The 57,125-nt window shown below is 66.9% G+C and carries 46 protein-coding genes and 2 tRNA genes (2 of these 48 only partly in view); 24 read left to right on the top strand and 24 right to left on the bottom strand.

Going from position 1 to position 57,125, the window contains the following annotated elements; genetic code table 11:
• On the top strand, positions 1 to 50 hold the 3' end of the coding sequence (locus tag BMY29_RS15730; protein ID WP_049991205.1) for a helix-turn-helix domain-containing protein. The gene continues 613 nt to the left of window position 1, outside the view; only the last 50 of its 663 coding nucleotides appear in the window; its start codon lies beyond the left edge, outside the window; the stop codon is at positions 48 to 50.
• Between the two features lie 429 nt (positions 51 to 479).
• Here BMY29_RS15730 and BMY29_RS15720 read toward each other — a convergent pair.
• The 5 genes from BMY29_RS15720 to BMY29_RS15700 form a co-directional block, all read right to left on the bottom strand.
• Positions 480 to 563 (bottom strand) — tRNA-Leu (locus tag BMY29_RS15720).
• 86 nt (positions 564 to 649) lie between these two features.
• The gene (locus tag BMY29_RS15715) at positions 650 to 988 is read right to left on the bottom strand and encodes a ferredoxin (RefSeq protein WP_049991204.1); all 339 of its coding nucleotides are present in this window, start codon (positions 986 to 988) and stop codon (positions 650 to 652) included.
• Positions 989 to 1,051: 63 nt separating this feature from the next.
• The gene (locus tag BMY29_RS15710) at positions 1,052 to 2,002 is read right to left on the bottom strand and encodes an oxidoreductase (RefSeq protein WP_049991203.1); all 951 of its coding nucleotides are present in this window, start codon (positions 2,000 to 2,002) and stop codon (positions 1,052 to 1,054) included.
• Positions 2,003 to 2,114: 112 nt separating this feature from the next.
• Positions 2,115 to 7,136, bottom strand: a complete 5,022-nt coding sequence (locus BMY29_RS15705; RefSeq protein WP_081985489.1) for a PAS domain-containing protein — start codon at positions 7,134 to 7,136, stop codon at positions 2,115 to 2,117.
• Positions 7,137 to 7,311: 175 nt separating this feature from the next.
• Positions 7,312 to 7,827, bottom strand: coding sequence for a peptidylprolyl isomerase (locus tag BMY29_RS15700; RefSeq protein WP_049991201.1), 516 nt, complete (start codon positions 7,825 to 7,827; stop codon positions 7,312 to 7,314).
• 167 nt (positions 7,828 to 7,994) lie between these two features.
• Between BMY29_RS15700 and BMY29_RS15695 the strand changes: the two genes are divergently transcribed.
• A complete protein-coding gene (locus tag BMY29_RS15695) occupies positions 7,995 to 9,014 on the top strand; it encodes a succinylglutamate desuccinylase/aspartoacylase family protein (RefSeq protein WP_049991200.1) in 1,020 nt (339 codons plus the stop codon).
• A gap of 40 nt (positions 9,015 to 9,054) precedes the next feature.
• Here BMY29_RS15695 and BMY29_RS15690 read toward each other — a convergent pair whose 3' ends face one another.
• Positions 9,055 to 9,813, bottom strand: a complete 759-nt coding sequence (locus BMY29_RS15690; protein WP_049991199.1) for an SDR family NAD(P)-dependent oxidoreductase — start codon at positions 9,811 to 9,813, stop codon at positions 9,055 to 9,057.
• 177 nt (positions 9,814 to 9,990) lie between these two features.
• Between BMY29_RS15690 and BMY29_RS15685 the strand changes: the two genes are divergently transcribed.
• The gene (locus BMY29_RS15685; RefSeq protein ID WP_049991198.1) at positions 9,991 to 11,364 is read left to right on the top strand and encodes an MATE family efflux transporter; all 1,374 of its coding nucleotides are present in this window, start codon (positions 9,991 to 9,993) and stop codon (positions 11,362 to 11,364) included.
• 39 nt (positions 11,365 to 11,403) lie between these two features.
• Here BMY29_RS15685 and BMY29_RS15680 read toward each other — a convergent pair whose 3' ends face one another.
• From BMY29_RS15680 to BMY29_RS15660, 5 genes are all read right to left on the bottom strand, one after another.
• Positions 11,404 to 12,480, bottom strand: coding sequence for a MaoC family dehydratase (locus BMY29_RS15680; protein WP_049991197.1), 1,077 nt, complete (start codon positions 12,478 to 12,480; stop codon positions 11,404 to 11,406).
• Positions 12,481 to 12,548: 68 nt separating this feature from the next.
• Positions 12,549 to 13,805 carry an acyl-CoA dehydrogenase family protein gene (locus tag BMY29_RS15675; RefSeq protein ID WP_049991196.1) on the bottom strand — a complete coding sequence of 419 codons (1,257 nt, stop codon included), beginning with the start codon at positions 13,803 to 13,805 and terminating at the stop codon, positions 12,549 to 12,551.
• 156 nt (positions 13,806 to 13,961) lie between these two features.
• Positions 13,962 to 15,167, bottom strand: coding sequence for a thiolase family protein (locus BMY29_RS15670; protein WP_049991195.1), 1,206 nt, complete (start codon positions 15,165 to 15,167; stop codon positions 13,962 to 13,964).
• A 111-nt stretch (positions 15,168 to 15,278) separates the two neighbouring features.
• Positions 15,279 to 16,442 (bottom strand): CaiB/BaiF CoA transferase family protein, encoded by a 1,164-nt coding sequence (locus BMY29_RS15665; protein ID WP_049991194.1) that lies wholly within the window; start codon positions 16,440 to 16,442, stop codon positions 15,279 to 15,281.
• A 171-nt stretch (positions 16,443 to 16,613) separates the two neighbouring features.
• Positions 16,614 to 17,681: an anthranilate phosphoribosyltransferase gene (locus BMY29_RS15660; RefSeq protein WP_049991193.1), complete on the bottom strand. Its 1,068-nt coding sequence runs from the start codon at positions 17,679 to 17,681 to the stop codon at positions 16,614 to 16,616.
• 161 nt (positions 17,682 to 17,842) lie between these two features.
• Between BMY29_RS15660 and ahbB the strand changes: the two genes are divergently transcribed.
• Positions 17,843 to 18,883 (top strand): siroheme decarboxylase subunit beta, encoded by a 1,041-nt coding sequence (gene ahbB / locus BMY29_RS15655; RefSeq protein ID WP_049991192.1) that lies wholly within the window; start codon positions 17,843 to 17,845, stop codon positions 18,881 to 18,883.
• Between the two features lie 153 nt (positions 18,884 to 19,036).
• Complete coding sequence (locus tag BMY29_RS15650; RefSeq protein WP_049991191.1) at positions 19,037 to 19,501, top strand: DoxX family protein; 465 nt, start codon at positions 19,037 to 19,039, stop codon at positions 19,499 to 19,501.
• Here the strand turns inward: BMY29_RS15650 and BMY29_RS15645 are convergent.
• The gene (locus BMY29_RS15645) at positions 19,498 to 20,091 is read right to left on the bottom strand and encodes a DUF2703 domain-containing protein (RefSeq protein WP_049991190.1); all 594 of its coding nucleotides are present in this window, start codon (positions 20,089 to 20,091) and stop codon (positions 19,498 to 19,500) included. The two genes, BMY29_RS15650 and BMY29_RS15645, sit on opposite strands and share 4 nt — an antisense overlap.
• 137 nt (positions 20,092 to 20,228) lie before the next feature.
• Here BMY29_RS15645 and BMY29_RS15640 point away from each other — a divergent pair, with 137 nt between their 5' ends.
• Positions 20,229 to 20,612 carry a winged helix-turn-helix transcriptional regulator gene (locus tag BMY29_RS15640; protein WP_049991189.1) on the top strand — a complete coding sequence of 128 codons (384 nt, stop codon included), beginning with the start codon at positions 20,229 to 20,231 and terminating at the stop codon, positions 20,610 to 20,612.
• Positions 20,613 to 20,664: 52 nt separating this feature from the next.
• Here BMY29_RS15640 and BMY29_RS15635 read toward each other — a convergent pair whose 3' ends face one another.
• The 3 genes from BMY29_RS15635 to BMY29_RS15625 form a co-directional block, all read right to left on the bottom strand.
• Positions 20,665 to 23,790, bottom strand: coding sequence for an FAD-binding and (Fe-S)-binding domain-containing protein (locus tag BMY29_RS15635; protein WP_074854815.1), 3,126 nt, complete (start codon positions 23,788 to 23,790; stop codon positions 20,665 to 20,667).
• Between the two features lie 125 nt (positions 23,791 to 23,915).
• A complete protein-coding gene (locus tag BMY29_RS15630; RefSeq protein ID WP_049992263.1) occupies positions 23,916 to 24,824 on the bottom strand; it encodes a 3-hydroxyacyl-CoA dehydrogenase family protein in 909 nt (302 codons plus the stop codon).
• 335 nt (positions 24,825 to 25,159) lie between these two features.
• The gene (locus BMY29_RS15625) at positions 25,160 to 26,350 is read right to left on the bottom strand and encodes an acyl-CoA dehydrogenase family protein (RefSeq protein ID WP_049992264.1); all 1,191 of its coding nucleotides are present in this window, start codon (positions 26,348 to 26,350) and stop codon (positions 25,160 to 25,162) included.
• A gap of 290 nt (positions 26,351 to 26,640) precedes the next feature.
• On the opposite strand from BMY29_RS15625, the gene BMY29_RS15620 reads away from it, so the two are divergent.
• The 10 genes from BMY29_RS15620 to BMY29_RS15575 all read left to right on the top strand — a co-directional run bounded on the left by BMY29_RS15620 (position 26,641) and on the right by BMY29_RS15575 (position 38,130).
• Positions 26,641 to 27,804, top strand: a complete 1,164-nt coding sequence (locus tag BMY29_RS15620) for an acyl-CoA dehydrogenase family protein (protein WP_049992265.1) — start codon at positions 26,641 to 26,643, stop codon at positions 27,802 to 27,804.
• A gap of 255 nt (positions 27,805 to 28,059) precedes the next feature.
• Complete coding sequence (locus tag BMY29_RS21200) at positions 28,060 to 28,434, top strand: hypothetical protein (protein ID WP_049992269.1); 375 nt, start codon at positions 28,060 to 28,062, stop codon at positions 28,432 to 28,434.
• A gap of 166 nt (positions 28,435 to 28,600) precedes the next feature.
• The gene (locus tag BMY29_RS15610; RefSeq protein WP_049992266.1) at positions 28,601 to 28,969 is read left to right on the top strand and encodes a hypothetical protein; all 369 of its coding nucleotides are present in this window, start codon (positions 28,601 to 28,603) and stop codon (positions 28,967 to 28,969) included.
• Between the two features lie 115 nt (positions 28,970 to 29,084).
• A complete protein-coding gene (locus BMY29_RS15605) occupies positions 29,085 to 30,140 on the top strand; it encodes a lactonase family protein (protein ID WP_049992267.1) in 1,056 nt (351 codons plus the stop codon).
• 127 nt (positions 30,141 to 30,267) lie between these two features.
• Entirely contained in the window at positions 30,268 to 31,227 is a 960-nt protein-coding gene (locus BMY29_RS15600) for a mannonate dehydratase (protein WP_049992270.1), read from the top strand.
• Positions 31,228 to 31,328: 101 nt separating this feature from the next.
• A complete protein-coding gene (locus BMY29_RS15595; protein ID WP_049992268.1) occupies positions 31,329 to 32,357 on the top strand; it encodes an LLM class flavin-dependent oxidoreductase in 1,029 nt (342 codons plus the stop codon).
• Positions 32,358 to 32,703: 346 nt separating this feature from the next.
• Complete coding sequence (locus tag BMY29_RS15590; RefSeq protein WP_049992157.1) at positions 32,704 to 34,386, top strand: acetate--CoA ligase; 1,683 nt, start codon at positions 32,704 to 32,706, stop codon at positions 34,384 to 34,386.
• Positions 34,387 to 34,519: 133 nt separating this feature from the next.
• On the top strand, positions 34,520 to 35,686 hold the full coding sequence (locus BMY29_RS15585; protein ID WP_049992158.1) for an acyl-CoA dehydrogenase family protein: 1,167 nt from the start codon (positions 34,520 to 34,522) through the stop codon (positions 35,684 to 35,686).
• A 110-nt stretch (positions 35,687 to 35,796) separates the two neighbouring features.
• Positions 35,797 to 37,599 (top strand): acyl-CoA carboxylase subunit beta, encoded by a 1,803-nt coding sequence (locus BMY29_RS15580; protein WP_049992159.1) that lies wholly within the window; start codon positions 35,797 to 35,799, stop codon positions 37,597 to 37,599.
• A gap of 42 nt (positions 37,600 to 37,641) precedes the next feature.
• Positions 37,642 to 38,130: a MaoC family dehydratase gene (locus BMY29_RS15575; RefSeq protein WP_338141413.1), complete on the top strand. Its 489-nt coding sequence runs from the start codon at positions 37,642 to 37,644 to the stop codon at positions 38,128 to 38,130.
• 69 nt (positions 38,131 to 38,199) lie between these two features.
• Here BMY29_RS15575 and BMY29_RS15570 read toward each other — a convergent pair whose 3' ends face one another.
• The 3 genes from BMY29_RS15570 to BMY29_RS15560 all read right to left on the bottom strand — a co-directional run bounded on the left by BMY29_RS15570 (position 38,200) and on the right by BMY29_RS15560 (position 40,199).
• A complete protein-coding gene (locus tag BMY29_RS15570) occupies positions 38,200 to 39,123 on the bottom strand; it encodes an amidohydrolase family protein (protein ID WP_049992161.1) in 924 nt (307 codons plus the stop codon).
• 323 nt (positions 39,124 to 39,446) lie between these two features.
• Positions 39,447 to 39,520 (bottom strand) — tRNA-Ile (locus BMY29_RS15565).
• A gap of 76 nt (positions 39,521 to 39,596) precedes the next feature.
• The gene (locus BMY29_RS15560) at positions 39,597 to 40,199 is read right to left on the bottom strand and encodes an FxsA family protein (RefSeq protein WP_049992162.1); all 603 of its coding nucleotides are present in this window, start codon (positions 40,197 to 40,199) and stop codon (positions 39,597 to 39,599) included.
• 171 nt (positions 40,200 to 40,370) lie between these two features.
• Between BMY29_RS15560 and BMY29_RS15555 the strand changes: the two genes are divergently transcribed.
• Positions 40,371 to 42,014 carry a DUF255 domain-containing protein gene (locus BMY29_RS15555; protein ID WP_049992163.1) on the top strand — a complete coding sequence of 548 codons (1,644 nt, stop codon included), beginning with the start codon at positions 40,371 to 40,373 and terminating at the stop codon, positions 42,012 to 42,014.
• A gap of 82 nt (positions 42,015 to 42,096) precedes the next feature.
• A complete protein-coding gene (locus BMY29_RS15550; RefSeq protein ID WP_049992164.1) occupies positions 42,097 to 42,900 on the top strand; it encodes a TrmB family transcriptional regulator in 804 nt (267 codons plus the stop codon).
• Between the two features lie 26 nt (positions 42,901 to 42,926).
• Here BMY29_RS15550 and mptA read toward each other — a convergent pair whose 3' ends face one another.
• Together mptA and BMY29_RS15540 are read right to left on the bottom strand one after the other, a co-directional pair.
• On the bottom strand, positions 42,927 to 43,853 hold the full coding sequence (mptA, locus tag BMY29_RS15545) for a GTP cyclohydrolase MptA (RefSeq protein WP_049992165.1): 927 nt from the start codon (positions 43,851 to 43,853) through the stop codon (positions 42,927 to 42,929).
• 810 nt (positions 43,854 to 44,663) lie between these two features.
• Positions 44,664 to 45,311, bottom strand: coding sequence for a glyoxalase/bleomycin resistance/dioxygenase family protein (locus BMY29_RS15540; protein WP_049992166.1), 648 nt, complete (start codon positions 45,309 to 45,311; stop codon positions 44,664 to 44,666).
• A gap of 363 nt (positions 45,312 to 45,674) precedes the next feature.
• Between BMY29_RS15540 and BMY29_RS15535 the strand changes: the two genes are divergently transcribed.
• The 3 genes from BMY29_RS15535 (at position 45,675) to BMY29_RS15525 (ending at position 48,654) form a co-directional block, all read left to right on the top strand.
• Positions 45,675 to 46,619, top strand: coding sequence for a nucleotidyltransferase domain-containing protein (locus BMY29_RS15535; RefSeq protein ID WP_049992167.1), 945 nt, complete (start codon positions 45,675 to 45,677; stop codon positions 46,617 to 46,619).
• Positions 46,620 to 47,035: 416 nt separating this feature from the next.
• Positions 47,036 to 47,818 carry a hypothetical protein gene (locus BMY29_RS15530; protein ID WP_049992168.1) on the top strand — a complete coding sequence of 261 codons (783 nt, stop codon included), beginning with the start codon at positions 47,036 to 47,038 and terminating at the stop codon, positions 47,816 to 47,818.
• A gap of 167 nt (positions 47,819 to 47,985) precedes the next feature.
• On the top strand, positions 47,986 to 48,654 hold the full coding sequence (locus BMY29_RS15525; protein WP_049992169.1) for a DsbA family oxidoreductase: 669 nt from the start codon (positions 47,986 to 47,988) through the stop codon (positions 48,652 to 48,654).
• A gap of 21 nt (positions 48,655 to 48,675) precedes the next feature.
• Here the strand turns inward: BMY29_RS15525 and BMY29_RS15520 are convergent, their stop codons facing one another.
• Positions 48,676 to 49,512, bottom strand: a complete 837-nt coding sequence (locus BMY29_RS15520; RefSeq protein ID WP_049992170.1) for an NAD(+)/NADH kinase — start codon at positions 49,510 to 49,512, stop codon at positions 48,676 to 48,678.
• A 257-nt stretch (positions 49,513 to 49,769) separates the two neighbouring features.
• On the opposite strand from BMY29_RS15520, the gene BMY29_RS15515 reads away from it, so the two are divergent.
• The 3 genes from BMY29_RS15515 (at position 49,770) to BMY29_RS15500 (ending at position 52,385) form a co-directional block, all read left to right on the top strand.
• Complete coding sequence (locus tag BMY29_RS15515) at positions 49,770 to 50,009, top strand: amphi-Trp domain-containing protein (RefSeq protein ID WP_049992171.1); 240 nt, start codon at positions 49,770 to 49,772, stop codon at positions 50,007 to 50,009.
• A gap of 4 nt (positions 50,010 to 50,013) precedes the next feature.
• Positions 50,014 to 50,376, top strand: coding sequence for a hypothetical protein (locus BMY29_RS15510; protein ID WP_049992172.1), 363 nt, complete (start codon positions 50,014 to 50,016; stop codon positions 50,374 to 50,376).
• A gap of 485 nt (positions 50,377 to 50,861) precedes the next feature.
• A complete protein-coding gene (locus BMY29_RS15500) occupies positions 50,862 to 52,385 on the top strand; it encodes an ICP22 family protein (protein WP_074854813.1) in 1,524 nt (507 codons plus the stop codon).
• 35 nt (positions 52,386 to 52,420) lie between these two features.
• On the opposite strand, the gene BMY29_RS15495 is transcribed toward BMY29_RS15500, so the two are convergent.
• The 3 genes in view from BMY29_RS15495 to BMY29_RS15485 are tightly spaced (each overlapping or abutting the next) and all read right to left on the bottom strand, a layout consistent with a single transcriptional unit that may run on beyond the window.
• Positions 52,421 to 55,888 carry a UvrD-helicase domain-containing protein gene (locus BMY29_RS15495; RefSeq protein WP_049991738.1) on the bottom strand — a complete coding sequence of 1,156 codons (3,468 nt, stop codon included), beginning with the start codon at positions 55,886 to 55,888 and terminating at the stop codon, positions 52,421 to 52,423.
• On the bottom strand, positions 55,885 to 56,913 hold the full coding sequence (locus tag BMY29_RS15490) for a hypothetical protein (RefSeq protein ID WP_049991739.1): 1,029 nt from the start codon (positions 56,911 to 56,913) through the stop codon (positions 55,885 to 55,887). The genes BMY29_RS15495 and BMY29_RS15490 overlap by 4 nt, the downstream gene beginning before the upstream one ends.
• Positions 56,910 to 57,125, bottom strand: the final stretch of a protein-coding gene (locus BMY29_RS15485) for a PD-(D/E)XK nuclease family protein (RefSeq protein ID WP_049991740.1). Its footprint extends 2,106 nt past the window's final position; only the last 216 of its 2,322 coding nucleotides appear in the window; its start codon lies beyond the right edge, outside the window; it ends in the stop codon at positions 56,910 to 56,912. The genes BMY29_RS15490 and BMY29_RS15485 overlap by 4 nt, the downstream gene beginning before the upstream one ends.

Below are 57,125 nucleotides of genomic sequence, written 5' to 3'. Positions count from 1 at the left end.
AGAACCTCATCACGAGTACGCTGACGTTCACCCACCCGGACGACGAGTGAACCGCTCTCCGGTGTCTCCGGGTCGGTGCTCCCGGAGTGGTCAATACAACCCCCTACCTCTTCCGGACGGACGATCTGTGTCTGTTCATGGCGAGTCACCAACAGTCGTCGGAAACCGACGGTGACGGGACTGATGAACGGGTGAAAGTAGCCGCGCGATGTCACGAGTGCGGTGCCGTCTATTCCGCGTGGCTGCGCTCCGATGACATCGTGCAACTGATCGGCCGGAAAGACGGATGTCGATGCGGTGCTGCCGCGTTCGAAGCGATCTCGACGTAGTTTCACATGCAGCGGTGGCGATTCGTGCGACGACCGAGGATCGGAATTTGAACCACCTCAAGACGGTCGCTCACTCCATTCGCGCTGCGTCTTGCGTAATTCAAATCCCGTGTCTCGCATACACGTCTCTCACAGTCGTTCAATTTGGTATGCGAGGGTTGGGATTTGAACCCAAGGACCCCTACGGGAGCGGGTCTTAAGCCCACCGCCGTTGGCCTGCTTGGCTACCCTCGCACAGAAGGCAGTCGTTCGTTGTCGCGGGGGTGGGATGTGCGTTTCGGTGTCCGCTCGCGACCGGAACGGCGCGCGCTCGCCGGCGTCTACCAGTCGACGCTCAGCGTCCCGTCGCCGTGGGGATCCGGCGCGATCTCCTCGTCAGTCCGGCGGTCGACGACGTGGATACAGCCGTCGTCCTTCTTCGCCGGACAGATCTCCGCGGCGCGGACGTTGTGGTCTAGGTCCTCCTCGTCGATGAAGTACTCCTCGGGCTGGGCCATCCCCGAGGCGATCGACATCTCCCAGTTGTCGCTGACCTCGGCGCACTTGCCCGCGCCGAAGCACTTGTTCGCCTCGAAGATGATCTTGTAGGGCTTTTCCTCAACCGGCGGCGCGTCCGACGAGCCGACGTCGCTCGCGCGCTGAATGCCGTCGTCGCTCATTAGGTACTAGTTCGGCTGGGCCGTCTTTCCCGTTACGGTTAGGGGAGGGGAGGGGAGTCGGTGCTACGCCGTCGCTTCGGCCTTCGGCTCGGGCAGGTCGTACGCGACCCCCGTCAGTTCGCTCGAGACGTCCCACAGCCGCCTGGCCGTCTCGATATCGTAGGACCGATCCGAGGAGGCCTGCCGCTCGGGCGCGCCGCGCATGTTCATGACTCCGCCGGGGCCGTAGTAGGCGCCGCCCTCGGCGTCCGGTGCGGTCGCGGCGTACAGCGTCGGCAGCGCGCCCTCCGCCGCGGATTGGGCCAGCGCCGTATTCATGAGCCACGTCGCCGCCTTCCGGAGGCGGCTCCCGCGTTGCTCGGGGCCGCGGAACTGCAACTGCGTGTTCGCGTAGCCCGGATGCACGGCGATGCTCTTCGCGTTCGCGCCCGCCGTGAGCAGCCGCCGCTCGAGTTCGTACGCGAACAGCACGTTCGCCAGCTTCGCCTGACCGTAGGCGTTCCACGGGTCGTACGACGCCTCGCTCTGGAGGTCGTCGAAATCGATCTCGCCGCGCTCGTGGACGCCGCTCGAGACGGTGACGATCCGCGACTCGCGCTCGTCGTTGAGGTGGAGATTGTCGAGCACCAGGCCGGTCAGCGCGAAGTGCCCGAGGTGGTTGACGCCGAACTGGGTCTCGAACCCGTCCTCGGTCTCCGAGCGGGGGACGGCCATGACGCCGGCGTTGTTGATCAACACGTCGAGTTTCTCGTCCCCGAGCCGGTCGGCGAACGCGCGGACCGAGTCGAGGTCGGCCAGGTCGCAGTGCTCGACGCGGAGGTCGGCGTCGGGGACGTCGTCGCGGATCTCCTGGGCCGCGTCATCGCCGCGATCGGTGGCCCGGCAGGCCATGATCACCGTCGCGCCGTTGCGCGCGAGTTCGCGAGTCGCTTCGAGCCCGATGCCGCTGTTCGCGCCCGTGATCGCGATCGTCCGGCCCTCCAGATCGGGGATGTCGTCGGCTGTCCAGACCATGTCCGTTCTAGAATCCGCCGAGCCTAAATGGGTCTGCCCCTGGCAGAGCTACGGGTCCCGAGGGGTCCGTCGGGTGCCGGTCCGCGGCCTGCACTCGTCGCGGCTCGTCCGCTCACTGCTCGCGACTGCGGTCCGCAGGCAGCGCGAACGAGAACGTCGACCCTTCGCCCGGTTCGGACTCGACCCAGATGTCGCCACCGTGGCGCTCGACGATGCGTTCACAGAGCGCCAGGCCGATGCCAGTGCCCTCGTATTCCTCGCGATTGTGGAGGCGATCGAAGATCGTGAACACGCGGTCCTGGTCCTCGGGATCGATCCCGATCCCCTCGTCCGCGACGGAGAGCACCCACCTGTTGCCCCGGCGTTCGGCGCCGACGCGGACGCGAGGCGATTCGGCGCCGCTGTAGGTGATCGCGTTCGACAGCAGGTTCTGGAACACCTGGCGGAGTTGGCTGGCGTCGCCCTCGACGCGGGGCAGCTCTTCGGTCGTGATTTCGGCGTCGTTCTCCTCGATCCGGAGCTGCAGGTCCTCGAGGACCTCCTCGAGTACGTCGTTCAGGTCGACCGGTTCGAACGGGTCGCCGCGAGTCTCCACCCGAGAGTACTCCAGTAGGCCGTCGATCATCTCGCGCATCCGCTCGGCGCCGTCGACGGCGAACTCGAGGAACTCCTCGCCGTCGGCATCGAGGTCGTCGCCGTACCGACGGTCGATCAGCTGGAGGTAGCTCGAGACCATCCGCAGGGGTTCTTGCAGGTCGTGGGAGGCGGCGTACGCGAACTGTTCTAAGCGTTCGTTTGACTGCTCGAGCTTGCGCTGGTACTCCCGGCGCTCCGTGACGTCCTGGGCGAAGCTCAGCCCGGCGAAGATGTCGCCGTCGGCGTCGCGCAGCGGCGTCGCCCACACGCGCCAGGTTCGGCCGTCGAACGTTATTTCGACGTTCCCGATCTCGCCGTCCTCGATGGCTGTTCTGCACAGCGGTTCGAGGTCTGTGACCACCCCCTCGGGGAAGAGCTCCGACAGTCGGCTCCCCTCGATCCGATCCGCCGGCGGGAGCGACTCGCCGAGTTCAGCGCCCTCGGCGAGCGTAAAGGCGAGCGTGTGGTCGTAGACGCCGACGGCACCGTTCGGGAAGTGTTGGGTCAGCGTCCGGTAGCGACGTTCGGACTCCTCGAGCGCGCGCTGACGTTCGAGCCGCTCGGTGATGTCGCGTCCGATCCCGGCCAGGACCGTGTTCCCCCACGGATCCTCGAGCGTGGACGCGGCGAATTCGAACGGGATGGTGTCGCCGTCCTTCGTCGCCAGCTCCACTTCGACGTTGGCCGAGCCCGACTCGAACCCCTCGCGGACCACTTCGGTGGTGGCCGCCACGTCGTCGCCCTCGAAGAAGTCCGTCGGACTCATCCCGGCGAGTTCCGCGTTCGTATACTCCGTGACCTCGGCTAAGCTCTGGTTCCACCGCTGGAGCGTGCCGTCCTCGCCGATGACGTAGAACACGTCGTCGATGGCGTCGAGGATGGCGTCGGTGTACTCCTTGTACTGCTCGAGGCGGCGTTCCCGCTCGCGCAGTTCGCGCTCGCGTTCCTTTCGCTCGGTGATGTTCTGGACCATGACCATCCCGCCGAAGATCTCGCCGTCGTCGTCGATGACGGGAACCGTATACGCCATCCAGTCCCGGTCGTGGAACGCGAGTTCGAACGCGTTCGTCTCGCCCTCGAGCGCGGCCCTGAGCTTCGGTTCCATGCGCTCAGATAGCTCCGGGTGATACCGCTCCCAGAGGGTCTTTCCGACGATGTCCCCGGCAGTGTCCTCGATCTCGTCGAAGGCCGACCCGCCGACGATCTGGTACTGCAGGTCCTCGTCGAACAGGGCGACCGCGCCGTTGGGGAAGTGTTCGATGAGCGTCCGGTAGCGTCGCTCGCTCTCCGCGAGCCGCCGCTGGAACTCACGCCGTTCGGTGATATCGGTCATCGTGACGACGCCGCGGGTCACTTCGCCGCGTTCGTTGCGGACGGGCATCCCCTCCAATCGAACGATCCGCCGGTCGCCGTCGTAGGTCTCGAATTCGAGGATGTCCGGGTCCTGCACTTCCTCGCCGTCGAGGACTCTGGCGAGCGTCATCTCCTCGGGCGGGACGGGCTCGCCGGAGTCGGCCCATCGAACCGGGTACCGCTCGTACTCCGCGATGGACTCGGCGTCGAATACGTCCCCGCCCCAGATCTCCCTGGCGGTGTCGTTGGCCTGAATGAGTCGGCCGTCGGCGTCGGCGACGACGACGCCGACGGGGAGGACCTCGAACAGCGTCTCCAGTTGCTCGTTGGTCCGCTGAAGCCGTAATTCGGCGCGTTTTCGCTCTGTGATGTCTGTGAGCGCGCCAGGGAATCGGACCGCCGTGCCGTCGCCGTCGCACTCGACCCGACCGCGGGCCACGACCCATCGGAGTTCGCCGTCGGCGTTCCAGACGCGGTACTCCGACTCGTACTCGCCGCAGGTTTCGATGGCGTCCTCGATCTCCGCTTCGACACGAGCGCGGTCGTCCTGGTGGATGGCCGCGATGAACCGATCGAGCGAGACGCCCTCGCGGGCCGCGCCCGGGTCGATCCCGAACGTCCTGGCGAACGACGGGCCGACGACCATCTCGTCGGTCTGGATGTCCCACTCCCAGGTCCCGACCGCACCGGCCTCGGTCGCCGCTTCGAGCCGGGACTTGGCGTCTTCCAGATAGCGCTCGCGCTCTTTCTGCTCGGTGATGTCCTGTGCCATCGTCATCCCGGCGAACACTGCGCCGCGCTCGTCGGTGATCGGAACGGCATGGATGACCCATTCGCGGTCGGCGTACTCGAGTTCGATCGAGCGTTCTTCTCCGTTCAGGGCGGCCTCGAACGCCGGCCCGAGTTCGGCGACGGTCTCGTCGGGCCAGACCTCGCTGACCAGCTTTCCTTCGAGATCCTCGGGTTCGACGGGGATTCGATCGAATCCCTGGCCCGCCGCCAGCTCGTACCGGAGATCGCGGTCGAATAGCGTCACGAGTCCGTTCGGGAAGTACTCCGCGAGCGCCCGGTACCGCTGTTCGCTCTCCTCGAGTTGCCGTTCGCGGTCCTTGCGCGCGGTGACGTCGCGGACGACGCCGACGCGGCCGAGTTCGCCGTCGGTCTCGAAGAGGGAGAACCGCGTCACGACCGGAACCTCTCCGTCGGCGGCCTTGACGTGCTCTTCTAACTCCGCGATGTCGGCTCCCCCCTCGACCATCTCGCGCTGAAGCCGCTCCGCGCGGTCGACCTTCTCCGCGGTGAAGACGGTCGACGCGTGTTCGCCTACGATCTCGTCCCGGTCGCGACCCAGCACGTTGGTGAACGCCTCGTTGACCGTACGGAAGCGACTGTCCCCGTCGAGGACGTAGACGCCGTCGTCGATCGTCTCCAGAATGCGCTCGTACTGCTGAAGGTCGCGCTCGCGCTCTTTCTGCTCGGTGATGTTCTGGGACATACCCAGCGCGGCGAAGACGTCACCGTCCTCGTCGCGGACCGGCACGACCTGGAACCGGAAGATCCCGCCGTCGAGTTCGATCTCGAACGAGCCGGCCTCCCCGTCGAGTGCGTCCTCGTAGCGCGGAACGAGCGCGTCGGCGAGGACCGACGGCAACGCCTCTCGGACCGGCTTCCCTTCCGCTTGCGCGGCCGTGACGTCGGCCACGTCCATCGGATTGCCGCCGACGGTCCGATAACACAGGTCCTCGTCGACGAGAGCGACGGCCCCGTTCGGGAAGTGTTCGACCAGCGTCCGATAGCGCTGCTCCGACTCCTCGAGTTGCCGTTCGCGTTCCTTGCGTGCGGTGACGTCGCGATCGGAGACGATGATCGAGACGACGTCGCCGTCGTCGTTCGTGACCGGCCGGAAGACGCCGTTTAACGTGTACCGGTTCCCGTCCGGCCTGGTGAGGTCGGCCTCGAACTCGACGTACTCGCCGGTCGCCGCGCGCTCGGTCCACTCCCTCACGTCGGACTTGTTACCGGCGATTTCGCGGCGATCGCGGTCGTCCGCCGCGGCGCGCTCTCCGTCGGCGTCCGCTCCCTCCCCCCACCAGGGCGTCTCCCAGAACGGCTCGCCAATTACCGCGTCGAGATCGGCGTCGATGTACTCCATCGCCGTGCCGTTGATATCGAGCACCGTGCCGTCCCGCTCCAACAGGCCGACGAGGATGTTCGGATCCTCGAAGATCGCTTCGAACCGGCGGGTCTGGCGCTCGAGTTCGTGCTCGCGCTCCTTCCGCTCGGTGATATCGCGGAAGTAGACCGACAGCCCCGTCTCCGAGGGATACGCCCGCACCTCGAACCAGGCGGCTAACGGCTCGGGGTAGTACTCCTCGAACGAGACGGGCTCCTGTTCGTACATCGCGCACTCGTACTTCGGTTTGAAGTCCCGATCGAGCGCTTCGGGGAAGGCCTCCCAAACGTTCTCGCCGACCAACTCCCGCCCGTCCGGGTTGATGAGTTCGTGGGCGTGGTCGTTGAGATAGCTGAACTGCCACTCCTCGCCGATGGCGTAGAAGCCGTCCGAGATGCGGTCGTACACCGCTTCGAGTTCGCGTTTCGAGCGCCGGTTCTCGACGGCCGACTCGAGGACGCCTGCGACCCGCTCGACGAAGTCCGCGTCGGCGTCGGTGAACGCCCGTCGATCGGTTGCGTACGCGCCGACGACGCCCCACGGCCCGTCGCCGTCGGCGTCCACGTCGTTCGGGTAAATACGGACACCGACGGCGCTGCTGACGTCGTGCTCTCTGAGAAGGGCGGAACCGGCGACCCGCTCGTCGGCCGTCAGGTCGTCGACGACGATCGGTTCTGCAGCGTAAAGGGAATATCCCGGCTGCGAGTCACGGTTCATCCGAACTGACGCCGACCCGACGCGATCGCTGCCCCAACCGACACCTTGTTCGAGGACTCCTTCGTCCCCTTCGGGTAGTAACTCGAAAACGCCACAGTAATCGGCACCGATCGTCTCGGCGATGGCCGCCGTCGCGTCGGAGAATAACTGCTCGAGATCGGCCGTGGCCAGCGCCTGCTGGCTCAGTTCGGTAACGACCTCCTGGCGCCGAACTCGCCGTTGGAGGTCCACGTCGGTGGGCGAAGACGCTCCCATTCTACGCCGCTAGTACAGCGCTGGCCGTAAAACATCTCCGTCCGCACGTCACGTCGCTCCGACTCGCGGTCGCGGCCCGAATCGGTTCGGGCCGAGCAGGTCGCCGACCGAATCCGTGGTTCGGATCCTCAGTCGAGTCGGCGGTTCGCGTCGATCGTCCGTCCTCGCCGCAACCTTATTCGTGGACGGTCACGGACTCGAGCGCGACGCGCTCGGTCGGCTGGTCGTTGGCGTCCGTCTCGACGTTACCGATCTCGCGGACGACGTCCATGCCGTCAGTGACCTCGCCGAAGACGGAGTGGCGCCCGTCGAGGTGGGGCTGGGCGTCCAGCGTGATGAAGAACTGCGAGCCGTTCGTGTTCGGGCCGGAGTTCGCCATGCTCAGGATCCCCTCGTCGTCGTGGCCCAGTTCGTCGTGGAACTCGTCGTCGAACTGGTAGCCGGGGCCGCCGCGGCCGGTCTCGGTCGGGTCGCCGCCCTGGATCATGAAGCCCTCGATGATGCGGTGGAAGGCGACGTCGTCGTACAGCGGCTCGCCCTCGACCTCCTCGCCCGACTCGGGGTCGGTCCAGGTCCGCTCGCCGGTCGCCAGGCCGACGAAGTTCTCGACGGTCCGCGGCGCGCGTTCGTCGTAGAGTTCGACCTCGATGTCCCCTTCGGTGGTGTGTAGGGTGGCAGTAACGTCTCCCATATCCGCCGGGACGGCGGGACGCGTGAAAACCCTAGTGGTCTCGGGACGTGGTCCCCAGCCGTCCGCCATCGTCGTGATCGTCTCGACCGAGGGATCGCCTGGCGCGACGGTTCCGACGGGCGATGGACGGCCGCAGGTACATACCGCCGGCCGTGAAAGCAGCGTCTATGACCGACGGCACGCACACGGCCGACCGGGTGACCCTCGCGCGGTTACCGTCGGGCGTCGAACTGACGACGACGGTCCACACCTACCGCGGGAGCGAGTCGGAATCGGCATCCGATTCCGCGGCCGGGTCCGCTTCCGGGTCCGGAGCGGCGCCGACGCTGTACGTCCAGGCGGCCCAGCACGGCCGCGAGGTCAACGGCACGGAGGTCCTCCGGCGGTTCCACGAACGGCTCCCGCTCGATTCGCTGTCGGGGACCGTGATCGCCGTCCCCGTCGCGAACCCGTTGACGTTCGATCGGGTCTCCTACACGACGCCGGAGCAACTCGACAGCGTCAATCCCAACATGAACCGCGTCTGGCCGGGCGACGCGGACGGCAGCCTCCACCAGCGGATGGCCGCGCGCCTCTGGGAGTACGTCGCGACCGCCGACGCGGTCGTCGACCTCCACACGGGGAGTCCCGACATGCTCCCGCACGTCGTCTACCGGGAGGGGGATCGCCGCTCTCGCGAACTGGGCGAGGCCTTCGGGACCGACCTCCTACTGTCCGAACAGGCGGACGAGGACGCCCCCGAGGAGTGGCACCGGCGCGGCTTCGCGGGGAAGCTCCGGGTCGCCGCCGCCGACGAGGGGATCCCCTCGATCACGCCCGAACTCTCGCACAACAAGCAGATCCTCGAAGACGCCGTCGAAGACGGCGTCGACGGGCTGCTCGACGTCTGCCGGTACCTCGATCTCCTCCCCGGCGACGCCCCCGAGCGCGACCAGGTCGTCGCGCGCAACCACCTCGGCCAGGTCTCCGCCGACGACGCCGGACTCTTCCGGCCGAATCCTTCGATCGCGGTCGGGGACTCCATTGCGGAGGGCGACCCGATCGGGACGGTCCATCACCCGACGACGTACGACCCGCTCCACGAGGCCCGGGCGGACCGCGACGGCGTGCTCTACGCGCTTACCCGCGAGGCGACCGTCACGGCCGGCGACCAACTCGCGAGCGTGGCGCTGGTTCGCGAGGAGTGAAGCGCTGACTGAGACGGAGAATCGCTGTGGAGCCGACGATTCAGGCCGAGAATCCGCCGTCGACGACCAGGCCGTGGCCGTTGACGAACGAGGACTCCTCGCTGGCCAGGAAGAGGATCGAGTCCGCGATCTCCTCCGGTTCGGCCAGGCGCTTGAGCGGGTACTGTCGGATCATCTGCTCGCGGGCCTTCTCGGGGTCGTCCTGACTCTCGAGGTACTGGTCGAGCAGCGAGGTCTCGGTGAAGCCGGGACAGACCGCGTTCGCGCGGACGCCGTGAGGACCGGCCTCGGCGGCGACGGCCTTGGTCATGTTCAGGACCGCGCCCTTGCTCATCGAGTAGGCCGCCTGCTTCGGCAGCCCGAGGATGCTCGCCAGCGAGCCGACGTTGACGATGGCGCCGTGGCCCTGTTCTTTCAGATGCGGGAGCGCCGCGTGACAGCCGTTCCAGACGCCCTTGATGTTGACGTCGATGACGAAGTCTCGAATATCGTCGTCGAGGGTCTCCAGCGCGCCGCCCGGGTGTCCGGTCCCGGCGTTGTTGACCAGCACGTCCAGCCCGTGCGCGTCGGCGACTGCGTCGACGACCGCGTGGAACTCGTCGCTGTCGGTGACGTCGAGTTCGTGGAACGTCGCCTGGCCGCCGTCTGCCTCGATCGCCTCGGCGACCGCCTGGCCGCCCTCGACGTCGACGTCCGTGACGATGACGTGCGCCCCTTCCTCGGCGCAGCGTTCGGCCGTCGACCGCCCGATTCCCGCCGCCGCACCGGTGATGACTACCGTCTTCCCTTCGAGTCGCATGGCTCACGTATCGAGCGACTGCTACATAAATTCGTTCATAGTTTTACGGGGAAACTGATCTATCGTTTCCGAAATCGCGATCAAATACGAACACTGGTAACGATACACCTTCTCGAAGCCGCCGCTCCCCGCCAGGACCGACACCGTAATCCGGCGGCCGGCGCTTCGAAACGATGTATGGCCGACCGCAGCGAGCGCGTGCGACGCGTGTGGCGACGGACGTTCTCGCTCTCCTGGCCGATCGCCATCCAGCAGACGTTCAACACGCTGATGCGGACGGTCGACGTGATCGTTACCGGCCTCTTCTCGCCGGCGGCCGTCGCCGCGGTCGGCCTGGCGGACCTCTACGCGCAACTCCCGTTGCGGATCGGCCTCGGGCTCGGGACCGGCGCGATCGCCCTCTCGAGTCAGGACACCGGCCGGGGCGCGGAGACGACTCGCGATCGGGCGATCACGCAGGCGTTTCTCATCGGTTTTCTCGCGGGCGTCCCGCTCGTGGTCGCCGGCCTGGCGATCTCGGAGCCGCTGATCGCCCTGCTCGGGGCCGAGCCCGCGGTCGTCGAGATGGCCGGGCGCTACCTCGCGCTCGTCTTCGCCGCCGCGCCGATGCGCATCGTCGGGCTCGTCGGCGCGCGGTCGCTGCAGGGCACCGGCGATACGCGCACGCCGATGGTCGTCAACGGCCTCGCGAACGCGATCAACATCGCGGCGACAGTCGGTCTGGGCCTCGGGGTCGGCCCCCTCCCGGATCTGGGCATCGTCGGCGTCGGCCTGGCGACGGCGGTCAGCCGGACGGTCGAAGCCGTCGCGATGACGGCCGCGATCGCGAGCGAGCGGACCGGCCTGGCGTTCGCGCGGCCGCGCAGCCTCACGATCACGCGCCAGCTCGTTGCCGTGAGCCTGCCGAACTTCGCCGAGGGAATGAGCACCTCGCTCGCGAACTTCCCCTTCAACGCCCTCCTGTTGACCTTCGGTACCGAGGTGACGGCGGCCTACCACATCGGCCGGCGCATCTACCAGCAGTTCGCCGGTCCGCTGTACCGCTCCTTCAACGTCGCCGCCAGCGTGATCGTCGGCCAGACCCTCGGCGACGGCCGGCCCGACGACGCGCGCTTTGCCGGCCTGGCCATCGCGGCACTCAGCGTCGCGACGCTCTCGCTGGCCGGCCTCGGCCTGGTCGTCGGCGCGATGCCGATTGCGCGGCTGTTCACGAGCGACGCGGCCACGCTCGCGTACGCCGTCGACTTCGCCCGCGTCTTCGGCGTCTCGATGGTGTTCTTCGGTCTTTTCTTCCCAATTTCGGGCAGTCTCCGCGGGGCCAGCGACACGCGCACGCCCTTCTACGCCCGGTTTACCGGCACCTTCGGGTTCATGCTCGGCTTCGCGTACCTCGCCGGGGTCACGCTCGGGTACGGCCTGCCTGGCGTCTACGCCGGGATCGTGCTGACCTACGCCTGGTGGACGCTTGTCGTCGCGGTGGGATTTGCGTGGGGCGACTGGGCGGAGACGGCGGCGGCGATGATGGCCAAGCGCGCGGAGGTCTCGGACTGACCAGGTCGCGCGGTCGGGGAAACAACCGGGGGGAGACGATCAGCCGAGATCGACCGTCGCCGAACCGGTGAGCAGGACCGCGCCGTCGCCCGTGGTCGCTCGGAGGTCCGCTTTTGCCGTTCCTGCGTCTCGATCGATCGCGACGATTTCGCCGGTGGCGACGACGGTGTCCCCGGGGAAGACTCGCGACTGAAATCGGACGCCGAACGCCGAGACGTCCGCGAGTTCGAACCAGTTCGTGACGACCCTGGACGCGATGCCGGCGGTGAACATCCCCTGACCGAAAACGCTCTCGTTGCCGGCCGCGGTCGCGTACGGCTCGTCGTAGTGAATCGGGTTGAAATCGCCGCTGGCGCCGGCGTACGTGACGAAGTCCTGCCGTTCGACGTCCTCGACGACGATGGTCGGCCCGGGATCGCCGACCGCGAGGGCTTCGACGTCGCGGACTCGCTCACGGTCGCCCGCGCCGGGCGACGAAGCACCGAGCGCGGTGTCGAGGGCGTCGGTTCCTCCGTTCGACGCGGTCGCGTCGGTGGTATTAGCGTCAGTGTCGCTGTCGCTGCCGCCGTTGCTCGGCGATTCGCCGTCCGCACCGCGCTCCGTGTCGGCGTCGTCGCTCTCCCCGTCGTCGACCGCACCCGATGTCTCGATCGCGGTCGACCGGTCGGTGAGCACGAGGTCGCCGTCCTGATCTCGATACTCCGTCTCGAGGACGGCGAACGTCATCGTCCCCGCCCGGCCGCCCTCCCGCTGGAATACGTCCGCCAGCCTGGTCGTTCCTTCGAGGACGTCGCCGACGAAGACCGGCCGTTCGAACTCGTAGCGCTGCTCGCCGTGGAGCACGTACTCCGAGCGAAAGCCGAGATCGAAGCCGTATCCCTCGATCCCGTCCGGCGTGTACCGCGGGAACCGGCCGACCTGCGTGTAGGTCGGCGGTGCGGGCACGCGGTCGTACCCCCGTTTCGCGGCCGTCGCCTGGTCGCGGAAGAGCGGGTCGTCGGCGGTGATCGCCCGCGCGAACTCTGCAACCTTGCCCGGTTCGATCCGGAAGTCCGCGACAGTGATCCGGGTGTCACCGACCATCGCTTCGAGGGCCGCGAGCGACTTACGCGGCATCGCGGCCCTCCGCGGTGACGGCCGATCGAATTCGTTCGCTCTCGGTCTCGCTCACACTCACAGCGCGATCACTCCCGGTCATCGAGGGCGTCGATGCGCAGGTTCTCGTCGAACTGTAGGGCGTTCTCGATCTCGCGCTCGTCGACGTCCTCGAACGCCCAGCGGGCGATCGTGCGGCGGTGGACCTCGTCGGCCCCGTCGACGATCCGGAAGGCGCGGACGTTCTCGTAGAAGTGCGCGAGCGGGAGGTCCTTCCCGATGCCGTTGCCGCCACAACACTGCACGGCCAGGTCGATGACGTCGTCGGTGACGTTGGCCGTGAACATCTTCGCCATCGCGACCTCGATGCGGGCGTCGCTGCGGTCGAGTTCGCGGGCCGCGTGCCGCACCATCGTCCGGGCGGCGTGCAGGCGCGTCTCCGCGTCGGCGATCCGGTGGCGCAGCGCCTGTTTCTCCTCGAGCGTCGAGCCGAAGGCCTCGCGCTCGCCGAGGTAGGCCTTCGCGATCTCGAGCGAGCGCTGGGCCATCCCGGAGTAACGCATGCAGTGGGTGAGCCGACCGCCGCCCAGGCGCAGTTGGGCGATCCGGAACCCCTCGTTCTCCTCGCCGATCGTGTTCTCGACGGGGACGCGCACGTTGTCGAACTTCACCTCGGCGTGGCCGCCCTCGCGCTCGGTGATGCCGTGGCCGCCGAGGTGGGGGATGTTTCGGACGACCTCGACGCCGTCGGCGTCCCGCGGAACGAGGATGATCGAGGTGCCTTCGTAGGGGTGGGCGTCCAGATCGGTCCGGGCCATCACCAGATAGAAGTCGGCGTCGAGTCCGTCGGAGGTCCACCATTTGTGGGCGTTGATGACCCACTCGTCGCCGTCCTTGACGGCCGTGCTCTGGAGCATCTTGGGGTCCGAGCCGCCGCCCTGTTTTGGCTCGGTCATCGCGAACGCCGAGGAGACCTCGCCCTGGACGAGCGGACGCAGCCACTCCTCCTTCTGCTCCTCGGTGCCGACCATCTCCAGGGTGTGCATGTTCCCCTCCTGGGGTGCGTTCGCGCGGATCGCCAGCGCGCCGAGCAGCGACCGCCCGACCTGCTCGAAGGAAGGCAGCATGTCGCGGAAGTCCAGCCCCTGTCCGCCGTACTCCTCGGGAACCTGCGGCGCGAACAGGTCGCGCTCCTTCGCCTGGTCCCAGAGGTCCGCGATCTCGGCCGTCGAAATCGGCTCGCCGGTCCGGAGCGCCTCCCGCTCCCGCGGGATCACGACCTCGTCCATGAACGACTCGACCCGACCCGCGACCTCCTTCGCCTTCTCTGAGTCGTGGTATTCCATATCACCCACGACCGGATACAGCATTGTAAAGCTATAGGTCTATAATCGCATTAATTGGCAACCAGAGGTGCGCGACTCGTCCCGACCCGACCGCACGCTGCACGACTCACCGAACGCCGAGAGGACCGTCCGAGCGCTCGGTCGGTCGTTCCGAGCTTAGACCCGCTCGATGATCGTCGCGATTCCCTGCCCGAACCCGATACACATCGCCGACAGCGCGGTATCCTGCCCGGTGCGCTCGAGTTCGTGCGCGAGTTTGGTCAGCAGCGTCGCGCCGGTCGCGCCCAGCGGGTGGCCGTGGGCGATCGCGCCGCCGTTGACGTTGACGTCCTCCCAGGAGGCGCCGGTCTCCTCGAGCCAGGCGGCGACGACCGAGGCGAACGCCTCGTTGACCTCGAATAAGTCGATATCGCCGACGCTCATGTCGGCCTTCTCGAGGACGCCCTCGGTCGCGGGGATCGGTCCCGTCAGCATCGTGAGCGGGTCGACGCCGACGACCTCGGTCTGGACGATGCGGGCCATCGGCTCCCAGCCGTGCTCCGCGGCGGCCTCCTCGCTCGTCACGAGGAGCGCGGAGGCCCCGTCGACGATCCCCGAGGAGTTGCCGGGGTGGTGGAACCCCTCGCCCTCCTCGCGGAACGACAGCGGCAGTTCGGAGAGGGTCTCGAGGTCGGTGTCCGGACGGGGGTGTTCGTCTCGCTCGACGACGACCGTCTCGCGGGTCGTTTCGCTTCCCGTTCGACTGTCCGAGTCGCTTTGCGACTCGCTCTCCTCACCCTCGAGTTCCGTCTCGACGGGAACGACCTGATCGTCGTAGCGGCCCTCGTCCCAGGCCTCCTTCCAGCGCCGCTGGGAGTCGACGGCGAGTTCGTCGAGTTCTCGGCGCGTGAAGCCGTACTCCTCGGCGATGCGTTCGGCGCCCTCGCCCTGGTGGGTCCGCTCGTCGAAGTGCTCGAAGTAGGTGTCCGTCAGCCCGCCGTCGTCGGATCCTATCGGCACGCGGGTCATGTGCTCGACGCCGCCGGCGACGAGTACGTCGTGCTGGCCGGCCATGATATTCGCGGCGGCGAAGTTGACGGCCTGCTGGCCCGAGCCGCACATCCGATTCAATTGAACGCCAGGCACGACGTCGCCCCAGCCGGCGACCATCGGCGCGAGCCGCCCGATGTTGAGTCCCTGCTCGTCGACCGGCGTGACGCAGCCGTAGACGACGTCCTCGATCGTTTCGGGTTCGAACCCGTTGCGCTCCCGGAGCGCTTCGAGCGGCTCGGCGGCCAGGTTCTGCGGGTGCGTGTCCCTGAACGAGCCGTCGCGTTTTCCGAAGGGCGTTCGGACGGCGTCGACGATGACTGCGGAGTTCATACTGTGTGGTTGGGATATTCTCCCACACGAAATAGAGGTTGCGTCTCGAGAGCTCCCGCACCGGTTGCCTGGTCCGGACAAGCGGGGACGAGCAGGGACGAGCGCGGTCCGTCAGCGGACGACGTCCGCCTCGCGGAGGGCAGCGACCTCGTCCTCGTCGTACCCCACCGAGACGAGCAGTTCGTCGGTGTGTTCCCCGTGGGCCGGCACCGACTCGTCGCGGGGCTCCGGGATATTCGATCCTTCCGCTGGAAAACCGATCCGCGGCGGCGCGTCGTCGTGTCGCTCGACCAGGCCTCGGGCCTCGATCTGGGGATGTTCGACGGTCTCGGCCGGCGTACAGACCGGGCCGACCGTCGTCTCGTCGCTCAGCGCGTCGAGCCAGGCGTCCCGCGATCGGGTCGCGAACAGGTCCGTGAGTTCCTCGCGGAGCGCCTCGAGTTCGGCCGGATCGTCGCTCCCGTGAGCGTCGATCAGGTCCTCGCGATCGACCTCCTCGCAGAACGCGCGCCAGAACTTCGGCTCCAGCGCCGCGAGGGTGACGTAGCGCCCGTCGGCGGTCTCGTAGATATCGTACCAGGGGTACTTTCCGGTGAGTTCGGTCTCGCCAGGCCGCGGGTCGTCGCCGGTGAGCGCCCGGTGGGCGATCGCTTGCCCGAAGGAGGCGACCACGTCGGTCATGGCCACGTCGACGTACTCGCCGCCGTGGCCCAGTTCTCGTGAGAGAAGCCCGCCGACGATGCTGAAGGCCGCGAACAGCCCGCCACCGAGGTCGCCGATCTGGTAACCCGGCATCTGCGGCGCCGACGTCTTGTCCTCGCGGGTCATGTCGAGTAGCCCGGCGACGCCGACGTAGTTGAGGTCGTGGCCCGCCCGCTCGGCGTCCGGCCCCGTCTGCCCGTAGCCCGTCAGCGAGCAGTAGACCAGGTCCGCGTTGTACTCGGTGAGCGTCTCGTAGTCGATCCCGAGGCGCTCGGCGACGCCCGGCCGGAACCCCTCGACGACGACGTCGGCCGACTCGACCAGGCGGTAGAACGCCCGCTTTCCCTCGTCGCGCTTGAGGTTCAGGGCGACGCTTCGCTTGCCCCGGTTGACGCCGTCGAAGAGTGCGCCGACGCCGCGCTCGGTGGTCGGCGGCATGTCGCGGGCGTAGTCGCCCGCGTCGGTGTCCTCGACGTTCACCACGTCGGCGCCCGCGTCGGCGAGCAGCTGGGTCGCGTACGGTCCGGGGAGAAGGCGCGTCAGGTCGAGTATCCGCACCGAATCGAGTCGCATGGTCTCACGTCCCGATGCGCCGTCAAAAGCCTACTGTCGTCGCGGATCGCCGCTGTCAGCGCTGTCACGCTGTCGTCGCTCGCGTCACGTCGCGGGTCGTCGAGCCAGTCCTCGGGTCGCCTGGCGGACCGAACTATGAAAATCGAATCGGCCGATCGAGGAGACGGCCGGTTAGAAGTCGCGCAGTTCCTCGAGTACCGCTTCGGCGCTGCCGTCGGCGATAACCTCACGGGCCCGGTCGAGCCCTTCTTCGAGGCTATCGACGTCTTGGCGGGCGTACATGCGGAACGCGCCGTTGAGCGCGATCGCGTCGGCGAAGTCGTCTTCGCGGTCGCCGGCGAGTGCCTCCTCGGTGATCGCCGCGGAGTCGGCGGTCACGTCGTCGACTTCGAGGTCTTCGTTTTCCATCTCCATGCCGTACTCGGCGGTCTCGATCTCGTAGTCCTCGAGGTCCTCGCCCTCGTCCCACTCGGCTACTTTGGTGTAGCCGGGTCGGATATCGTCGTAGCCCTCCATGCCCTGGAAGAAGATGGCGCGGGAGTAGTCGAGTTCGTCGCTCTCTCGGATGAGATCGGTCATCTTCTTCGCGAACGCGAGGTGGTAGAACGAGCCGAGGTGGACGTCGGCGTTCGCGGGGTTGGCGACGGTCTCGACGGTGTTGACGAACGTGCGGACGCCCATCTGGTCGCGCCGGTCGTACAGGTCGTGGATGCCAGGGTTGAACTCGGGCTGGTAGTAGAAGCCGAAGCCGGTCTCGTCGACCATTTCGGCGCTCTCCTCGGGGGCGAGCTCTGTCCGGACGCCGAGTTCGTCGAGGACGTGCTTGTACGCGGTGGCCTTCTGGGTCGGCACGCGGTCGCCGGAGTGGACGACGACCGGGGTGCCCGCCGCGGCGGCGACGATGCCGGCTCCGACGCCGAGCACGGCGGAAGAATGCTTGCCGTCGTAGTTCGCGCCGCAGTCGACCGGATCGGCCTCGGGCTCGGCGGTGACGACCGACTCCTCGCGCATGACGTCGGTGTAGGCCGCCAGTTCCTCCGGATTGTTGCGCTTCCAACGGTTGGCCAGCCAGAACGCGCCGAGGGTGGTCTCGTCGGGCTCGCCGGCGAGGATGCGCTGGATGGCTTCGCGCGCCTGGTCGCGGTTCATGTCGTCGGCCGACTTCGGCCCGGAACCGACGACTTCCGTCATCAACCGTTTCAGCGGCCACTCACCGAATTCCTGGGATGCCTGCGCCATATCAGTTCGTTCGGACGGCCGGTGCAAAAACCCCCCGCTTCCGGTATCCGTCGGTCCGTCGTACGGGGAATACTGCCCGTCGACCGCCGAATTCGAAGCCGATCTGCAGCCGATCGGCTGGACCCGAAAACGATACGGGGCCCTTCTCCCTAGGACCATCAATGAGCACCCTGTCGGGGGACTGGCGCGAGGCCATCGACGACGTGGATGCGGCGCTGATCGACGGCTACCAGAGCGGCTTTCCGGTCGAAGAGCGCCCGTTCCGTCGCGTCGGCGCCGACCTCGGCATCGACGAGTCGGCTGCGATCGAGCGCGTTCGCGCCCTTCGGAGTGCGGGCGTCGTCCGCCGGTTCGGGGCCGTCCTCAACCCGCCCGTGATCGGCTCGTCGACCCTCGCCGCGGTGCGGGCCCCCGAGGATCGCTTCGACGAGATCGCCGCCGTCGTCAACGAGTACCAGCAGGTCAATCACAATTACGCTCGCGACCACGAGTGGAACATGTGGTTCGTCGTCACCGCGGGCTCGCGGGGGACCCGCGACGAAATCCTCGCCGAGATCGAAGCGCGGACGGGCTGTGCCGTCCTCGATCTGCCGATGCTGACCGACTACTACATCGACCTCGAGTTTCCCGTCGTCAACGCCGACCGGTTCGCACGCGAGTCCCTGGAAGCGCGCACCGACTCCTCCGCGACCCGGATCAGCGAGGAAGCGACGGGCGACCTCACCCCACTCGAGGCCGACCTGCTGCTCGAGATCCAAGACGGCTTTCCGCTCTCGGAGACGCCCTACCGCGACGTCGCGGCGCGCCTGGGCGACCCCGTCGATGACGTGCTCGCAGCTATCGACCGCCTCCTCGAAAACGGCTGTCTCAAGCGCGTCGGCTGCGTGATCAACCACGTCGTCACCGGCTTCGACGCCAACTGCATGGTCGTCTGGGACGTGCCCGACGCCGAACTCGACGAACGTGGCGAGCGTGCCGGCGGCCTCCCCTACGTCACGCTCTGTTACCATCGCCCCCGCCGACCCGACAAGGAGTGGCCGTACAACCTGTTCACGATGATCCACGGCCGCGACGCCGAGGCCGTCGACGAGAAGATCGACGAACTGGCCGCCGACTACCTCCCCGTCGACCACGAGCGGCTCTACTCCACCGAGACGCTGAAGCAGACCGGCGCGCGCTACGACGACCTGGTCGGTCGCTGACGGCGGCGAACCCGACGCCGATTTCTCCGCGAACCGGCGCTCCACCGGATTCCGAGGCCGGTTTCGGCTCCCGCCCGTTCGATACAGAACCCCGTTTCCGATCGCTATCGCCATCCGAAACGTTATTATTTCATACCGTGTCGAACGCTACATATGAGCCGTTCGACAGCCGCAGGCGGAACGCAATGGAATCCGGTCGTTCTCCGACTCGCGCTGGGGATCGCCCTCGCCGTCGCCGGCGTCGGGAAACTGTTCACCGTCGGGCCGAAGGCGACCGCGATGAGCGAGTTCGCCGGCACGCTCGCGTCGCTCGGCGTGCCCGCCCCGACGGTCGTCGCCTGGTGCGTCGCGCTGGCCGAGGCGAGCGGCGGGCTGTTGCTGCTGGTGGGACTGCTCACGCGCTACGCGGCGGCGGTGGGTGCGGCGATTATGTTCGTCGCGACGACGCTCGTCCACCTGCCCAACGGCTTCGTCGCCAGCGACGGCGGGTTCGAGTACACGCTGGTTCTCTTTCTGGTCGCGGTCGCCCTCGTGTTGAGCGGGCCCGGCGCGCTCTCGCTCGAACGGGCGGTGTTCGACGACGAGCTGCTCGTGCCGGTCGACGCGACGCGGGGCTAACAGCAGGGTTCGGTCTCGTTTTCACCGCCCTGGCCGCGCTCTGTGGCTTCGAAGAACGTTCGGAGGTTCTCCGGGAGTCGATAGGGGTCACCTGTTTCCGCGTCGCGTTCGCGGGTTCCGTATCGCTCCCACCGGTCCGAGAACGCGGCCCGGAGAAGCGCGTCGACGAGGAGGGCGACCGGGGCCCGCGAGTGCCGTTCGCCGTCGAACAACCAGGTCCGGCAGTCGACGCCGGTCTCCCCGCCGCACAGGTCGCTACAGGAGTTACACGGGCTCTCGTCGATCGCCGGTTGCACGTCCCGACCGTCGATGCGGATCGTCGGCGAACTCGCCAGGCGGGTCCGTCGCGCGTCCGCCGCGGTCTCGACGCGGACGTTTCTGACGACGATTTCGACGCCGAGGTCGTCGAACAGCGGCGCGAGTCGATCGATCGCCCGGTGGAGCGAGTCTTCGGTTCCGCTGCAGCGGTCACAGTCGTTCCTGTCGAGAAAGAGAAAATCGACGCGAAGCGTCCGCGTCCGGTACGCGTCGGGCGACATCGTTTCGACGTCGACGTTGGGATGGGCGCGCGCGTCTGTTTCTGGTGTCATCGGTTCACGCTACGCGTCGAGAGAGCCTATACTAGGCAGTTTGGTGACAGATAGCTGGTTTCACCGCTGAAACTCTCTTCTCCCTGCGCTTCGCATACGCGCGATACTCGTATCGTTACGCGACGACTAGTGGTTTCATGGCCGACGAGAACTGGCAGCCGATCTGGCACTCGCTGCGCGACCTCCTCGGTGCCAAGTGGACGGGTCACGTGCTCCGCGCGCTGTACGCGCGGCGCCGCGGGTACGGGTTCAACGAACTGAAAGACGAGATCGACGGGCTGGGCGCGGCGACGCTCTCGCGTCGGCTCTCGGAACTCGAGTGTCACGGCCTGGTCGACCGAACCGTCCGCGATACGAGTCCACCGACGACGAACTACCGATTGACCGATCGGGGAGAACTGCTCGCCGACCGCCTGGTCGCGCTCGAGGACGCGGTCCGAGTGGTGGACTGCGACGACGCGACGGACTGTGCGGGGAACCGGGACGATGACTGTCTGATTGTCGCCGCGCGGTGCGAGTGAGTTCGAGCGGCCGGTCGACCCCGCAGATGCGACGGCCGTCGACCGGATCTCGTCAGGCGAGCGTCTCGGCGACGAGTTCGATCGGCGTCGGGGGCTCCTCGGGCGCACCGGGCCGGTTCTCGAGTTGGGTCCGGCAGGAGGCCCCGGGAGCGACGACGCGGTCGCCGTCGCTCGCTGCGACCTGGTCGTAGAGGATGTCGGCGATCGCGTCGCTCATGGCGGCGTGTTCGGACTCGTAGCCGAAGCTCCCGGCCATGCCACAGCAGCCGGAGTCGAGTGGCTCGACGGCGTAGCCGGCCCGCCGGAGCACGCCGACGGCGTGGTGGTCCTTCGCGACCGATTTCTGGTGGCAGTGGCCGTGATAGGTGAGGTCCTGCTTGACCGCCGCGGAGTCGAACTCGAGCTCCGCGTCCAGGCGGAACGTGTCGATGTACTCGCAGACGCCGTAGGTCGCGTCGGCGAGGGTCTCGGCCGCCGGTGCGGAGAGCAAGTCGAGGTAGTCGCCCTGGAACATGACCGCGTCGGAGGGCTCGATGACGACCACGTCCCATCCCTCCTCGACCAGGGGCGCGAGCGCGTCGACGTTCTCGCGGGCCGCCTTCCTGGCCTTCTCCAGAAATCCCTTCGAAAACGCCGGCCGACCCGTGTCGCCGAGGTCGTCCGGGACCGCGACGTGGACGCCCGCGGCCTCGAGCACGCGGACGGCCGCCTTGCCGGCCTCGGGGTGGCTGTAGTTCGTGTAGGTGTCTGGATAGAGAACGACCTTGCGCTCGGCCTGGCTCTCGCTGACGTTTGCACCGCCGCGCTCCGCTCTCGCCGCCGCCGCTCGCTTTTTCGAGGCGGCCGTGCCGCCTCGTTCCTCGAACCAATCCCGGAACGTCGTCGCGTGGAACGTCGGCAGCGGCCTGTCGGAGTCGATACCGACGGCCACTTCGAGAAGTTTCCGCGCCCCCGGGAGCTTCGGCAGCGCGTTCGAGAGCGGTGCGAACTGCGAGCCCAGTTTCGACAGCGTCGAGACGTTCGCGAACAGGTGATCGCGGAGGCTCGCGCCGTTGCGCCGGTGGTACTCGTGGGTCACCTCCGCTTTGAGCTTGGCCATGTCGACCTCGCTCGGGCAGTCGATCGCACAGCCTTTGCAGCCGATACAGAGGTCCATCACCTCCTCGATGAACTCGTCGGTGGCCACCTCGTCGGGATCGAGGTCGCCGCTCATCGCCTGGCGGAGCGCGTTCGCCCGGCCCCGGGTGGCGGTGATCTCCTCCTGACTCGCCCGGTAGGTCGGACACATCACGCCGCCGGTGGTCGACTGCTGGCCGCGACAGCCGCCGCAGCCGTGACAGAGCTCGACCATGCCCTGCATGCCGTTCTCGTTCTCCCACTCGAGGGTCGGCTCGAAGCCGGCCTCGAACTCGTAGTCGGGATCGAACCGTAGGTGCTCCCGGAGGTCCGTCGGGTCGTCGTCGCGGAAGACGACCTGGCCCGGGTTCAGGAGCCAGTCGGGGTCGAAGGCGGTCTTGAGGTCCTGAAAGGTTTCCCAGAGCTCCTCGCCGTAGAGCTTGCGGTTCCACTGGGTGCGCGCGCGGCCGTCGCCGTGCTCGCCGGAGACCGAGCCGCCGAGTTCGACCACCAGGTCCGTCACGCCGTCCGCGATGCCGTGGAGTTGCTCGAGTCCGATTTCGGTCTTCGTGTTTACGAGCGGACGGATATGGAGCACGCCCGGGCCGGCGTGGGCGTAGAAACTCGCGTAGGTGCCGTTGTCCTCTAGAATCTCCTCGAACCCCTCAACGAACTCGGGGAGCTTCGCGGGCGGAATCGCGGTGTCCTCGATGAACGAGATGTGCTTCTCGTCGGTCGTCCGCGAGAGGAGGATCGGGAGGCCAGACTTGCGAAGTTTCCACAGCTTGGCGCGCTGGGCGCTGTCGTAGGCCTCGAGCGCTTCGATTGCGAGCGTTTCGGCGTCGCTCGCGGGGGCGTCGTCGGCCGGCTCTCCCTCCGGCGTCGCCGACGGCACGCGGTCCGCGAGCAGCCCGGCGACCTGCTCTCTTCCCTGGTCGGCGTCCTCCGCGTAGAACTCCACCAAGAGGACGGCATTGGTTCCTTCGGGGAGCATCTCCGTTACGGGGCCGAACTCGGCGGTGTCCCGCGCCAGGTCGATCAGCACGTCGTCGAGCACTTCGACCGCCGCGGGATCGTGCTCGAGGATCGGCTCGACGTCCCGCATCGCCTCGTGGAGATCGGGGTAGCACAGCAGGGAGACCGCCTTCGTCTCCGGCACCGGCTCGAGCGAGACGGTCGCCTCGGTGACGACCGCGAGCGTCCCCTCGCTGCCGGCCAGCAGCCGCGCGAGGTTGACGGTGCCGGGCTCGCCGGTCGCCTCTCCGCCCGGTAACTCGTCGCCGCGCGCCTCGGCGACCAGGCGATCGAGGTTGTAGCCGGAGACGTTGCGCTTGAGATCGGGGTAGGCCTCGTCGATGCGATCGGCGTCTTCCTCGAGAATGCGATCGATTTCGGCGTAGATCCGTCCCTCGAGGTCCCCGTCGGGATCGGCTCGCTCGGCGATTTTCTCGACCGTAACCTCGCCGAAGCGGGTGACGGTCCCGTCGGCGAGGACGGCTTCGACTTCCTCAATGTAGGCGTCGGTTTTGCCGTACTGCAGCGAGTGCGCGCCGGTGGAGTTGTTGCCGATCGCGCCGCCGATGGCGCTCTTATCGCCCCAGGCGGGGTCGGGGGCGAACTTGAGGCCGTGGGGATCGAGGGCCTCGTTCAGCGTCCCGAGGATCGTCCCGGGCTGGACGGTCGCCGTCCGCGCGTCCGGATCGATCTCGAGGATGTCGTTCATGTACCGGGTGAAGTCCAGCACGACGGCCCGGTTGACCGTCTGACCGGCCAGGCTGGTGCCGCCGCCCCGCGGGAGGACGGGAATCTCCCGCTCGGCGCAGTACTCGACGATGCCGGCGACGTCGGCGGTCGACTGCGGGAAGGCGACGGCGATCGGCGTCATCTCGTAGGCGCTGGCGTCGGTCGCGTACAGCTCCCGCGAGTAGGAGTCGCCGCGGACCTCGCAGTCGACGACCTCCTCGATGTCGGCGACCAGCGCCGGGCGATCGACCTCGTCGCTCCGGTAGTCGTAATTCGCGCGCCGGTCGGCGGCCGGGTCGGCGCTCGGCTCCAAGGACATACCTGATCCTTGCTCACACGCGGCTAAAAGGGTCCGCATTGCCGAACATCGGTATCGACGCCGACGAGGGAAGAGGTGGCGGTGACCGAGTCAGAAAGCGGTGTGGCTCGTACTTATCGGCGAGTTCACGTATTGGCGTCACCCTGCGTACTACCCTGTCCCCAGTCGCCGCTCGTACCGACGCGTTCGCCGTCCTCCCAGACGTAGTACCCCTCGCCGGTTTTCTTGCCGAGCTTGCCCGCCCGGACCTTCCGGCGCAGGGATTGGGGCGGTTTGAACCGCTCGCCCAACTCCTCGCGGAGGTGTTCGGCGATGTGCAGGCGCACGTCGAGGCCGACGTGATCCGTCAGCTCGATCGGGCCCATCGGATGGCCGTAGCCGAGTTCCATCCCCTCGTCGATGTCCGCCGGGCTGGCGACCCCCTGCTCGACCATCCGGATCGCCTCCAAGCCGAGCGCCAGGCCGAGCCGCGAGGTAGCGAAGCCGGCCGTATCTCGGACGACGACGTCCGTCTTGTCGATCCCTCGGACGTAGTCGACGGCGAACTCTTCCGTTCGTTCGGCGGTCTGCTCGGCGATCACGATCTCGACGAGATCCATGATGTGCGGCGGGTTGAAGAAGTGCAGCCCGACGGCCCGCTCGGGGTGCTCGAGCGCGCTGGCCATCTCGGTCACCGACAGCGAGGAGGTGTTCGAGGCGATGACGGTATCCTCGTCGGCGGCCGCTTCGACGTCCGCGAAGACCTCTTGCTTCAGGTCCATGTCCTCGGGCACCGCCTCGACGACCAGGTCGGCGTCCGCGACGGCGTCCGCGAGGTCGGTCGTTCCCTCGATCCGTTCGAGGGTCTCCTCCAGTTCCGCCTCGGTGAGTTTCTCGCGGTCGACGCCCCCCTGGAGGTTCTCGCGGATCCCGTCGAGGCCGTCCTCGACGAAGCCCGTCTCGATGTCTCGAAGGATGACGTCGTGGCCCGCCATCGCGGACACCTGGGCGATCCCGTGACCCATACTCCCGGCTCCAAGGACTGCAATTCGCATGTGTCGAGCCTCAGCGGAAACGGGCAAAAGCGTTCCTTTTCGAACAATCATCACAGATTGGAGGGCGTCGGTCGCCTCGCCGCGAGCGGTGCCTCTTTCCGTCGACGATCTTCGGGAGAACTGCCGCTGTGAACTGCGACCGCGGATGGAGGAACGGCGAATGGTAGTGGACGGTGGTGTGGTGGGGCGGGGAATTCAGTGCAGACCCGATACTACGGCCGTTCGTCGGGCGGTCGACCCGCCTCGGGTACCCGCAGCTACGAACCAGCGGATCTTAATTGTATGTGAACAAACATTGTATGCGGAGTATACAGCGTGGTCCGTCGCCGAATCGCTCAGAGAATCTGGTCGGCGATGATGTTCTTCTGGATCTCGCTGGTTCCCTCGTAGATCTTCGTGATGCGGGCGTCGCGGTAGTAGCGCTCGGCGGGGTAGTCCGTGACGTAGCCCGAGCCGCCGTGGACCTGCACGCCCTCGTCGGCGACTTCGACCGAGATCTCGGAGGCGAACAGCTTTGCCATGCTCGAGTACTGCGCGGCGACGTCCTGGTTGTTCTGCTCGACCTGGGTCGCGGCGCGGTAGGTCAGCGAGCGGGCGGCCTCGACCTTGGTCGCCATCTCGGCGATCTTGTGCTGGATGGCCTGGAATTCCGAGATCTTCTGGTCGAACTGCTCGCGCTGGTTCGCGTATTCGATGGCGGCGTCGAGCGCGCCCTGGGCGGCGCCGACCGCCTGGGCGGCGACGCTGGTGCGCCCGGAGGCGAAGAACTCCATCAGCTGGTAGAACCCCTGGTCGACTTCGCCGATGACGTTCTCGGCGGGGACGCGGACGTCGTCGATGATGACCTCCGCGAGGTCGGAGGCGCGGATACCCAGCTTGTTGTCGATCTTCTCGGTCTGGATGCCGTCGGCGTCCATCGGCACGAGGAACGCGGTGATGCCGCGGTGGCCCTCGCCGGGGCTGGTCTTGGCCATCGCGACGCCCACGTCCGCGACGGTCCCGTTGGTAATCCACATCTTGTTGCCGTTGAGGACGTACTCGTCGCCGTCCTCGGAAGCCTCGAGTTCCGAGGGATCAGCCGAGGTTTCCTCGGCGGAGTCCCTCTCCGCGACCGTCTCGATCCCCGCGACGTTCGAGCCGTGTGCGGGCTCGGAGATCATCGAACAGGAGGCCACCTCCCCGTTGGCGATCTTGGGCAGCCACTCCTCTTTCATCCACTCGTCGCCGAACTCGACGATCATATCCGTCCCGAAACCGGCGGAGCCGACGGCCGATCCGATCCCGGGATCGGCCCGCCAGAGCTCCTCGGTGACGATCGTCGTCGAGAGCTTATCCATCCCGGCCCCGTCGTACTCGATCGGGATGTTCGGCGCGACGAAGTCGTACTCGGCAGCCTTCCTTCGCAGCTCCTCGGGATACTCGCCCGCCTGGTCGTGTTCCTCGGCGACCGGTTCGATCTCGTTCTCACCGAACTCGCGGACGGCGTCGCGAATCGCCTCGTGTTCGGCCGATAGCTGGAACGCCATAGTAGTCTGCTTGTGGTCGTCTTACAAAGTAGCTTCGGCTGTGCGCTACTTTTTCGTTTGTTAATCTATCTGGGGCTACAACGTCCACGATGGAAAACAGAGCGGCGGCTGACCGTCGATGGTCGGCGGTCGGCGATCGGCCGCGACGGCCCGACGACGCACTCGGCCGCGGGGGCGTTCGGACGATCGAAGCGGTGGGCGGGTCCGCCGATCGGTGCCGTCCGTTCGATTCGTCTTCGCGTGATAATGTGTATCGCAATGCCTATTGTGCCGTTGGGAGACGTTCACGTATGCTGGATTTCGTTCAGCTCGAGGCGGACTTAGGCCAGGAAGAACGGTTGATTCGGGATACGGCCCGGGATTTCGTCGAGGAACGGGTCAAACCCGATATCGGTGAGCACTTCGAGGAGGGGACCTTCCCGACCGACCTCATCCCGGAGATGGGGGAGCTCGGATTCTACGCGCCCAATCTCGAGGGCTACGGCTCGCCAAACGTCTCGGAGACGGCCTACGGCCTCCTGATGCAGGAACTGGAGGCCGGCGACTCGGGACTCCGGTCGATGGCGTCGGTCCAGGGCGCGCTCGTCATGTACCCCATCCACGCCTACGGGAGCGAGGAACAGAAAGAAGAGTGGCTGCCGGCGCTCGGTCGGGGCGAGGCGGTCGGCTGCTTCGGGCTCACGGAACCCGAACACGGCTCGAACCCGTCGGCGATGGAGACCGCCGCGGAGAGGGACGGCGACGGCTACGTCCTTAACGGCTCGAAGACCTGGATCACGAACTCGCCGATCGCCGACGTCGCCGTCGTCTGGGCCCGGGACCGCTCGGCCGAGGACGACCCCGTCCGCGGCTTCCTCGTCGAGACCGACCGCGACGGCGTCACGACCAACAAGATCACCGAGAAGCTCTCCCTGCGCGCCTCCATCACGGGCGAAATCGGCCTGAACGACGTCTACGTCCCCGAGGACAACGTCCTGCCAGACGTCTCCGGCATGAAGGGGCCGCTGTCCTGTCTCACCCAGGCCCGCTACGGGATCGCCTGGGGCGCGGTCGGCGCCGCCCGCGACTGCTTCGAGGAAGCCCGCCAGTACGCCACTGACCGCGAGCAGTTCGGCGGGCCGATCGGCCGGTTCCAGCTCCAACAGCGCAAGCTCGCCGAGATGGCCACCCAGATCACGCTCGCCCAGCTGCTGGCCTACCGCCTGGCCGACCTGAAGGAGCGCGGTGATCTGCGACCGCAGCACGTCTCGATGGCCAAGCGAAACAACGTCCGGACGGCGCGCGAACAGTCCCGCGTCGCCCGCGAGATGCTCGGCGGCAACGGCATCACCACCGACTACTCGCCGATGCGCCACCTGGCGAACATGGAGACGGTCTACACCTACGAGGGCACCCACGACATCCACACGCTGATCCTCGGCGAGGAGCTGACCGGACTGCAGGCGTATCAGTAGCGACAGGGTCACCCACCGTCTTCCGTCCCGGTCCCCGCTTCGTTCTTCTCCGGCGGCGCTTCGGCACCGGCCAGGCGCGCCGGTCCGCGGGACACCGCTGCCGGTCCACCGTCCGGAACTTCGATTTCAGCGTGCGAACAGTACCAGGCTGAACGCGGACCTGACGATGCAGTGACCGATTACGTCGAACTCGTCGGACGGATCGATCGGACCACCGGTCCAGGGTTTATCAGGGAACCCGCGGCCAACGGGGGTATGTCGGATGGAACCCGACCCGCACGACGCACGATCTTGCGAACGCTCGGCCTCCTCGGTACGGGGACGGTCGCGGCGGCGACCGCCTCGGCTTCGACGGGGGACGCCCGACGCGGCCGCGCCGACGGCGCGACCCGATACATCGGCGTCGTCGACCGAATCGTCGACGGCGAACACGTCGTCATCCTGCTCGAGGACTGCGACTCCATCGTCGATCAGCTCGTCGTCTCGGCGGACCGGTACGACGACCTCTCGGAACGCGACATTCTCTTGACCGTCGTCGAGGACGACGACCTCCTGAGCTACTGTCACCTCTCGGAGAAACCGTCCGATTGCCGCGGTATCGGCGACTCCCGCTCTTCGTCCGGGGACTGACGCCGGGTCAGGTGCTCCACTGGTTCGGTCGCACCGTCGGTTCGGCGCTCCACGCGGGCCGCGGACCAGCGACCGCGTCCCGCCACAGCACTATCCTGTCTACAGACTCACGCACCCATAAGCCGCAAGTAACAGGGCTAACTTCCGAAAGCCCTTCTCACCGCATATGTCGGCCGTACCCTCGTTCGACGTGTTCGACGGGTTGGTAGACCGTCCCGGGACCGCCAGGCTACGGGCCGCGTTTTACGGGGTCTGGTTCGTCGACCTCGTCGCGACGATCATGTTCTTCGTCGTCCCGTACGCGTACGAGCTAAACCCCGTGACGGTCCTCCTGCACGACGTCTTCGGGCTCCCGGGCGTCGTCCTCGCGGCGCTCATCTACGCCGGCGTCATCGTCGTCATCGGCCACGTGCTCCCGCGGCCGCTGGACGTCGCCTTCGTGGTCGGCGTCGTGGCCCTGTACGCGCTCTTCGCGAGTAACAACGTGGTCCTGCTGGTCTCTCGCGAGCCGCTGCTCACGCCGATCATCTCGTAATCGGGCCGTCGCCGTTCGCCGTCGACGAGCCGCGAACTCCGTTTCCCCGCCTTCCGAGGGAGCACCGAAGCCTGAAGCCCGAAGACCGAAGCGAGTCGCTCTCGAACGACGGCGCATGAACCCGTCGCAGTTGGCGTTCGTCGGCTCGTACACGGACGACGGTGCCGCCGGACTCGCGAGTTACCGGCTTGACGGCGACCGGAATCAGGCGACGCGACTCGATGTCACCACCGAGGACGATCCGTCGTTTCTGGCCGTCCATCCAGATCTGGACGTGCTGTACGCAGTCTCCGAGACGGCCGCCGGAAGCGTCGTCGCGTACGAATTCGACCGCGAAACCGGTGCCCTCGACGCGCTGCACCGACAGCCGAGCGGCGACGCCGGTCCCTGCCACCTCGCCGTCGACCCGACCGGTCGATTTCTCTTCGTCGCCCACTACGCCGGCGGGAGCGTCGCCGTCCTTCCGATCGCGGACGACGGTCGTCCCGGCGAACCGACCGCCCTGGTCGAACATTCGGGATCGAGCGTGCACCCGGACCGACAGACGAGCCCGCATCCCCACTCGGTCGTTCTCGGGCCCGAGAACCGCGTCCTCTACGTCCCCGACCTCGGAACTGACCGGGTCGAACGCTACGAATTCGACCGAACGCGCGGCTCGCTCGAGGCGGCGCCCGACTCGGGAATCGAGATTCGCGACGGCGCGGGACCGCGCCACCTGACGTTCGGTCCCGACGGCCGAGCGGGCTACCTCTGTACCGAACTCGATTCGACGCTGACGGTACTCGAACGCGATCCGGCGTCGGGCTCGCTCGAGTCTCGCCAGGCGATCGACACCCTGCCGCCGACCGTCGACGGCGAGAGCACCGCCGCGGACGTGCAGGTTCACCCGTCCGGCCGATGGGTGTACGCCTCGAATCGCGGCCACGACAGCGTCGCGATCTTCGGCGTTCGCGACGACGGCACCCTCGAGGCGCGTGGCCACGAGCCGACTCGCGGAGAGACGCCGCGGAACCTCGCGCTGGACCCGACCGGGTCGCGGCTGTTCGCCGCAAATCGGACCGGCGATCGCCTGGTCGGGTTTCGGATCGACGACGAGACCGGTGGGCTCGAACCGACGGGCCTGGTCGAATCGATCTCTCGGCCGGCCTGCGTGCGCATTGTGTCACGGTGAGCGCCGATGGGCGATCGCGTCGCGGGAGGGCAGCGCGCCAGGCGACGGACCTCGGCGGACCGGCGGCCGCCGCTGCACGCAGAGGGAAGACTGAAGACCGGGCGCACTGATGCACCGGACGATTTCGATGGAACCCGCACTCGTGTTACCGCCCGACCCCGACGAGCGGTGGGATCTCGCCACGCAGGTCGGCGTCACCAGCGCCGTGGTCCACACCCTCGAGATCGGTGACGGCCGTCGTCCGTCCGACTACGACACGCTCCTCCGGTGGAAAAACCGCTTCGCCAACGCCGGGATCGATTTGGCAGTCGTCGAGGGCAGCGTCCCGCTGACGGACGCGACGCGTCTGGGGACGCCGGGTCGCGACGAGGAGATCGAGGAGTTCTGCCGATTCCTGCGCAACCTCGGGCGACTCGGCGTCTCGGTCGTCTGCTACGACTGGATGGCCGGCGTCCGCTGGGCGCGGACCGCGACGAGCGTGCCGGCCCGCGGCGGGTCGCTGACGTCGGCGTACGATAACGACCAGATGCGCCGCGGTCCGGAACCCGACATCCCGGAGATCACCGCGGCGGACCTCTGGGCGAACCTCGAGTACTTCTTGGAGCGGGTCGTCCCGGTCGCCGAGGAGGCGGGCGTCAAACTCGGCCTCCATCCCGACGATCCGCCGCGGGAGTCCGTTCGCGGCGTCCCGCGGATTATCAATAGCGTCGAGGCCTACGAGCGCGTGCTCGACATCGTCCCGAGCGAGCACAACGGGATCACGTTCTGCCAGGGGAACTTCGCGGCGATGGGCGTCGACGTCCCCGAGACGATCCGGCGTTTCGGCGACCGGATCAACTTCGTTCACTTCCGCGACGTCGACGGCGACGCCGATTCGTTCGTCGAGACCTGGCACGACAACGGCCCGACCGACATGCGGGCGGCGATCGAGGCCTACCGTGACGTCGGCTTCGATGGCCCGATCCGGCCGGACCACGTGCCGACGATGGCCGGCGAAGCCAACGACAACCCCGGCTACGAGACCAAGGGGCGGCTGTTCGCTATCGGGTACCTGAAGGGTCTGCTCGAGACCGCCGCGACGGAGTGAGAGCGCTGACCACCGTTCCGCGGCGACGAAATGAGTACTCGATCCGCGAGTAATTTCGCCGCGACGGCTAGCTATAGAACCTACCCCGTTGTGGCCGCCACATGGTCAGATTCGGCTGGTTCGCGTCGCTCGAAGAGTTCTCCCCCGCCGAGTGTCTCCGCCAGGTCGAACTCGCCGAGGAGGCGGGCTTCGACACCGCCTGGGTCAACGATCACTTCCACCCCTGGTTCGACCACCTCGCGGACGGCTCGCCGGCCAACGGCGGCAACTGCTGGGAGTGGCTGCCCGCCGCGCTCGAACGCACCGACGACCTCGTGATCGGCACCGGCGTCAGCGCGATCATCCACCGCTACCACCCCGCCAACGTCGCCCACCGCCTGGCGACGCTGGCCGAACTCTACCCCGACCGGATCTTCCTCGGTCTGGGGTCGGGGGAGGCGCTCAACGAGAGCCCGCTGGGACTGCCGATGCCCGAGTTCGGGGAGTGCGCGCGCCGGACCGCGGAGGCGATCCGGATCATCCGCGCGCTCTTCGAGGAGGAGTTCGTCGACTACGACGGGCAGTTCTGGTCGCTGAACGGGGCGAACCTCTACACGGGGCCCGACGAAGCGCCGCCGGTCTATATCGCGAGCAACGGCCCGACGTTCGCACGGATGGCCGGCGATCTGGGCGACGGCTACGTCACCGTCTACGAGTCTCCCGAACGCGTTCGCGAGGACCTGTTCCCGTCGGTCGAGCGCGGGATCGAGAAGTCCGACCGCAACGACTCGTTTACCGACCTCGATCGCTCGATCCACCTGCACGTCTCCTACGATCCCGACAGCGAGACCGCCGCGCTAGAGCCCTGTCTGCCGTGGCGCGGGACGATGCTCGACATCTTCTTCGAGGCCGATATCGCCGACCCGCGGACGATCAAGCGCCACGGAGATATGGTCGACCCCGACTACCTCGCCGAGCAGATGACGATCACGACCGATCCGCAGGATCTCATCGACGTGACCGCCGAGTACGTCGACGCCGGGTTCGACCACATCGTCTACCAGAGTCACAGCCCCGATCAGGAAGCCTTCTGCGAGATGGTACAGGAAGAGGTGTTCCCGAGTTTCGCTGACGCGACCGGTGCGCCCTGACCCGCCGGCGAACGACCAGGCGCCCGCGGACGAGGCCTCCCACGAGCAGTTTACCGCCACCGCCGCGTTCATCGCGGCGACTATCCGGGGCGCACAGACCCGGCGCGTAACGACGGACGGCAACGACGACGGACGGCGACGAGCCGATCGTGGCCGCGCGACGCGAATTCGTCGCCGACGTTCGAATGTTCCTCCTCGCAGAGTCGGCACAGCGATAGATGCCGTCATTCGTCGACGAGCGGGTCTAAAGCGCTCGTCGGATCGTCGACTTCCCCTTTTTCTCTCCGTGTCCTGTCGCGCAACCGGGCGAAGCAATTATTGCCGAGAACGATGCCTTCCGCGGTATATGCCATCAGATCACAACATACCCGACTACGAGCGGGCGCGGGAGAAGTTCACGTGGGAAGACATCTACGAGGCGGCCGACTGGGACGCGCCGACGGACCTGAACGTCGCCCACGAGGTCTGCGATCGCCACGCCGAGAACAAGGAGAAAGTCGCGCTGTACCAGGTCGACGAGGACGGCGAGTTGACCACGGTGACCTTCTGGGAGTTGGCCGAGCGAACGAACCGGTTCGCCAACGTGCTCGAGTCGCTGGGCATCGAGCAGGGGGATCGGGTGTTCTCCTACATGCCGCGGGTCCCCGAACACTACGTCGCGCTGGTGGGGACGCTCAAGCGCGGCGCCGTCTTCGGCGGCATCAACGAGCGGTTCGGTCCCGACGGCATCTCGTATCGCCTGGCGGACTGCGACGCGAAAGCGATCGTCACCACCGCGGCAAACCGCGAGACCGTCGCCGAGGCGCTCGAGGACGCGCCCTCCGTCGAACACGTCATCGTCGTCAGCGACGACGGGACGGGCATCCGGCGGGGCGACGTCAGCTACCGCGCCGAGATGGAGACGGTGAGCCGCGAGTACGAGCCGGCCGCCACCGGCGGCGAGGACGACGCCCTGCTGTACTACACCAGCGGGACGACCGGCCTGGCGAAGGGCGTCCTCCACAAACACCGGTGGGTCGCCGGCGTCGCGGCCACCCAGAAGTACGCCGTCGACCTCCAGGAAGGCGACTGCTACTGGTCGACGGGCGACCTGGGCTGGCTGACCGGCCCAATCAATACGCTCGGCGCCTGGTTCTGGGGGACCGCGCTGTTCACCTACGAGGGCGAGTTCGATCCCGAGGAGTGGGCCGACCTCCTCGACACCTATCCGATCTCGGTCCTGTTCTCGGTGCCGACGGCCTACCGGATGCTCCGCGAGCACGAGGACGTCCTCGACGACGTCTCGCTTAACCTGCGCCACGCACTCTCGATCGGTGAACCGCTCTCGGCGGGCGTCGTCGAGTGGGGCGAGGAGCGCCTGGGCGTGACGATCCACGACACCTACGGCCAGACCGAGACGGGGAACATGATCGTCAACAACTACCCGACGATGGAGGTCCGGCCGGGTTCGATGGGCAAACCGCTGCCCGGAATCGAGGCCGACGTCGTCGATCCGGAAACGGGCGAAATCCTCGAGCCTGGCGAGACGGGTGAGATCGCTCAGCGCGGGGATTACCCCTGTTTCTTCGCGGAGTATTGGGGGAAACCCGACCAGACCGCCGACTGCTTCGTCGATGGGCCGGACGGGAAGTGGTATCTCTCGGGCGACCTCGCGCACAAGGACGAGGACGGCTACTTCTGGTTCGAGGGCCGGGCCGACGACGTCATCCTCTCGTCGGGGTACCGGATCGGCCCCTTCGAGGTCGAGAGTTCGCTGGGCGAGCACGAGGCCGTCGCCGAGGCCGCCGTCGTCCCCAAACCGCACCGCGAGCGGGGCAACATCGTGAAGGCCTACATCGTCCCCAGCGAGGCCGCGACCCCCTCCGAGGACCTCAAGGAAGACATCCGAAACCACGTTCGCGACGAACTGTCGGCCCACGAGTACCCCCGCGAGATCGAGTTCCGCGACGAGTTGCCGAAGACGGTCACCGGGAAGATCCGCCGGACGGAGCTCCAGGACGAGGCGGCGGAGGAAACCGAGGCGGCCTGACGGTTCTCGCGGGCCGCGACGCCGTCAGCGACCCGTCTCTCGAGCACCGGCCGACCGACCCCAAGCATCGACGGCACCGACGATGCGGTAACAGCTATCACGACACGAACACCACTCACACGAGACGAACGCCATGAACTTCGAAGACACGCACGAACGAGCGATGATCCGGCAAACGGCGACGGAGATCGCCGAGCAGTACGGCCCCGAGCACTGGCGCGAGAAGGAGGAGAACGGCGAGTTCTCGCAGGAATTCTGGGACGAACTCGCCGCGGCCGGCTTCCACGGCCTGCTGGTCCCCGAAGCGTACGACGGCGCCGGCATGGGCATGGAAGAGATGGGCCTGGCCATGGAGACGCTCTGCGCCGAGGGCTGTGGCATGGCCGGCACTTGGTATCTGGTCTTGACCGCCGGGATGGCCGCGGTCGGGATCCGCGAGTACGGCACCGACGAGCAGAAAGAACGGTACCTGCCCGACATCGCGGAGGGGCGACGCAACTTTTCGATCGGCATCACCGAACCCGAGGCGGGGACGAACACGCTCAACGTGGCGACTCGAGCCGAAAAAGCGGGCGACGAGTACGTCCTCAACGGGAAGAAGGCCTGGATCACGTTCGCCGACCGCGCCGACAACATGATCCTCGTGACGCGGACGACGCCCCGCGACGAGGTCGACCGCGGCACCGACGGGATCAGCCTCTTCGTCGTCGACATGGACGACCCGAACGTCGACGTCTCGCCGATCCCCAAACACGCGATGAACTACTCCAAGTCCTGCGAGGTCTTCCTCGAGGACGTCCGCGTCCCCGCGGAGAACCTGCTGGGCGACGAGGACGACGGCTGGTGGGTGCTGGTCGACATGCTCAACCCCGAGCGGATCGGCTTCGCCGCCGCGGCGACCGGGATCGGCAGGCTCGCGGCTGACACGGCCATCGAGTACGCCAACGACCGCGAGATCTTCGGCGCGCCAATCGGCACCCACCAGGCGATCTCGTTCCCGATTACCGAGGCATACGCGAAGATGGAGACGGCGTCGCTCATGCGCGAGAAGGCCGCCTGGCTCTACGATCAGGGCGAAGACTGCGGCTACGAGACCAACGTCGCGAAGGCGACGGCCGTCGAGGCGGGCATCGAGGCGGTCGAGCACTCGATGCAGGCCTTCGGCGGCTGGGGATACGCGACGGAGTACGACGTCGAGCGCTGGTGGCGCGAGGTCAACCTCACGCGGCTCGCGCCGGTCTCCCAGCAGATGGCCTACAACCACATCAGCCGGCAACTCGGCTTCCCCAAATCGTACTGATGGTCACGTCACACCACCCCGACCGCATCCCGACGGGCGCCGTTCGTGTGGCAACAATCACCACAGTCGATAAGAACGACCCCCTCGTAGGACCCGTCTAACGGAGCAGCATGGAACTCAGAGTCAACACCACCGCAACGGACCAGGAGGCACAGGCGATCGCGAAGGCGCTCGCGGCGCACTTCGGCGACGACGTCGAACTCTACGCGAAGCGGGGCGACGAACTCCTCGCGACGGCCTCGCCGGACTCGAGCGGAGCCGACGCTGGGGCGGACGCTTCTCCGGCCGCCGGCGACGGCGGGACCCAGAGCGGCATCTCCGACGACGAACTCGGCCCGACCGACCGAGAGGCGACGCTCCGGGCGGAAATCGAGGATATCCTCGAGGGCGGCCCCGAGAAGTACCGGGAGCGACTCTCCGAGCAGGGCAAGCTGTTCGTCCGCGACCGACTCGACCTCTGGTTTAACGGCGAGGACGGAATCACGTTCGAGGACGGAAAGTTCGCCAACTTCGACGAGTGGCACCCGAGCGGGCGGGACGGCGAGTCGGACGACGGCAACCGGCTGCCCGCGGACGGGCTCATCACCGGCGCCGCGAAGTTCGAGGGCCGAGACGTCCACTTCATGGCCAACGACTTCACCGTCAAGGCGGGGTCGATGGCCGAGAAGGGCGTCGAGAAGTTCCTCCGGATGCAACAGCGCGCGCTGAAGACGGGTAAACCGGTGTTGTACCTAATGGACTCCTCGGGTGGCCGGATCGACCAGCAGACGGGCTTCTTCGCGAACCGCGAGGGCATCGGGAAGTACTACTACAACCACTCGATGCTCTCGGGCCGGGTGCCGCAGATCTGCGTGCTGTACGGCCCCTGCATCGCCGGGGCCGCGTACACGCCCGTCTTCGCGGACTTCACGATCATGGTCCGGGACATGTCGGCGATGGCGATCGCCTCCCCCCGGATGGTCGAGATGGTCACCGGCGAGCGGATCGACCTCGACGAGCTGGGCGGTCCGGACGTCCACGCGCGCCACTCCGGCAGCGCGGACCTGATCGCCGAGGACGAGGAACACGCCCGCGAACTCGTCGCGAAACTGCTCGGCTACCTGCCGGACAACGCCGACGAGAACCCGCCCCGGACGGCGGGGAAAGCACCCGCCAACTCGCCGGCGGGGATCGATTCCATCGTTCCCCAGGAGCCGAATCGCGGGTACGATATGTTCGACGTCATCGAGCGCATCGTCGACGCGGGGTCGGTGCTCGAACTTCGCCCCGAGTACGGCCCGGAGATCATCACGGCCTTCGCCCGGATCGACGGCCGGCCGATCGGCATCGTCGCCAACCAGCCCAAACAGCGGGCCGGTGCCATCTTCCCCGACGCCGCCGAGAAGGCCGCCCAGTTCATCTGGACCTGCGACGCCTACGACGTTCCCCTGCTCTACCTGTGTGACACCCCCGGCTTCATGGCCGGGTCGCAGGTCGAGAAGGACGGGATACTGGAGCAGGGCAAGCGGATGATCTACGCCACCTCGTCGGCGACGGTCCCCAAGCAGTCCGTCGTCGTCCGGAAGGCCTACGGCGCGGGGATCTACGCGATGTCCGGGCCGGCCTACGACCCCGAGAGCGTGATCGCGCTTCCCAGCGGTGAAATCGCTATCATGGGCCCCGAGGCGGCCATCAACGCCGTCTACGCGAACAAGTTGGCCGCGATCGACGACGAGGAGGAACGCCAGGAAAAAGAGCGGGAACTGCGCGAGGAGTACCGCGAGGACATCGACGTCCACCGGATGGCCAGCGAGGTCGTCATCGACGAGATCGTCCCCCCGAGCGCGCTCCGCGAGGAACTCGAGGGGCGGTTCGAGTTCTACGAGACCGTCGAGAAGGACCTGCCCGACAAGAAACACGGGACGATCCTCTGAACGGGTCGTTTCGCCCAGCCGTACGCACACGCTGCCACCGATATCGACACCATCGATTCCACCATGACAGGACTCTACTACGAGGACTTCGAGGTTGGACGGACCATCGACCACGAGCGCCGTCGCACGATAACGGAGAGCGATAACCAGCGCTTCTGCGACATGACGATGAACCAGCAGCCGCTGCACTTAGACGCCGACTTCGCCGCCGACACCGACTTCAGCGAGCGCCTGGTCAACGGACTCTATACGATGTCGCTGGCGGTCGGCATCTCGATCCCGGAGACCACCGACGGAACGATCGTCGCGAACCTCTCGTACGACAATGTCGAGCACCCCGAACCGGTGTTTCACGGCGACACGATCCGGGTGCAGTCGACCGTCACGGACAAGCGCGAGACCAGCGACGGCGAGCGCGGGATAGTCACCATGCACGTCGAAGCCTTCAAAGTGAACGACCCGGACGAACCGCTCGTCTGCGAGTTCGATCGGACCGCGCTCTCGCTGAAGCGGGCGCACGCCGAGGGGTAGCGACGGCACACGATGGCGACGGTGTGGTCGGTCGGGTTGCCCGACTGCGCACCGATTCTCGAAGACGAGTCACTCGGTCTCCAGACCGGGCAAATCGTCGAGCCCCAGGTACTCGACGGCCGTCCGGTAGAAGAGGTCCCGCGCCGTCTCGCGGGGGAGGTCCCGAGCGAGCAACTCGGCCCGCTCCTCGCGATACGGATACGGGATGTTCGGGAAATCGGAGCCGTACATGATCGAGTCGGAGAGTTCGACGAGGGTCTCGTCGGCGATCGACGACGGATCGAACCCCATCGTCTCCTCGGCGGCCGTCGACATCGCGAAGGTTGTATCGAGGTAGACGTTCTCGTACTCCCGCGCGAACTCGAGGAACGCCTCGGTCTCGTAGGTCCCCATGTGCGCACAGCAGACCCGAAGCTCCGGATAGGAGTCGAGCAACTCCGCGAACGCGTCCGCGCCGACGTACGGACTGTCCTCGAACATCGGCGCCGTCCCGCCGTGGTAGGTGATCGGCCGATCGTAGTCCGCCGCGACCTCCAGCGCCGGTTCGAGCCGCGACTCCGCGGGCCGACACTCCTGGACCGGACAGTGGATCTTCAGTCCCCGCGCACCGCCCTCGAACGCCTCGCGGACGACGCCCGCGACGTCCTCGTCGTCGGGGTGGACCGTCGCGAACGGAACCAGGCGATCCGACTCGGCGGCCCGGTCGAGCAGCCAGGCGTTCAGTTCGCTCGCCAGGCCCGCCTTGTGTGCGTACGGCAGCGCGACGTAGGCGGCGACGCCCGCCGAGCGGAGGACGGCTTCGAGCTCGCGCCTGGCGGTCGGATGGGAGAACTCCCAGCCGGCTTCGTCGCCGAGTGACCGTCGAATTGCGGCAGTGAGCCGTTCGGGGAGCAGGTGGGTGTGGGCGTCGATCGCGGGCCGGAATGCGGTCGAGTCGTCCGTCGTCTCGTCCTCGTCGGCCTCGGATTCCGGCCGGTGTTCAGGTGGCGACATGGCGATTTAGCAGCGGATCGGCGTGATCCGCACGTGTGACTGCCCGTAACACGATCCGTACCAATAGCTGTACTGCTTGGCGGTGATTTCGTCGCGTAGCCGCCAGTACGCCAGTGACGACACCACAGTCGTTCGAAAACGTGTCAGAAACTGCTAATCAGGAATAGTTCGTCGGAGAAGTAGTGGGCCAACTCGGATTTGAACCACGCGAAGACGGTCCTGCTCGCCTCCCTCCGCTCGGCTGCGCGGGCGTGCCACTTCTCTCCTTCAAATCGAGTTGGATCTGTATTCGCGGCTCGCGAATTTGCTCGCCGCAGAAGTAGTGGGCCAACTCGGATTTGAACCGAGAGCCTCCACCTTATCAGAGTGGCGCTCAACCTAATTGAGCTATTGGCCCGCGTTCGGCGCTTCGCACTCAATCGTTGCGGGGTGAAACGTTTAAGCGTTTCTTTCTTTGTTCCCCGTGCGAACCGCTACCGGGCGGAGGGGTCGTCGCGCTCGTCGTCCGTCTCGTCGGTGCGGTCGTCCTCGAACTCGATCGTGTACGCATCCTCGTCGGTCCCGTTGACGGTGTAATCGTCCTCGCCGAGGTCGTACGTCCCCCCGTCGGTCGACTCAGCGCGTCCGCCTGGCCCCACTCCCGTCCCGTCGCCGGGGAAGCCAAAGGTCCAGACCTTGCCGCTGGCGAACCCGTCCGTCTTCTTGTCCGCGTACGGGACGATCACGTAGCGTTTGAGCGCGGCGCGGATCGGAATCCGCGTGATCGGCACGGCCAGCAGGAAGCCGATCGCGTCGGTCACCAGGCCGGGCGTCAGCAGGAACGCTCCGGCGGCGATCAGCAGGCCTCCGTCGAGCAGTTCGTTCGTCGGCGGATTCCCCTGGGCCAGCGACCGCTGCATCTTGCGAATCGTCCGCCGGCCCTCGGCGCGGACGAGGAGCATCCCTACCAGGCCCGTCAGGACGACGAGCAGCACCATCCCGGCCCAGCCCAGGTACCCGGTCTGGCTCACGACGACCGCGAGCAAGACGGCGTCGAGAAACGGGATGAGCAACAGCGCGAAGATCCACCGGAGCATGTGTTAGTCTAGCCGGCGAAGGGTGAAAATCCTTTACTCTCGTTCCAGCGACGGAGTCGCGACCGCCACCGGCCCCGTCGGCGAGACCGGCGAGACGGCCGTCCCCGCTCCGGAACCGGCCGTGCCGTGCGCGAACGAAGGGCTTACCCTCGCGACGCGCGTCGCTCCGGTATGGACGATACGACGCGCGTCGAGTGGCGCGAGTGGGGCCAGGCGGCCTTCGACGAGGCCGCGGCGGCAGACGTCCCCGTCTTGCTCTCGCTGACTGCGACGTGGTGCGATCACTGCCACGAGATGGACGCGGAGACCTACGCGGAGCCCCGCATCGCGGCCAACGTCAACGACAGCTTCGTGCCCGTCCGGGTCGACGTGGACCGATACCCGCGCGTTCGCGACCGGTACAACATGGGCGGTTTTCCGTCGACGGTCTTTCTCGCGCCGAACGGCGAGGTCCTGACCGGGGCGGGGTACCTCGGTCCCGACGGGATGCGCCAGGTGCTCGACAGCGTCCGGACCATGTGGCAGACCAAAGGCAGCGGCGCGGCGCGGGTCCCCCGCTCGCTGCGCGACGACGCGCCGCCGGCCGGCGAGCTGACGGCCGACGTCGAGTCGGCTATGCTGGGCCAGTTGGACGAGACCTACGACGAGGTCGCCGGCGGCTGGGGCGGGAGTCCGAAGTTCCCGCTGCCGGACGCCCTCGAGTTCGCGCTGAAACGCGACCGCGAGATGGCCTTGCGCTCCTACGACGCGGTCAGCGCGAACCTGCTGGACGAGTACGAGGGCGGTTTCTACCGCTTCGCGAGCGAACGGGACTGGGCCGGCCTCCAGCGCGAGAAGCTCCTCGACTCCAACGCCGCGTTAGTGCGCGCGTTCGCGAACGCCTATCTCCTGACCGGGAAAGACGAGTACCGCGAGCCCGCCGAACGGACGATCGAGTACCTGACCGCCACTCTGTGGAACGGCAACGCCGACGCCTTCGCGAACAGCCAGGCGCCCGGCGATGACGACGCCCACAGCCTCGATCCGACCGACCGATCGGCCGCCGACGAGCCGCCGATCGACGAGGGCGTCTTCGCCGGCCCGAACGGCCTGGCGATCGAAGGGCTGCTCACCTACTACGCCTACACCGACGACGAGCGCGCCCGCCGGTACGCCGAGCGCGCGCTCGCGACCCTCCGCGAGGACCTACTGGCCGACGGCGTCGTGGCGCACACGCTCGCCGGTGACGACGCCGACGACCGCGTCTGCCTGCTCGCGAACCAGGCGCGAACCCTGGCGGCGCTGACGACGGCCGCGAGCACGATCGATTCGGCCGTGCTCGCCGATGCGACGGCGGTTGCGGATGCGACGATCGACCGGCTCCGCGACGGGAACTCGTTTATCGACGGGCCTACCGAGGGCGTCGGGCTGCTCGAGCAGCCGCTACGACCGCTGGATTCCAACGTCGCCGTCGCCGACGCGTTGCTCGACCTGGCGGTCCTGACCGGCGACGATCGCTACCGCGCGGTCGCACGCGAAACGCTCGCGGCCTTCGCGGGAGCCAGCGACCGGTTCGGCGTTCAGGTCGCCCGCTACGGGACGACCGTCTCGCGGCTGCTCGAGGGACCGTTGGTGATCCGGGTCGCCGACGGACCCGGCTCGGACCTCCACCGCGCGGCGCTCCGGATGGCCGACCACGAGAAGGTCGTCGTGCCCGACGCCGACGAAGCGGCCCTCGCCGACGGGACCGCGCGGGTCGAACGGGGCGACCGCGCGTCGGCTCCAGCCGAAACTCCGGACGAGTTGAGCGAGCGCGTACAGTCCGTTCTCAACTAACGTTCGGCCCCGAACCGGCCGAACTCGTCCGCGCGCCAAACTACCACAGCGTTTATGTTTCTTCGGTGGGTTGCTACCCGACATGGCCACTCTTAGGGATCTCGGGCTCTCGGAGTACGAAGCTCGGGCCTACCGTTCGCTCCTCACTACGGGCCCCACAACGGCCAAGGAGTTGTCGCGAGCGAGCGACGTGCCGATGGGGCGGATCTACGACGTGCTGAACAGTATCGAACAGTACAACCTGGTCCGCAGCCAGACCGCGAGCCGCCCGAAGAAGTACGTCGCCGTCGAGCCCTCGACGGCGCTCGATCGACTCCTCGAGGACAAGAAGCGCGAACTCGAGGAGAAGGCCGAGCAGTACGAGTCGATCGTCGACGACCTGGCGAACGAACTCGACGCGGCCGAACCGGTCGAGGAGCAGTTCTGGACCGCCGCCGTCGGGCCCGACGAGACGCTCGATCTGCTGTTAGAGCGGCTCGCAGCAGCCGACCGCGATATTGTGATGGTGTCGTCGCATCCCTCGCCGCAGTGGAACATCCAGACCGTCAGCGAGGAGATCACCGCGCAACTCGAGGACGCCCTCGACCGGGGCGTGTCCGTCGACCTGCTAATGACCCGCGAGATGGTCGGGTCGATTTCCGAAGAAGTCGGGCGACGCTACCGGGAGACCCTCCAGCAGCGCGAGGACTTCGACGTGCGAACCCACGACGACGTCACGGGCTCGTTCAACATCATCGACGGCGTCGAGGTCTGCATTCAGGTTCCCAACCCCCTCTCTTCGGGCGAGGCGTTCGGGATGATCGACCTCAAGGATCCGGAGTTTGCCGCCAACGTTCACGAGGAGTTCGTCCCGCGGTGGGAGGAAGCGGAGCCGCTCCAGTTCTAATCCGCAATCAAGTCTATTCCGCCCATCTAGCCCTCGATTTCCTCGCGCAGCGTCTCCATCTCGACGACGCGCTCGGCGTGGGCGTTGTGCTGGTGGATCGACTCGTCGTTGGACTGGCTCATCGTGATGACCGCATCGTCCGGGAGGTGATCGAACTCGTCGACGACGCCCTCGGCCATCGAGCGCACGCAGTCCTCGACGAACTTCGCGTCCGCGTGGGCCTCGTAGGTCATGTGATCCTCGTCGGGGCGCTTCGCGAGGTTGTAGATCCGCGCGCTCATCGAGTCGCGGGCGACGTCGATGACGTCGTTCAGATCGACGTCGGGGTCGCCGTTGGCCTCGACGGTCAGCGTCGCGTGCCCCCGCTGGGAGTGGCCCGGCTGGGGCACTTCCTCTAAGAACTCCGTGATCGTCTCCTCCTCGACGCCCAGATCCTCGAGGGTTTGCTTCGCGCGCGCGGCGGACATCCCCTGCGAGCACGGACAGACAGTCATCCCCGTGACCTTCGCGCCGATCTTCTCGCGGGTGCCGTCCTCGGTCGCGGTCGCCGAAGCCACGATATCGACGGTGTGTTGGGTCTCGCGGTCGCTCGCGGGCGTCTGCTCGCGGCGCATGAACTCCGCCTCCATCGAGACCTCCGCCTTCGAGGTGTAGTCGTGTTTCTCGAGGAGCCGCTCGGCGGCGTCGCCACAGACCTCCTCGACGCGGTAGGCCTCCTCGCGGGTCGCGTCCTCTAAGATCTCGTCGATGACCTCCATGTTGCGGCTCATGTCCGCGCCCTTTCGCCAGGCGGGGAGGTCGACGAAGACCTCGAACTCGGCGGTGAGCACGATCGGGCGCTTGTCCTCGCGGGCGATCTTGACGAGCTTGTCGACGCCGGTGACGCCGACCTGGCTCAGTCCGACGGTGACGTCGGGCGACGTTGCCTGCACGTCGGGAAGCTGGTGACTCATTGTCCGCATTCAGGGCAGTGGCCGATTAGACCTTTCGGAACCAGTAGTCGGCCGGTCTCGCGAACGTCAGGATCCGAACTCGAGCTCGCTTTAAGTGATTCTGGTCACAAGGTGAAGCTATGACGGGACGACGGCCGTTCTTCTGCATTCACATTCGGTACCGGCGAGTCCGATGTCCGATCGTCGACGACTCATCGCCAGGGTTCCCAGGATTCGCTCGTTCTTTAAGTGTCTCTGGTCACAAGGTGTAGCTACGACGGGAGAACGGACGCTTCTCGCCGGCAATCGAACTGCCAGCACTGCGTCTGCCCTCGGTAAACCCGATTCGTATTCTGTCAGTTACTCGGATGTTCTCGAGGTTCCCTCATGGCGTCGCTGCCACCGATGCCGACGTTTCTTTAAGTGGTTCTGGCCATAAGGTGGAGCTATGACGGGAAGTCGTCGTTCTCGAAGTCCACATTCGATAGTTGCGACGCCGTCTCTCGTCCGGCCACTGCATCCAGATCAGAAATCGAGATCGCTTTAAGTGGTTCTGATTATAAGGTGAAGATACGACGGGAGAACGTCGCTTCTCGGATCCGTATCGACTTCGAGTGAGCAGCCACGCGTTCGTCGTCAGAGTTGCGTAATGGAGTGGCGACGTCCCGCGCTTCTTTAACAGTAGTTGGCAAGACGATTTCTTCATTTAGAATTAGTCGCGAAACTCGCGTTTAGTGGCGGGACTGCACGTCCCGATGTACATCTCCCTCAGATTTTGCGGTGTTCGAGAATAACTAACCGGCCAGACACAGCGGGATCACAAATCGGGTATCACTTCGCCTCCTCAGGAGTTTCGGACGCCGAATCAGCCGCGAGAGTGGATGCCCGGATAGTCAACCCGCCTGGAAACGCCTGTCCACCCAATGTCGCCTTCGGAACGTGCGGTTGGCTCTCCCCCTTCCGAATGCTGACTCCTGAAATATGACCAAGAACGCTCTGTAGCCCGTCCTCTACTTCCGATGGGGATGGAACGGTCAACACGACGTTCTCAAATCGGCTTTCTTCCCATGACCCGAGAGTGGTTGCGATTCGCCCATCCTCTGGATGAACTTCGATACGGAACCCCCACGGCGGAATGAGGAACGTCCGAGGGCCATCAACCCCTTGAACAGTCCAGTCCGCTTTCTTGGCCCGCTCGATAATCACGTCGAACGCGGACGTCACAATCCCGAGGTGGTCGAATTGTACGTGTTTGCCCCGAGTGAAGGTAACATTCGCGTATCCCCGTTGCGCGTCTTGCAGTCGGAGCCGAAACCCTTCCGGAGGTTCCTCACCTGGCTCGACTGCGACCGTTTCGCCGTCGACTGACCCAAATCTAGCGCGAAGCGGGAGTCCATTATCCGCCAGTACCTGTTCCGCGTATTCGACATCGGGAACGTGGTAGTGCAGGTGGAACAGCCGTGTGTCAGGCATGTCCATACGAAACTACTGCCGTTCTCTGATATAAGGGTACTTAGTACTCGATGCGCGGATCATCGTTGCTCAATTCGCAGACGTAGTTGCCACATCATCGGATTCAGTTTCAAACCTAGTTCTGAATAAAGAGATCGTGCTACTCTCTACTGGTAAGTATCTCTGGTCACAGAGTGGGGATATGACGGCAAGCCGTCGCTCTCAGGAACGTTCGACAGCGAGCGACGGCCGCGGACTTCCCACTACCGAGTGACTCGCGTGATCGGACGACGCTTCGGCGTCCGCGGTTCTTTAAGTGCTTCTGGTCACAAGGTGAAGCTACGAAGGGCTTTTCGCGGCGCAATTCCTCCGAGAGCGATAGCGTCAGCCATGGTTTCTGTCCCGGTCCGCATCCACGAGGCCGTCGACGACCTGTTACGGGCAATCGAACGCGAGCACGACGTCGCGGTCGCGCTCGCGGCCGCCCGCGGGAGCCGCGCCTGGCGCGGAGCGAGCCCCGACAGCGACTACGACGTCGGGTTCGTCTACGCGCCGACGGACCTGCGTCGGTACGCGCACCTCGCGGGCGTCGAGGACGTCATCGTCGAGGACCGCGGCGAGTTCGAGTTTCAGGGCTGGGACGTGCGGACGTTCGCGGGCCTGCTCGCCGACTCGAACGAGGGCGCGATCGACCTCTTGCGGAGCCCGATCCGGTACCGCACCGCCTCCGATCCCGACGACCTCCGGGACTACGTCGAACGGACCTACAATCCGATCGACCTCTATCACACGTGGCGCGGCATCGCGTCGAACAACTACCGGAAGTACGTCTCGCACCACCTAGTGCGGTCCGACGACGAGATTTTTCCGATCATCGGCGTGAACGGAGTCGAGGACGGAAACGGAGCCGAGACCGAGTACGTCGTCGAGACTGACGACGGCACGATGACGGTCGCGGCCGACGACGAACGCTTCGTGGAGACGCAGACGAAACCGACCGTGAAGCGCAATCTCACGATCTACCGCGCGGCCATGTCCGCGCGCTATCTGCAGGAAACCGGCGAGCGCGGCGCCCACGACCTGCCGGCGCTGGACTTCGAGGCCTTCCTGTGCGACCAGGCGCCCGCTGTCTTCGACGCCGATCGGATCGACCGTGCTCGCGAGTTGCTCGAGCGGAAGCGACGCGGCGAGGGGGCAGTAGCGGTCGGCGACGTCGTCGGCCGCGAGTTCGCCTACCCGCCGCGGGACATCGATCCCGCGGTGCACGCTCGCAAGGGCCCGGATCCGGCCCGTCTTGACGAGTTCATCGACGAGTTGATCGCGGCCGTCAGGTAGTCCGCCCTGCGACGTCCGCTCCGAATCCGCTCGCAATCGTCCTTTAAGTGGTTCTGGTCACAAGGTGGAGCTATGACGGGGCGACGCCGTTCTCCGGACCTACTTGCTCTCCAATAGCCGCGCGTGTCCGCGATTCGCTCCGGTATCGCTGCTTGTCGCCAGGCGACCGGGCCGACCGCCCCGCGGCGTCCGGACGAACCGCCCGCTCGCGATCGTTCCGCTTCCGCCGGCTCGCTTTAAGTGTCTCTGGTCACAAGATGAAGCTACGAAGGGATTTTTGCGGATCGAGTCACCCACGTTTTCGACAGCGGTAGCGCTGTTACTCCGACAAATCTATCGGTGTCTTTGATAGTCTCGATACAACGAACGCTGGCGGGAGCGAGCCTTTTTCAGTCTCCCGCTCGGACCGTCAGACGATGCAAGACGACGGTGCCGACCCCGGTCCGGACCCCAACTCCGTGGGGGCTGTGGACGGTGCGGACGGCGTCGAGCCCGAATCCGGCTTCGACCGCGAGCGCCGCCTCGAGACCCGACCCGGCTCCGGGTCACTCTCGCGGGCGGACGTCCAGCGCGACTCGACGGTCCGCCGGTGGGGCGTCGTCACGCCGAGCGCAACGGTCATCGGCCGCGCGGAGTCCCCCGACGCGGACCTCTCCGAGAGCGTCCGCCGCCTCCACGACGAACAGCACGCCGCAACGCCCGGCTACAGCGAGCGCGCCCACCGACTCGATCGGCTGCGGACCACCCAGGCGCTGTGTAACGCCCTGGAGCTGACGCCGTGGCAGCGCGACCTGGCGCTGGGCGTCATGGACGAGATCGACCTCACCGAGTTCGGCAGCCAGCGCGCGATCCCGAAGGTCGCGCTGGTGGTGATCCGCCACGTGGTTGACGTGGACCGACAGGAGTACTTCGGACTCGACGACATCGACGCCCAGCAGCTGTCGGCCGACCGCATGGAGGAGCTGTTCGCCCAGTACCGGGCCCACGACATCACCGAAGAGGACGCATTCAAGCGGCTCGCGGCAGAGTACGGCCTGGACACGACGAGCCTGAACCGGTTGCGCCGCGTCCTGAAGGAGCAACTCGACGACGAGCTGCCGGCCTACGGCCGCAACCCCCACCGTGATCCGAGCCTGCCGGACGTCACCGAGCAGGACGTCGACGCCGCGGACGCGGCGGCCTCCGGAACGGAAGGGTGACGCCGGGCCAGGCGCCCGACGACGCAGCCGCTGGTCCGGACTGCGTTCGCACCGTGTCTCGCCGACTCATCTCTCCGTCCACCCGCTCCACGTCCGCCCGTTCCACGACCACTCGAGCCGACTGCCGGTGACCAGCGACTTTTCAGTCCCGATTCCCTACAGCGCCTATGGCCGACGCTGATACCGGACCGACGCCGGAGACCGGCGACCGAATCGAGATCTACGCCGACTACGTCTGTCCCTTCTGTTTCCTCGGGACGCGCTCGCTCGAACAGTACCGCGAGCAACGCGACGAGCCGCTAACGGTCGAGTGGCATCCGTTCGACCTGCGCAGCGGGAAGCGAAACCCCGACGGCTCGATCGATCGGGACGCCGACGACGGCAAGGACGAGCAGTACTACGACCAGGCCAAACAGAACGTTCGCCGCCTCCAGGAGGAGTACGGCGTCGAGATGGCCCAGGAGATGGCGAGCGACGTCGACTCTATCGACGCACAGGCCGCCTCGTGGTACGTCAAACAGGAGTACCCCGAGCAGTGGGCGGCGTTCGACGAGGCGATCTACACCGCGCTGTGGAAGGACGGTCGCGATATCGGCGACGTCGACGTCCTGGCCGATCTCGCCGCGAACGTCGACCTTCCGGTCGACGAGATCCGCGACGCGGTCGCCGACGACGGCCTCCGGTCCGAACTCGAAACCCGGTTCGCCGAGGCGCAAGGACGGGGGGTCACCGGCGTGCCGACCTTCCTCTCGGACGGCCACGTCGCCCGGGGCGCGGTGCCGCCGGAACACCTCGAACGACTCGTCGAGGGCGACGGCGCCGGACGCGGTCGGTAAGGATTCTCGCTGCTCGCCGCGTCACTCGAGCTTGTCCAGGCCGCCGAAGAAATTTGCTTGGGGACCGACGAGCGTGACTGGTTCGGCCGCGAGCGAGACGGCGACGGTCGCGGGCGGGTCGAGCGCTTTTCGATTGCGGCCGTCGCTGATCGCGTAGGCGGTCTCGGCTCCGGAAACGGTCAGGGTCAGTTCTGTCTCGGGCTCGACCACCAGCGGCGGCATCGAGTCGTCCGCGGCCATCTGCGTGACGACGAGCACGTCCGTCCCCGGGTGGATCAGCGGCCCGCCCTCACTCAGGTTGTAAGCTGTCGAACCCGTCGGCGTAGCGACGAGGACGCCGTCGGCGTGGCTCTCGGCGTACGTCTGGCCGTCCACGCGGACCTCGATGGTCGCGCCGCCGCCGTGGCCCCGCCGCGGACCGTGGACGACGACCTCGTTGAGCGCGGGCTCGAGCGCCCACTCGTCGTCGACGCCGGTCGCCCGGAGCCGCGCCAACTGTCGCCCCTCGACGCGGCCCGTCTCGTCGAGGTCGGCGGCGACCTCGGTGACGACCCGCTCGGCGTCCTCGGGTGCCACGGCGTTGAGAAAGCCGACCTCCCCGAGGTTGACACCCAAAATCGGCGTCGGGCCGACCTCGCGGGCGACGAACAGCAGCGTCCCGTCGCCGCCGATGCTCACGACGAAGTCCCGGTCCGCCATCGCGGCGACCGGCACGGCCGTGGCAGCGACCGCCTGGCCGGCCGCCTCGTCGACGACGGCGTCTGCTCCCCGCTCTTCGAGGGCCGCGACGAGGGTCTCGGCGAGGTCCTGTGCGCGCTCATTGTCCCGTTGGGCGACGATTCCGACGTCGACGTCCATCGTCGGCGGATACCCGCCCCGTCGTCAAAAAGCCACGCTTCGAGGGTGCGTCGTCGAGACGAGTCCCTCGGACGGGGCGTCCGGAGATGCGCGGCCGCATCCGCTCTTGCCGTCGAATTGCGCACGCTCTCGGATCGACGATAATTACCGATAATTTTCCGTCAGTGGAACGTTACAGCGCCGCTCGAGCCAGTAAGAGCGAGTTAGCGCGGCGTTCGCTGCCCATACTTTTCCGGGTCGCACCCCGATGTCTCCGCATGGCGCAACGGACGACGGCCGACGAAACACTGCCACGAGAGGAACTCGCCGCGTACTTTCAGGACCTTGCCGCAGAGTTCGAGCGGGGCGACGAGGACGTCTCGATCCGCGTCGGGAACAAGAACGTGTCGCTCAATCCCCCCCAGAACATCGACGTCTCCGTCGAGGTCGTCGAACGATCCTCGATGCTCCGCGGGAACCGCGAGACGATCGAGATCGAACTGAGCTGGAAACCGTAACATCATGGCTGCTGCGGACTCGATTCTGATCTTCGTCCTGAGTCTGCTCGTCGGGACAGTCGGGATACTCGCGGGTGCGCGGCTCGTCCTGGATCGGGATGCCAGCTTCGTGAACGCAGCCGTGACTGCCCTGATCGGCGCGGTCGCCTGGGCAGTCACCAGCTTCTTCGTCGGCTGGATCCCGATCCTGGGCGTGCTGTTGATGCTGGTGATCTGGGTCGGCGTCATCAACTGGCGCTACCCCGGCGGCTGGGGATCGGCGGTCGCGATCGGCTTCGTCGCCTGGATCGTCGCGGTCGGCATCGTCTACGTGTTCGCGGCGGTCGGCCTCGTCACGCCCGACGCGCTCGGCATCCCCGGCGTGTAGGGCGGCGGCCCTCCCGCAGAGCGGACCCGTGAGGGAGTCAGTTTGGCACCCACGGGTGTCGGGTAGCCGCCGATAGGCGAGCTGAGCCCGTTTCCAACGGACGGCAGCGGTCGCGCGACGCCGGTTGCTGCCCCCGCGATCGACCAGACCACGATGCAGGCCGTCGACCGCGGCGTCGCACCGGAACGAGCGGCTGACGCGGACCAGCCGGCGGAGCGCCTTCTTGAGTACGCCGTGGAGACCCTTGTCCGATCGACGGGGCTGCAGCGACCGACCAGGCGAGGCGGAGTCGAATCGCGGTCGTTCACGTATTCGCGCGGTCGAGTGGTCGAAGAAACGTCTGCGCGGAACGTGAACGTGACCGGGGTCGGGTTCGGTTAGGATCGGGTTACAGCGAGCGGTCCGGCGACGGTCGGTTGACACCGCAGTGACGTCTGCATTTCTCACCCGCGGTTTGATGTAGCCGCCGTGGCTAGTGACTGGAGATGCGTCGATCGCTCGTGATCGCGACCGCCTTGTTCGTCCTCGCGATCGTCTTCGTCGCCGGGCCTTCTCTGTGGCTCTCACTGTCGACCAGTCAGATCGCGGCCGACGACTCGGTCCAACGCCAGGCCCAACAAGGGGAGCAAGCCCCGGAGGTCGTCACGTTCGAGGACTCCGAAAGCGGGTTCTGGGAGTATCTCAGCCCAACCAAGGGCTTCCAGAAGCGGAGTCCGATTAACGTGATCGTCCGCGGTGACGTCGACGACGTCGAGCGGATCCTGACCGAAGCGGAGGAGGGCGAGTGGTCGGAGATCAACGAATCTGAGGAGGAAGCGCTGCCCGAGACATACTCGCTCACCGGCGGAAACGAGTCCGACAACGAGACGGACAACGAAACGCCGCCCGACGGGTCCGCCTTCGATGAGTCGGCCGCCGGCGAGCCGAACGGAACGGCGACCAACGCCGCGAACGAGTCCGCCGACAACGAGTCCGCCGCGAACGAAACCGAGGACGAAGAGCGGCGAGGTCCCGTCCCCGATCTCAACTGGGGCGAAGCCGACGGCGGTACCCGCTACGCCTACATCGATCCCGGCCCCGACGAGCGCGGCTACTGGACGACCGAGACGCGTCAGCTCGAACAGGGCGACTACTACGGCCAGCGATACCACATCCGACTCTACGAGAGCCCCAACGAGGACGACCAGTGGGTCGCGATGCAGACCCACACCGAACACTTCGATTGGTTCACCCTCCGTCACCGTGTCCACGGCTCGCAGTCAGCCCAGACGAAAGTCGAGTCCGACTTCATGAGCCATCCCCGTATCGATCCCCAGGAGGACGTCCAGCGGATGTACCTCGGCAACAGGAACTCCAGCGACGCCGACGGCTGGGCGACCCTCGTCGACCTCACGAGCGCGGGCGCCCTCCTCGTCCCCGCGATGATCGGAATCGGGGGACACCGCAGGCGCCGTCGCGCCGCCAGCGGCGAGACCACCGGCGAGCGGCTCTCGAAGCGGACGCCGTCCGCTATCGACGACCACCTGACCGACGTCGACCGCCGCCGGCTCGCCGCCGCCTACGCCCGCCTCGAGGCCGGTCACATCCTCCTCCTGTTCACCATCCTGGCGCTCTATCTCGGCGTGCGAATGGGCGGGCTCGTGCTCGAACGCCAGGCGGGATTCCTCACGCCCCACCAGATCGCGGCCCTGCTGTATCCGGTGATCGGCGTCGGTATCCCGGTCGCGACCTACCTGATTTCGCGCGGCCTCACGCGTCGCCTCGACGCCGCCGTCGTCGCCGGCGGGTCGCTCGTGACGGCGGTCTGGCTCGATTACGTCCTGCTCGGCGTGGATAGCCTCCCGCTGGACGTCGTCGTCCAGCGGATGCTCGTCGTCGTCGCGCTCGGGCTGATCGCCGGCGGCGCGGCCAAACGAGCCACTCGCGACTCGAAGTTCAACGACATGCTGCTGGTCGGGGTCGCGATGTGGATTCTGGTGTTGGCCGGGACGCTCCTCGGGTACCTGTAACGCCTTGAACTACCGCCGGTCGCACGGCGGCCGTTTCAGTCGTCCGCCTGGCCGACCTGGTACTCGTCGTCGTACGCGTAGTCGTCGACCGGACAGCCGAGCGACCGGTGCTCGCAGTAACGACAGTGCGGACCGGGATTGTAGTTCTCGAACGAGGAATCGTCGGCCGCGCGGAGGTCGTCGGCGACGCGGTCCCACATCGGCTCGAGGTCGGCCACGTCGAACAGCTGCGTCGCCGGGCCGGCGTCGCCGACGTAGACGTAGCCCGCGTGGGTGATCGGCTGCTCGAATCGGTCCTGACAGGCCCGAACGTAGAGCTGCAACTGGTGGCTCTCGTCGAGCGATTTCTGTTCCCGGCTCGTCTTGTAATCGAGGATTGCGAGTCCGCCGTCGGGGTGGTCGCGGACCGAGTCGATGTACCCGGTCACGGACCCCGAAACCTCATCGACGTCGTCGAAGTCGATCGGGACCTCCGCGCCGACGGCGTCCCACCCGGGAACGGGTGTTTCGAAGAACGCCTCGATGCACTCCGTCGCGGGTTCGACGACGTGCTCTAAGCCCCTGCTGGCGGCGAGCCACTCGCAGGCGTCTTTCCACGCCCCAACCGTGTCGTAGCCGCGCCAGTAGGCCAACTCCGCGACGTCGTGGAACAACGTCCCCACGTCGCGTTGGCGGCCGCCATCGGATTCGACGCCCGTCCGGGGATCCGGGAACGCTTCCACGACGTGATCGAGGACGTGCCGGCGCTCGCAGTCCCGGAGCGCCTCGAGGGCGGTGTGGCTGTGCTGTCGCGCGAGTTCCACCGTCGATTCCGTCCCGAGGGGCGCGTCCGCGAATCGGTCGGCGTCCGCGGTGCCAGTCTCCTCGTCCGCGAGCGTTCCCGCGACGAAGCCGTCGGCGGCTTCCAGCAGCGTCTCGATCGCCTCCTCGGTCGAGAGGTCCCGGCCGTAGTAGGTGATGTTCCCCGCGTCCTCGTCGACACCGCGATTGACGACGTCGGTGTAGTCGCGGACGGCCGCGCCGTTCTCGGCCTCGATCCGCTCGTAGCTGTCCATCAGCGACGGCCAGATCCGCATGCGCGGCCCCTCGGCGGACCACTCGATCGGCATCTCGCTCTCGGAATCGGGAAGGTGACGATCGATCCAGTCGGCGGTCGCGCCCTCCTCCGCCGCGTCGTTTCCGAACAGGAACAGGCGCTCTTTCGCCCGGGTGAGCGCGACGTGGAGAACCCGCCACTCCTCGGCGATCTGATCCTCGCGGAGATCGGCGCGCAGCGGGTCGTCGATCTCGCCCTCGATCCCGTCGACGAGCACGTCGTACTCGTAAATATTCTCCTGGTAGTCGTCGAGCGTGAGGTGGGCGAACTCGTCTTCGGTCAGGAACGGCAGGAGGACCGTATCGAAGTCCAGTCCCTTCGCCTGGTGGATCGTCATGACGTCGACGGCGTCCTCGGACTGGGCGCCCCGCCCGGTGGCGACCTCCGCGGTCCCCGTCAGCAGGTGCGCCTGGCGCTCGAGGTACGCCACCAGGTCCTCAGTGAGCCGCGACTGGACGGGGCTGTCGTCGAACGAGGAAACGAGCTGATCGATGTTCCCCAGGGCCGTCCGGTCGTCCTCGGTGAGGAACCACTCGATTCTGGTCTCCCGCTTGAGGTGCAGGTACAGCTCGGAGACGGAGTGAGTCGCCGACACCTCTCGGAGAGTCTCGTAATCGTCGAGGGCCCGCGCGACGCCCGCGGGGTTCTCGAGGTCGTCATCCGAGACCGCCTCGTAGCCGTCCGGAATCGAGGCCCCGTGCCGGCGGAGGGTATCGACGTCCGCCTCCGGAACCCGGTACAGCAACAGCAGGACCCGCTGCCAGCTCACGTCGTCCGTCGGCGTCACCAGGAGCCGCAGGTACGAGAGGACCGTTTCGAGACCCTGGCTGAGCTCCCCCGTCGCGTTCCCCGAGATGGAAACCGGGATGCTCGCCGCGTCGAGCGCCTTCGCGACGCGTCTCGCCTGGTCGTTTCGGCGGACGAGGACGGCGATATCCCCCTGATCGACGGCGTCGAGATCGTCGAACCGGCCGGTCAACAGGTGCGAGATTGCGGTGCTGACCTGTTCGGCCGTTTCCTGGCCCTCGCTGTCGACCGAGAAGACGTTCGGCGGCGCCGGCTCCCTGTCGGCCCGGATCGGTTGCTTCTCCCGATCGAGGTAGTTCGTCACGTCCAGGATCGGCTGCCGGGAGCGGAAGTTGAGGTCCAGCCCGATCTCCTCGAAGCTATCCGGCAGCTTCGACATGTTCTCCGGGTCCTGGCCGCGCCACTCGTGGATCGCCTGGTCGCTGTCGCCGATGACCATGATCTCCAGCTCGTCCCGGAGCTCCTCGACCAGCGCGAGCTGGGACTCGTCGGTGTCCTGGAACTCGTCGCAGAAGACGACGTCCCACTGCGAGAGGATGTCGTCCCGAACCGCCTCGTCCCGCAGGAGGTCGACCGCCTGGTGGATCAGCTCGTCGTAGTCGAGCGCCCCGCGCTCGTCGAGTTCGCGGGTGTAGGCCTCGTAGGCGGAGACGTACGCTCGCGCGCGCCGCAGCATGTGGGCGAAGGCGACGAGCCGACCGAACGGCGTCTGTTCGACGGCGTCGAACATACTTTGTTCGTCTTCGAACACAGCTTCGGGAGTCCGGTACTCCTGCCACGAGAGGTCGTTCGTCGAGCGGATGTGATCCGCGACGGACTCGGCTGTCTCGCTCAGCGCCTCGAGATACATCCGGATCGCGCCCTCGATCGAATCGGAACCGTCGAACTCCCGCGCTTTGAACTGGTAGACGCGCGCTAGGCTCTCGCAACCGTTCGCGATGGCGTCGTCGTCCCACATGATCCCGTTGGCGTCGACGTTGACCTGATTGTGCGCTGCCTCGCGGAGGTCGTCGGTCAGCGCGAGCAGGGAGCGAATCGTCTCGTCGCTCGGGAGGTACTCCCGGATCTCGTCGGGCTCGACCGACTCCCGGCGCATCCGCTCGATGAAGGTGGTCAGCTCCGCCATCGTCGCCGTTCCCGCGCCGCCCTCGGCCGGCGAGCCGGGCGCGACGAAGGAGAAGTCGATCTCGCCGTAGATCGACTCGATGAGCTGGGACCGACGCTCCTCGGTGATCAGCTCGAACTCGGGGGAGAGCCCGCCGTAGTAGGCGTACTCCTGGAGGAGCCGGTAGCAAAAGGAGTGGTAGTTGTAGACGTCGATCTCGAACGCCTCCTCGGGGCGCAGCTCCTCGCGAAGCTTCCGCTGGATCGTATGCGAGGCCTCCGTCGCGAAGGTCAGGACTAGCAGTCGGTTCGGGGGCGTCCCGCGCTCGCGGATCTCGTCGCGCAGCCGCCAGACCATCGTGGTCGTCTTCCCAGAGCCGGCGACGGCCTCGACCGAGTACTCGTCTCCCGTCGCCGCCAAGACGTCTCGCTGCTTGCCTTTCGGCTCCGGCTCCGATACCCCCGACTCGTCGGTCTCGGTCTTCTCGTCCGTCATTTCGAATCACCGCCCGCCTGGTCGACTCGCATCGCGTCTTCGACGGTCACCGGTTCGGAGCCGGTTCGCTCGGCGAACGACACCTCCGAACGGATGCGGTCGGGACACGCGTCCCGATACGCGCAGTACGAACACGACCGCTCGCGGATGTCGCCGAACCCGACTTCCGCCGCGGTCGGATCGGTCCGTGACTCGACGATCGCCGTCGCCTTCGCCGCGAGCAGCCTGGCGAGGTCGCCTTCTTCCTCCTCGTACTGGCCGCGGAAGTGACGCGCTTCCGTGGCGACCGCGACGTCGTCGTCCGCCCGGTACGCGGGGCGGCTGTCCTCGACCAGCGAGATGTAGGCGAAATCCGTCCTGGCGTCTAACCCGTACTCGCGCTGGAGGCTTCGGATCGCGAGCCCCGCGGTCGCGAAACTGGCGATCTGACGGGGGAAGTACTTGCTCCCGTCGCGATATTGTTTGATGTTATCGTCGTACCAGTTCACGTTGAGAATGCCGTCGAAGTTCGGCACGTACCGCACCGCGAGCGCAGTCCCGTCTCGTTCGATCACCGCGTCCACACCGACCTCGTACCGAATTCCCTCGAGGTCGTAGCTCAGGATTGCATCGACCGCGACGGCGTTCTCGGCGTGCTCGTGGCCCATCTCGTCGAAGTACGATTTGATAGCTTCCCTCGCAACCGCCTGGTCGTACACTTCTTGGGCGTCGACGAGGTACGGCGACGACGTCGACTGCCGTCCCCACCGGTCGCCGAGTCGTTCGAGGGCCGAAGCTACGCGTTCGGCCGGGTCGTCCGTTTCCGCGCGGAGGCCAGCGACGATCGCGTCGCTCAATAGTTCGCGCCGTCGCCGCCTGATCAGGCTGCGGTCCGACTGTCGGGGCGAGAGCGCGCGCTCGTGTTCGAACTCGTACTGCCGCGGACAGACGATGTGGGACTCGATTTCGGCCGCCGTGACGCGATCGAGTTCGGGGTCCGGATCCGACTTCGAGTTTCGGTCCGAGTCCGCGTCCGGACCCGTCATCGCGATACACCTCCATCGCTCTCGACGGCGGGCTCGACACCGGGCCCGGTCTCCTCCCCGCCACCGCCGTCGGAACCAGCGCCGGGGTCGGCGCTCGGTCGAACCGCCCCGCGGGCCAGGTCGAACTGCGTTTCGACGGCCTCGACGAATCGCGGAGAGACGTCCTCGCTCTCCGCCAGCACTCGACGGATCGCGGCGAACGTCTCTTCGGC

Origin of the sequence: Natrinema salifodinae, assembly GCF_900110455.1 — an archaeon.
Taxonomy (GTDB): Archaea; Halobacteriota; Halobacteria; order Halobacteriales; family Natrialbaceae; genus Natrinema; species Natrinema salifodinae.
The sequence above is the reverse complement of the archived record's forward strand: the minus strand, read 5'-3'. Positions and strand labels throughout refer to the sequence as shown.

What these genes read in the sequence shown, in the direction of transcription:
- BMY29_RS15715 (WP_049991204.1), bottom strand. Translation starts at nt 988, where the DNA reads ATGAGCGACGACGGCATTCAGCGCGCGAGCGACGTCGGCTCGTCGGAC.
- BMY29_RS15710 (WP_049991203.1), bottom strand. Translation starts at nt 2,002, where the DNA reads ATGGTCTGGACAGCCGACGACATCCCCGATCTGGAGGGCCGGACGATC.
- BMY29_RS15705 (WP_081985489.1), bottom strand. Translation starts at nt 7,136, where the DNA reads ATGGGAGCGTCTTCGCCCACCGACGTGGACCTCCAACGGCGAGTTCGG.
- BMY29_RS15700 (WP_049991201.1), bottom strand. Translation starts at nt 7,827, where the DNA reads ATGGGAGACGTTACTGCCACCCTACACACCACCGAAGGGGACATCGAG.
- BMY29_RS15695 (WP_049991200.1), top strand. Translation starts at nt 7,995, where the DNA reads ATGACCGACGGCACGCACACGGCCGACCGGGTGACCCTCGCGCGGTTA.
- BMY29_RS15690 (WP_049991199.1), bottom strand. Translation starts at nt 9,813, where the DNA reads ATGCGACTCGAAGGGAAGACGGTAGTCATCACCGGTGCGGCGGCGGGA.
- BMY29_RS15685 (WP_049991198.1), top strand. Translation starts at nt 9,991, where the DNA reads ATGGCCGACCGCAGCGAGCGCGTGCGACGCGTGTGGCGACGGACGTTC.
- BMY29_RS15680 (WP_049991197.1), bottom strand. Translation starts at nt 12,480, where the DNA reads ATGCCGCGTAAGTCGCTCGCGGCCCTCGAAGCGATGGTCGGTGACACC.
- BMY29_RS15675 (WP_049991196.1), bottom strand. Translation starts at nt 13,805, where the DNA reads ATGGAATACCACGACTCAGAGAAGGCGAAGGAGGTCGCGGGTCGGGTC.
- BMY29_RS15670 (WP_049991195.1), bottom strand. Translation starts at nt 15,167, where the DNA reads ATGAACTCCGCAGTCATCGTCGACGCCGTCCGAACGCCCTTCGGAAAA.
- BMY29_RS15665 (WP_049991194.1), bottom strand. Translation starts at nt 16,442, where the DNA reads ATGCGACTCGATTCGGTGCGGATACTCGACCTGACGCGCCTTCTCCCC.
- BMY29_RS15660 (WP_049991193.1), bottom strand. Translation starts at nt 17,681, where the DNA reads ATGGCGCAGGCATCCCAGGAATTCGGTGAGTGGCCGCTGAAACGGTTG.
- ahbB (WP_049991192.1), top strand. Translation starts at nt 17,843, where the DNA reads ATGAGCACCCTGTCGGGGGACTGGCGCGAGGCCATCGACGACGTGGAT.
- BMY29_RS15650 (WP_049991191.1), top strand. Translation starts at nt 19,037, where the DNA reads ATGAGCCGTTCGACAGCCGCAGGCGGAACGCAATGGAATCCGGTCGTT.
- BMY29_RS15645 (WP_049991190.1), bottom strand. Translation starts at nt 20,091, where the DNA reads ATGACACCAGAAACAGACGCGCGCGCCCATCCCAACGTCGACGTCGAA.
- BMY29_RS15640 (WP_049991189.1), top strand. Translation starts at nt 20,229, where the DNA reads ATGGCCGACGAGAACTGGCAGCCGATCTGGCACTCGCTGCGCGACCTC.
- BMY29_RS15635 (WP_074854815.1), bottom strand. Translation starts at nt 23,790, where the DNA reads ATGTCCTTGGAGCCGAGCGCCGACCCGGCCGCCGACCGGCGCGCGAAT.
- BMY29_RS15630 (WP_049992263.1), bottom strand. Translation starts at nt 24,824, where the DNA reads ATGCGAATTGCAGTCCTTGGAGCCGGGAGTATGGGTCACGGGATCGCC.
- BMY29_RS15625 (WP_049992264.1), bottom strand. Translation starts at nt 26,350, where the DNA reads ATGGCGTTCCAGCTATCGGCCGAACACGAGGCGATTCGCGACGCCGTC.
- BMY29_RS15620 (WP_049992265.1), top strand. Translation starts at nt 26,641, where the DNA reads ATGCTGGATTTCGTTCAGCTCGAGGCGGACTTAGGCCAGGAAGAACGG.
- BMY29_RS21200 (WP_049992269.1), top strand. Translation starts at nt 28,060, where the DNA reads ATGTCGGATGGAACCCGACCCGCACGACGCACGATCTTGCGAACGCTC.
- BMY29_RS15610 (WP_049992266.1), top strand. Translation starts at nt 28,601, where the DNA reads ATGTCGGCCGTACCCTCGTTCGACGTGTTCGACGGGTTGGTAGACCGT.
- BMY29_RS15605 (WP_049992267.1), top strand. Translation starts at nt 29,085, where the DNA reads ATGAACCCGTCGCAGTTGGCGTTCGTCGGCTCGTACACGGACGACGGT.
- BMY29_RS15600 (WP_049992270.1), top strand. Translation starts at nt 30,268, where the DNA reads ATGGAACCCGCACTCGTGTTACCGCCCGACCCCGACGAGCGGTGGGAT.
- BMY29_RS15595 (WP_049992268.1), top strand. Translation starts at nt 31,329, where the DNA reads ATGGTCAGATTCGGCTGGTTCGCGTCGCTCGAAGAGTTCTCCCCCGCC.
- BMY29_RS15590 (WP_049992157.1), top strand. Translation starts at nt 32,704, where the DNA reads ATGCCATCAGATCACAACATACCCGACTACGAGCGGGCGCGGGAGAAG.
- BMY29_RS15585 (WP_049992158.1), top strand. Translation starts at nt 34,520, where the DNA reads ATGAACTTCGAAGACACGCACGAACGAGCGATGATCCGGCAAACGGCG.
- BMY29_RS15580 (WP_049992159.1), top strand. Translation starts at nt 35,797, where the DNA reads ATGGAACTCAGAGTCAACACCACCGCAACGGACCAGGAGGCACAGGCG.
- BMY29_RS15570 (WP_049992161.1), bottom strand. Translation starts at nt 39,123, where the DNA reads ATGTCGCCACCTGAACACCGGCCGGAATCCGAGGCCGACGAGGACGAG.
- BMY29_RS15560 (WP_049992162.1), bottom strand. Translation starts at nt 40,199, where the DNA reads ATGCTCCGGTGGATCTTCGCGCTGTTGCTCATCCCGTTTCTCGACGCC.
- BMY29_RS15555 (WP_049992163.1), top strand. Translation starts at nt 40,371, where the DNA reads ATGGACGATACGACGCGCGTCGAGTGGCGCGAGTGGGGCCAGGCGGCC.
- BMY29_RS15550 (WP_049992164.1), top strand. Translation starts at nt 42,097, where the DNA reads ATGGCCACTCTTAGGGATCTCGGGCTCTCGGAGTACGAAGCTCGGGCC.
- mptA (WP_049992165.1), bottom strand. Translation starts at nt 43,853, where the DNA reads ATGAGTCACCAGCTTCCCGACGTGCAGGCAACGTCGCCCGACGTCACC.
- BMY29_RS15540 (WP_049992166.1), bottom strand. Translation starts at nt 45,311, where the DNA reads ATGGACATGCCTGACACACGGCTGTTCCACCTGCACTACCACGTTCCC.
- BMY29_RS15535 (WP_049992167.1), top strand. Translation starts at nt 45,675, where the DNA reads ATGGTTTCTGTCCCGGTCCGCATCCACGAGGCCGTCGACGACCTGTTA.
- BMY29_RS15530 (WP_049992168.1), top strand. Translation starts at nt 47,036, where the DNA reads ATGCAAGACGACGGTGCCGACCCCGGTCCGGACCCCAACTCCGTGGGG.
- BMY29_RS15525 (WP_049992169.1), top strand. Translation starts at nt 47,986, where the DNA reads ATGGCCGACGCTGATACCGGACCGACGCCGGAGACCGGCGACCGAATC.
- BMY29_RS15520 (WP_049992170.1), bottom strand. Translation starts at nt 49,512, where the DNA reads ATGGACGTCGACGTCGGAATCGTCGCCCAACGGGACAATGAGCGCGCA.
- BMY29_RS15515 (WP_049992171.1), top strand. Translation starts at nt 49,770, where the DNA reads ATGGCGCAACGGACGACGGCCGACGAAACACTGCCACGAGAGGAACTC.
- BMY29_RS15510 (WP_049992172.1), top strand. Translation starts at nt 50,014, where the DNA reads ATGGCTGCTGCGGACTCGATTCTGATCTTCGTCCTGAGTCTGCTCGTC.
- BMY29_RS15500 (WP_074854813.1), top strand. Translation starts at nt 50,862, where the DNA reads ATGCGTCGATCGCTCGTGATCGCGACCGCCTTGTTCGTCCTCGCGATC.
- BMY29_RS15495 (WP_049991738.1), bottom strand. Translation starts at nt 55,888, where the DNA reads ATGACGGACGAGAAGACCGAGACCGACGAGTCGGGGGTATCGGAGCCG.
- BMY29_RS15490 (WP_049991739.1), bottom strand. Translation starts at nt 56,913, where the DNA reads ATGACGGGTCCGGACGCGGACTCGGACCGAAACTCGAAGTCGGATCCG.